This window comes from Roseibium sp. MMSF_3247 (genome assembly GCF_030733765.1).
GTDB lineage: Bacteria > Pseudomonadota > Alphaproteobacteria > Rhizobiales > Stappiaceae > Roseibium.
Map to the genome: position 1 here is coordinate 55625 of NZ_JASHII010000008.1, position 56723 is coordinate 112347.

58 protein-coding genes (2 of these 58 running past the window's edge) are annotated in these 56723 nt (G+C 56.1%); 31 read left to right on the top strand and 27 right to left on the bottom strand.

What is annotated here, in order from left to right; translation table 11 throughout:
* The 3 genes from map to RBB44_RS22050 all read left to right on the top strand — a co-directional run.
* A protein-coding gene (gene map / locus RBB44_RS22040) for a type I methionyl aminopeptidase (RefSeq protein ID WP_133946771.1) crosses the window boundary here: on the top strand, positions 1-601 show its 3' portion. 230 nt of this gene lie to the left of the window's left edge; only the last 601 of its 831 coding nucleotides appear in the window; its start codon lies beyond the left edge, outside the window; the stop codon is at positions 599-601.
* A gap of 8 nt (positions 602-609) precedes the next feature.
* Positions 610-1323 (top strand): DNA repair protein RadC, encoded by a 714-nt coding sequence (gene radC, locus RBB44_RS22045; RefSeq protein ID WP_209173919.1) that lies wholly within the window; start codon positions 610-612, stop codon positions 1321-1323.
* Positions 1324-1479: 156 nt separating this feature from the next.
* The gene (locus RBB44_RS22050) at positions 1480-3759 is read left to right on the top strand and encodes an EAL domain-containing protein (RefSeq protein WP_306149995.1); all 2280 of its coding nucleotides are present in this window, start codon (positions 1480-1482) and stop codon (positions 3757-3759) included.
* A 12-nt stretch (positions 3760-3771) separates the two neighbouring features.
* On the opposite strand, the gene meaB is transcribed toward RBB44_RS22050, so the two are convergent.
* Together meaB and ppdK are read right to left on the bottom strand one after the other, a co-directional pair.
* Positions 3772-4722, bottom strand: coding sequence for a methylmalonyl Co-A mutase-associated GTPase MeaB (gene meaB, locus RBB44_RS22055; protein ID WP_306149996.1), 951 nt, complete (start codon positions 4720-4722; stop codon positions 3772-3774).
* A gap of 42 nt (positions 4723-4764) precedes the next feature.
* Entirely contained in the window at positions 4765-7437 is a 2673-nt protein-coding gene (gene ppdK / locus RBB44_RS22060; RefSeq protein ID WP_306149997.1) for a pyruvate, phosphate dikinase, read from the bottom strand.
* Positions 7438-7717: 280 nt separating this feature from the next.
* Here ppdK and RBB44_RS22065 point away from each other — a divergent pair, with 280 nt between their 5' ends.
* Together RBB44_RS22065 and RBB44_RS22070 are read left to right on the top strand one after the other, a co-directional pair.
* Positions 7718-9511, top strand: a complete 1794-nt coding sequence (locus RBB44_RS22065; RefSeq protein WP_306149998.1) for a tetratricopeptide repeat protein — start codon at positions 7718-7720, stop codon at positions 9509-9511.
* Between the two features lie 11 nt (positions 9512-9522).
* On the top strand, positions 9523-10404 hold the full coding sequence (locus RBB44_RS22070) for a 4-(cytidine 5'-diphospho)-2-C-methyl-D-erythritol kinase (RefSeq protein ID WP_306149999.1): 882 nt from the start codon (positions 9523-9525) through the stop codon (positions 10402-10404).
* Positions 10405-10479: 75 nt separating this feature from the next.
* On the opposite strand, the gene RBB44_RS22075 is transcribed toward RBB44_RS22070, so the two are convergent.
* The gene (locus tag RBB44_RS22075; RefSeq protein WP_371932325.1) at positions 10480-11496 is read right to left on the bottom strand and encodes a polyprenyl synthetase family protein; all 1017 of its coding nucleotides are present in this window, start codon (positions 11494-11496) and stop codon (positions 10480-10482) included.
* Between the two features lie 177 nt (positions 11497-11673).
* Between RBB44_RS22075 and RBB44_RS22080 the strand changes: the two genes are divergently transcribed.
* Positions 11674-11904, top strand: a complete 231-nt coding sequence (locus RBB44_RS22080) for a DUF2007 domain-containing protein (protein ID WP_306150000.1) — start codon at positions 11674-11676, stop codon at positions 11902-11904.
* Positions 11901-12728: a tRNA1(Val) (adenine(37)-N6)-methyltransferase gene (locus tag RBB44_RS22085; RefSeq protein ID WP_306150001.1), complete on the top strand. Its 828-nt coding sequence runs from the start codon at positions 11901-11903 to the stop codon at positions 12726-12728. Before RBB44_RS22080 ends, RBB44_RS22085 begins: the two co-directional genes overlap by 4 nt.
* Positions 12729-12739: 11 nt before the next feature.
* Here the strand turns inward: RBB44_RS22085 and RBB44_RS22090 are convergent, their stop codons facing one another.
* From RBB44_RS22090 to RBB44_RS22100, 3 genes are all read right to left on the bottom strand, one after another.
* A complete protein-coding gene (locus RBB44_RS22090) occupies positions 12740-13012 on the bottom strand; it encodes an usg protein (protein ID WP_306150002.1) in 273 nt (90 codons plus the stop codon).
* Between the two features lie 148 nt (positions 13013-13160).
* Positions 13161-13463, bottom strand: coding sequence for a c-type cytochrome (locus tag RBB44_RS22095; protein WP_306150003.1), 303 nt, complete (start codon positions 13461-13463; stop codon positions 13161-13163).
* 112 nt (positions 13464-13575) lie between these two features.
* Entirely contained in the window at positions 13576-13992 is a 417-nt protein-coding gene (locus RBB44_RS22100; RefSeq protein ID WP_306150004.1) for a rhodanese-like domain-containing protein, read from the bottom strand.
* Between the two features lie 90 nt (positions 13993-14082).
* Between RBB44_RS22100 and ftrA the strand changes: the two genes are divergently transcribed.
* The 3 genes from ftrA to RBB44_RS22115 are packed head-to-tail and all read left to right on the top strand — an operon-like array spanning position 14083 to position 17320.
* Positions 14083-15093 carry a transcriptional regulator FtrA gene (gene ftrA, locus RBB44_RS22105; RefSeq protein ID WP_306150005.1) on the top strand — a complete coding sequence of 337 codons (1011 nt, stop codon included), beginning with the start codon at positions 14083-14085 and terminating at the stop codon, positions 15091-15093.
* Positions 15094-15151: 58 nt separating this feature from the next.
* Positions 15152-16090 carry a MoxR family ATPase gene (locus RBB44_RS22110; protein ID WP_306150006.1) on the top strand — a complete coding sequence of 313 codons (939 nt, stop codon included), beginning with the start codon at positions 15152-15154 and terminating at the stop codon, positions 16088-16090.
* 18 nt (positions 16091-16108) lie between these two features.
* Positions 16109-17320: a VWA domain-containing protein gene (locus RBB44_RS22115; RefSeq protein ID WP_306150007.1), complete on the top strand. Its 1212-nt coding sequence runs from the start codon at positions 16109-16111 to the stop codon at positions 17318-17320.
* A gap of 161 nt (positions 17321-17481) precedes the next feature.
* Here the strand turns inward: RBB44_RS22115 and RBB44_RS22120 are convergent, their stop codons facing one another.
* The 3 genes from RBB44_RS22120 to RBB44_RS22130 form a co-directional block, all read right to left on the bottom strand.
* Positions 17482-18201: an LrgB family protein gene (locus tag RBB44_RS22120; RefSeq protein ID WP_306150008.1), complete on the bottom strand. Its 720-nt coding sequence runs from the start codon at positions 18199-18201 to the stop codon at positions 17482-17484.
* The gene (locus RBB44_RS22125; RefSeq protein ID WP_306150009.1) at positions 18201-18563 is read right to left on the bottom strand and encodes a CidA/LrgA family protein; all 363 of its coding nucleotides are present in this window, start codon (positions 18561-18563) and stop codon (positions 18201-18203) included. Before RBB44_RS22125 ends, RBB44_RS22120 begins: the two co-directional genes overlap by 1 nt.
* 105 nt (positions 18564-18668) lie before the next feature.
* Positions 18669-19181 carry a L,D-transpeptidase gene (locus RBB44_RS22130; RefSeq protein WP_306150010.1) on the bottom strand — a complete coding sequence of 171 codons (513 nt, stop codon included), beginning with the start codon at positions 19179-19181 and terminating at the stop codon, positions 18669-18671.
* A gap of 170 nt (positions 19182-19351) precedes the next feature.
* On the opposite strand from RBB44_RS22130, the gene RBB44_RS22135 reads away from it, so the two are divergent.
* A complete protein-coding gene (locus RBB44_RS22135) occupies positions 19352-19984 on the top strand; it encodes a YceI family protein (RefSeq protein ID WP_306150011.1) in 633 nt (210 codons plus the stop codon).
* Here the strand turns inward: RBB44_RS22135 and RBB44_RS22140 are convergent.
* Positions 19981-21084 carry a branched-chain amino acid ABC transporter substrate-binding protein gene (locus RBB44_RS22140; protein ID WP_306150012.1) on the bottom strand — a complete coding sequence of 368 codons (1104 nt, stop codon included), beginning with the start codon at positions 21082-21084 and terminating at the stop codon, positions 19981-19983. The genes RBB44_RS22135 and RBB44_RS22140 overlap by 4 nt on opposite strands.
* Positions 21085-21253: 169 nt before the next feature.
* Between RBB44_RS22140 and RBB44_RS22145 the strand changes: the two genes are divergently transcribed.
* From RBB44_RS22145 to RBB44_RS22160, 4 genes are all read left to right on the top strand, one after another.
* Entirely contained in the window at positions 21254-21781 is a 528-nt protein-coding gene (locus RBB44_RS22145; protein ID WP_133946751.1) for a flavin reductase, read from the top strand.
* A 59-nt stretch (positions 21782-21840) separates the two neighbouring features.
* Positions 21841-22845, top strand: a complete 1005-nt coding sequence (locus RBB44_RS22150) for a P1 family peptidase (protein ID WP_306150013.1) — start codon at positions 21841-21843, stop codon at positions 22843-22845.
* Positions 22846-22926: 81 nt separating this feature from the next.
* Positions 22927-23472: a DUF3833 family protein gene (locus RBB44_RS22155; protein WP_306150014.1), complete on the top strand. Its 546-nt coding sequence runs from the start codon at positions 22927-22929 to the stop codon at positions 23470-23472.
* Positions 23473-23553: 81 nt separating this feature from the next.
* Positions 23554-25026, top strand: a complete 1473-nt coding sequence (locus tag RBB44_RS22160; RefSeq protein ID WP_306150015.1) for a transglycosylase SLT domain-containing protein — start codon at positions 23554-23556, stop codon at positions 25024-25026.
* Between the two features lie 281 nt (positions 25027-25307).
* Here RBB44_RS22160 and RBB44_RS22165 read toward each other — a convergent pair whose 3' ends face one another.
* Positions 25308-25889, bottom strand: coding sequence for an NAD(P)H-dependent oxidoreductase (locus tag RBB44_RS22165; protein ID WP_306150016.1), 582 nt, complete (start codon positions 25887-25889; stop codon positions 25308-25310).
* A gap of 126 nt (positions 25890-26015) precedes the next feature.
* Between RBB44_RS22165 and RBB44_RS22170 the strand changes: the two genes are divergently transcribed.
* Positions 26016-26651, top strand: coding sequence for a TetR/AcrR family transcriptional regulator (locus RBB44_RS22170; protein ID WP_306150017.1), 636 nt, complete (start codon positions 26016-26018; stop codon positions 26649-26651).
* Positions 26652-26657: 6 nt separating this feature from the next.
* Here RBB44_RS22170 and RBB44_RS22175 read toward each other — a convergent pair whose 3' ends face one another.
* On the bottom strand, positions 26658-27146 hold the full coding sequence (locus tag RBB44_RS22175) for a YcgN family cysteine cluster protein (protein WP_306150018.1): 489 nt from the start codon (positions 27144-27146) through the stop codon (positions 26658-26660).
* A 308-nt stretch (positions 27147-27454) separates the two neighbouring features.
* Here RBB44_RS22175 and RBB44_RS22180 point away from each other — a divergent pair, with 308 nt between their 5' ends.
* The 3 genes from RBB44_RS22180 to RBB44_RS22190 are packed head-to-tail and all read left to right on the top strand — an operon-like array spanning position 27455 to position 30794.
* Positions 27455-29554, top strand: a complete 2100-nt coding sequence (locus tag RBB44_RS22180) for a transglycosylase domain-containing protein (protein WP_306150147.1) — start codon at positions 27455-27457, stop codon at positions 29552-29554.
* Between the two features lie 11 nt (positions 29555-29565).
* Positions 29566-30237 (top strand): DUF1214 domain-containing protein, encoded by a 672-nt coding sequence (locus tag RBB44_RS22185; protein WP_306150019.1) that lies wholly within the window; start codon positions 29566-29568, stop codon positions 30235-30237.
* Positions 30234-30794 carry a DUF1254 domain-containing protein gene (locus tag RBB44_RS22190; RefSeq protein WP_209178481.1) on the top strand — a complete coding sequence of 187 codons (561 nt, stop codon included), beginning with the start codon at positions 30234-30236 and terminating at the stop codon, positions 30792-30794. Before RBB44_RS22185 ends, RBB44_RS22190 begins: the two co-directional genes overlap by 4 nt.
* Positions 30795-30866: 72 nt before the next feature.
* Here the strand turns inward: RBB44_RS22190 and RBB44_RS22195 are convergent, their stop codons facing one another.
* Both RBB44_RS22195 and RBB44_RS22200 read right to left on the bottom strand, forming a co-directional pair.
* Positions 30867-31736 (bottom strand): hypothetical protein, encoded by an 870-nt coding sequence (locus tag RBB44_RS22195; RefSeq protein ID WP_306150020.1) that lies wholly within the window; start codon positions 31734-31736, stop codon positions 30867-30869.
* A gap of 62 nt (positions 31737-31798) precedes the next feature.
* A complete protein-coding gene (locus RBB44_RS22200; protein ID WP_306150021.1) occupies positions 31799-32008 on the bottom strand; it encodes a hypothetical protein in 210 nt (69 codons plus the stop codon).
* Positions 32009-32286: 278 nt separating this feature from the next.
* Between RBB44_RS22200 and RBB44_RS22205 the strand changes: the two genes are divergently transcribed.
* Positions 32287-33378: a DUF2336 domain-containing protein gene (locus RBB44_RS22205; RefSeq protein ID WP_306150022.1), complete on the top strand. Its 1092-nt coding sequence runs from the start codon at positions 32287-32289 to the stop codon at positions 33376-33378.
* A 16-nt stretch (positions 33379-33394) separates the two neighbouring features.
* Here the strand turns inward: RBB44_RS22205 and RBB44_RS22210 are convergent, their stop codons facing one another.
* Genes RBB44_RS22210 through RBB44_RS22220 form a run of 3 tightly spaced genes read right to left on the bottom strand, consistent with a single transcriptional unit; the run spans position 33395 to position 35710 of the window.
* Positions 33395-33784: a DUF1491 family protein gene (locus tag RBB44_RS22210; protein WP_306150023.1), complete on the bottom strand. Its 390-nt coding sequence runs from the start codon at positions 33782-33784 to the stop codon at positions 33395-33397.
* A 47-nt stretch (positions 33785-33831) separates the two neighbouring features.
* On the bottom strand, positions 33832-34533 hold the full coding sequence (locus RBB44_RS22215) for a peptidoglycan-binding protein (RefSeq protein ID WP_306150024.1): 702 nt from the start codon (positions 34531-34533) through the stop codon (positions 33832-33834).
* Positions 34534-34588: 55 nt separating this feature from the next.
* On the bottom strand, positions 34589-35710 hold the full coding sequence (locus RBB44_RS22220) for a hypothetical protein (protein WP_306150025.1): 1122 nt from the start codon (positions 35708-35710) through the stop codon (positions 34589-34591).
* Positions 35711-36037: 327 nt separating this feature from the next.
* On the opposite strand from RBB44_RS22220, the gene RBB44_RS22225 reads away from it, so the two are divergent.
* Together RBB44_RS22225 and RBB44_RS22230 are read left to right on the top strand one after the other, a co-directional pair.
* Positions 36038-36481 carry a DUF5330 domain-containing protein gene (locus tag RBB44_RS22225; protein ID WP_306150026.1) on the top strand — a complete coding sequence of 148 codons (444 nt, stop codon included), beginning with the start codon at positions 36038-36040 and terminating at the stop codon, positions 36479-36481.
* A gap of 279 nt (positions 36482-36760) precedes the next feature.
* Positions 36761-37192, top strand: a complete 432-nt coding sequence (locus tag RBB44_RS22230; RefSeq protein WP_306150027.1) for a SufE family protein — start codon at positions 36761-36763, stop codon at positions 37190-37192.
* 22 nt (positions 37193-37214) lie between these two features.
* Here the strand turns inward: RBB44_RS22230 and RBB44_RS22235 are convergent, their stop codons facing one another.
* The 10 genes from RBB44_RS22235 to RBB44_RS22280 form a co-directional block, all read right to left on the bottom strand.
* Positions 37215-37838, bottom strand: a complete 624-nt coding sequence (locus RBB44_RS22235) for a DUF6456 domain-containing protein (RefSeq protein ID WP_306150028.1) — start codon at positions 37836-37838, stop codon at positions 37215-37217.
* Positions 37839-38041: 203 nt separating this feature from the next.
* Positions 38042-38356 (bottom strand): helix-turn-helix domain-containing protein, encoded by a 315-nt coding sequence (locus RBB44_RS22240; protein ID WP_306150029.1) that lies wholly within the window; start codon positions 38354-38356, stop codon positions 38042-38044.
* A gap of 363 nt (positions 38357-38719) precedes the next feature.
* A complete protein-coding gene (locus tag RBB44_RS22245) occupies positions 38720-39136 on the bottom strand; it encodes a MucR family transcriptional regulator (protein WP_008190661.1) in 417 nt (138 codons plus the stop codon).
* Positions 39137-39457: 321 nt separating this feature from the next.
* Entirely contained in the window at positions 39458-39802 is a 345-nt protein-coding gene (gene mnhG / locus RBB44_RS22250) for a monovalent cation/H(+) antiporter subunit G (protein WP_008192167.1), read from the bottom strand.
* Positions 39799-40155, bottom strand: coding sequence for a cation:proton antiporter (locus tag RBB44_RS22255; protein WP_008196590.1), 357 nt, complete (start codon positions 40153-40155; stop codon positions 39799-39801). The genes mnhG and RBB44_RS22255 overlap by 4 nt, the downstream gene beginning before the upstream one ends.
* Positions 40152-40628 carry a Na+/H+ antiporter subunit E gene (locus RBB44_RS22260; protein WP_040450782.1) on the bottom strand — a complete coding sequence of 159 codons (477 nt, stop codon included), beginning with the start codon at positions 40626-40628 and terminating at the stop codon, positions 40152-40154. The genes RBB44_RS22255 and RBB44_RS22260 overlap by 4 nt, the downstream gene beginning before the upstream one ends.
* The gene (locus tag RBB44_RS22265; protein ID WP_306150030.1) at positions 40628-42244 is read right to left on the bottom strand and encodes a Na+/H+ antiporter subunit D; all 1617 of its coding nucleotides are present in this window, start codon (positions 42242-42244) and stop codon (positions 40628-40630) included. The genes RBB44_RS22260 and RBB44_RS22265 overlap by 1 nt, the downstream gene beginning before the upstream one ends.
* 6 nt (positions 42245-42250) lie before the next feature.
* The gene (locus RBB44_RS22270) at positions 42251-42628 is read right to left on the bottom strand and encodes a Na+/H+ antiporter subunit C (protein ID WP_306150031.1); all 378 of its coding nucleotides are present in this window, start codon (positions 42626-42628) and stop codon (positions 42251-42253) included.
* Positions 42628-43047 carry a Na+/H+ antiporter subunit B gene (locus tag RBB44_RS22275; protein ID WP_306150032.1) on the bottom strand — a complete coding sequence of 140 codons (420 nt, stop codon included), beginning with the start codon at positions 43045-43047 and terminating at the stop codon, positions 42628-42630. Before RBB44_RS22275 ends, RBB44_RS22270 begins: the two co-directional genes overlap by 1 nt.
* Positions 43047-45431, bottom strand: a complete 2385-nt coding sequence (locus tag RBB44_RS22280) for a putative monovalent cation/H+ antiporter subunit A (RefSeq protein ID WP_306150033.1) — start codon at positions 45429-45431, stop codon at positions 43047-43049. The genes RBB44_RS22275 and RBB44_RS22280 overlap by 1 nt, the downstream gene beginning before the upstream one ends.
* A gap of 487 nt (positions 45432-45918) precedes the next feature.
* Here RBB44_RS22280 and RBB44_RS22285 point away from each other — a divergent pair, with 487 nt between their 5' ends.
* The 9 genes from RBB44_RS22285 to RBB44_RS22325 all read left to right on the top strand — a co-directional run.
* Positions 45919-46893 (top strand): diguanylate cyclase domain-containing protein, encoded by a 975-nt coding sequence (locus RBB44_RS22285; RefSeq protein WP_306150034.1) that lies wholly within the window; start codon positions 45919-45921, stop codon positions 46891-46893.
* A 67-nt stretch (positions 46894-46960) separates the two neighbouring features.
* Positions 46961-47371: a peptide-methionine (R)-S-oxide reductase MsrB gene (gene msrB / locus RBB44_RS22290; protein ID WP_133946732.1), complete on the top strand. Its 411-nt coding sequence runs from the start codon at positions 46961-46963 to the stop codon at positions 47369-47371.
* Between the two features lie 196 nt (positions 47372-47567).
* A complete protein-coding gene (locus tag RBB44_RS22295; RefSeq protein ID WP_306150035.1) occupies positions 47568-48269 on the top strand; it encodes an ABC transporter substrate-binding protein in 702 nt (233 codons plus the stop codon).
* A 123-nt stretch (positions 48270-48392) separates the two neighbouring features.
* Positions 48393-49256, top strand: a complete 864-nt coding sequence (locus RBB44_RS22300) for a hypothetical protein (protein WP_306150036.1) — start codon at positions 48393-48395, stop codon at positions 49254-49256.
* Between the two features lie 126 nt (positions 49257-49382).
* Complete coding sequence (locus RBB44_RS22305; protein ID WP_306150037.1) at positions 49383-50615, top strand: MFS transporter; 1233 nt, start codon at positions 49383-49385, stop codon at positions 50613-50615.
* A gap of 294 nt (positions 50616-50909) precedes the next feature.
* Entirely contained in the window at positions 50910-51848 is a 939-nt protein-coding gene (locus tag RBB44_RS22310; protein ID WP_306150148.1) for an ABC transporter substrate binding protein, read from the top strand.
* A gap of 68 nt (positions 51849-51916) precedes the next feature.
* Entirely contained in the window at positions 51917-54001 is a 2085-nt protein-coding gene (locus RBB44_RS22315; RefSeq protein ID WP_306150038.1) for a S9 family peptidase, read from the top strand.
* A 116-nt stretch (positions 54002-54117) separates the two neighbouring features.
* Positions 54118-55710, top strand: coding sequence for an ABC transporter substrate-binding protein (locus RBB44_RS22320; RefSeq protein WP_306150039.1), 1593 nt, complete (start codon positions 54118-54120; stop codon positions 55708-55710).
* A 330-nt stretch (positions 55711-56040) separates the two neighbouring features.
* Positions 56041-56723, top strand: the 5' portion of a protein-coding gene (locus RBB44_RS22325) for a hypothetical protein (RefSeq protein ID WP_306150040.1). 382 nt of this gene lie beyond the right edge of the window; the window shows 683 of its 1065 coding nt (coding positions 1-683); the start codon lies at positions 56041-56043; the stop codon falls past the right edge of the window.

Consider the following 56723-nt stretch of genomic DNA (forward strand, 5'->3'; position numbering starts at 1 on the left):
CGGCTATACAAAGTCCTCTTGCACGTCGATCAACCATGTTGTGTGCCATGGCATACCGAACAACAAGGCTTTGCGTGAAGGCGATATCGTCAACATCGACGTGACCTACATCCTGGACGGTTGGCACGGTGATTCCAGCAGGATGTATCCGGTCGGGCCTCTGAAGCGGGCTGCAGAACGTTTGATCGACGTAACCTATGAATCCTTGATGCGCGGTATAGAGGCGGCCAAACCGGGCAACACGACCGGTGATATCGGCGCGGCTATCCAGACGTATGTCGAGGCGCAACGGTGTTCTGTTGTCCGGGATTTTTGCGGTCATGGCCTTGGGCGGTTGTTCCACGATACGCCAAACATCCTGCACTACGGACGACCCGGCGAAGGCGTGGAACTGAAACCCGGCATGATTTTCACAATCGAACCTATGGTCAATCTCGGACGGCCAAACGTGAAGGTCTTGAGCGATGGCTGGACGGCTGTGACACGCGACCGCTCATTATCTGCCCAGTTTGAACATTCCATCGGGATCACCGCGGATGGATGTCAAAGCTTCACAACGTCACCCAAAGGTATCCACAAACCAGGGTTGCCCAACGCCTAAGGAGGCTCATGAGCGAACCGGACGCCGGTTTCTCCGAAAAACAATCGGCAGATACCGGCACGAAAGGACACCGCCAAAGGCTGCGGGAACGGTTTCGTAAAAGCGGTGAGAACAGTCTCGCCGACTATGAGCTTCTGGAGTTTCTTTTATTCTCTGCCCTGCCCCGTCAGGACACCAAACCAATTGCCAAAGCCCTGTTGAAACGCTTTGGCTCGTTTTCTGCCGTTTTGTCTGCGCCGCGTCCGAGACTAAAGGAAATCAAGGGCTTGTCGGACAACAGCATCGACACTCTGCACGCCATTCACGCCGCCATCGCCAGATTTCATACCGCAGAACTGAGGGAACGGGAGCTGCTCGATTCCTGGTCCAAGGTGATGGACTATCTGCAAGCCCGAATGGCTATGTCCGAAGTTGAACAATTCCGTGTTCTCTTTCTCGACAAAAAGAACGGGCTGATTGCCGATGAATTGCAGCAAACCGGCACCGTTGACCATACGCCCGTTTATCCGCGAGAGGTGGTACGCAGAGCTTTGGAACACGGGGCAACGGCGATCATTCTGGTCCACAACCATCCCTCAGGAGACCCCACGCCCTCGCGGGCGGATATCCAAATGACGCGGCAATTGGTCGACATCGCCAAACCCCTTGGCATAGAAATCCACGATCACATCATCGTTGGTCTCAGATCACAGGTGAGTTTCAAGGGATTACAACTCATATAGGGCTTGATCCATCAGGTTGAAAACAAGGCCAAGTGTTTGTGTATAAGTTATTTTTTTGATGTACGTGCATTTTAACTAAATACATTTTTTACCATCAATGTCGGTCAATCCTTAACTGTCTTCGCCAATAATGCACCTGTCAAACAGGGCTAGTACATGCAGACCAAGTTGAAGAACTCAGGTGGGCGGATCGCCAATGTCATCATCATACCGTTGGTGACACTGGTCTTTCTGTCCGTTGTCGGGATCTTCTTCCTGATGCACTGGTCCGCACGCATCTCCGATGAGAGTGCCGAGCAATCACAGCTGCAATTGATTTCTGGAGCACTGCAACTGGTTTCCGATGACCTGGCACGCCAGCAATCCGGTGTTGCGACCTGGGATGCCGCTTTTCACATCACGAACGCGCCCAATCTGGATCAGGATTGGGTGTTCGACAACATGACTCATTGGCTCTACGCCAACCACGGATTTACAAAATCCGCGGTGGTTGGAAAGGACTATGCCGTCAAGGCGCTGTTTGCGCATGACCATAACAACAGTTGGCTGACACCGGATCTTCTTGCGCGTTTGAAGCCTGCCATCGCGAAGGTCCGCGCCCGTTATATCATCTCGTTCCGGAGGCTTCCCTCCGGGCTTTACAGCTATGAACCGAGCCAACGGGATCAACGTTATTCGATCTTCGAAACCGGCGTTGTTTCGGTGAAAGGAGAACCGCATCTCTTTTCGGTTGCAGCAATCGCCCGGCAAATTCAGTCGGTTATTCCCAAGAGAGTTCCGCCAACGGTCATGATAAGCCTCGCGCCACTGCGTGGTGAAAAGATGTCTGAGATCATGCATATGACCAGACTTGACGGTTTCATCCTGGCACAAAAACAGACTGATCGTGAGGGCATTGGCCAACTGAGACTGCGCGGACCGACGGGCGCGCCCATCGGGGTCATTGCCTGGCAAGTGGACCGGCCAGGAACACAGATGTTGACACGGATCAATCCCTTCCTCGGAATGGCCGCCTTCATGATTACGGCGGTGGTAATCGCTGTTACAGCTTTCACCCGCCACATGACCAAGCGCCTTGCCGTCAGTGAAGCGCAGGCCGTGCATACGTCGCGCCACGACGCCTTGTCAGGTTTGCCCAACCGCGCCCATTTTCACCGGTTGCTGACGGATATGCTCCAGGACACCAACAATCGGGGGCGGGAAACCGCTGTCATCTATATCGACCTCGATCACTTCAAGGATATCAACGATACGCTCGGTCACTCGGCTGGAGACATGGTCATCGTCGCCGTTGCCAAGCGTCTGACACACGTCTTGGGCGATAACGGCATTGTCGCACGGATCAGCGGCGATGAGTTCGCGATGGTGATCCCGAATTCCAAAAGTGACGAGTGGCTGGAATACATCCTCGATCAAATTCAGGATGAAATCTCCCAACCGATCAAGATCGGCGCCCGCGAATTACATGCGAGCCTCTCTATTGGCGCAGCCGTTGCCCCCCGCGATGGCGTCGACCCGGACGAGTTGCTGCGTAAGGCGGATATCGCCCTGTACGATGCAAAGGAAAATGGACGGAACCGCCGCTCCTTCTTCGAAGCTAACATGGAAGACCATGTTCAATCGAAGGACAAGCTCTCCCGCGAGTTGCGGATGGCGCTGAAAAACGACGAACTCAGTCTCGCCTACCAGCCCCAATCTGACACCGCGGCCCAGCGTATCGTGTCCGTAGAAGCGCTTGCCCGCTGGACAAAGGAGGATGGCACGGTCGTTTCTCCGGCGCAGTTCATTCCCGTTGCCGAAGAGACCGGTTTGATCAACGAACTCGGTCTGTGGGTTCTGAACAAGGCCTGCGCCAAGGCTCATGACTGGCCGGATGTGGTCATGTCGGTCAACGTGTCGCCCAACCAATTCAAACACCCACGTTTTGTCGAAAAGGTCATGGCGATCCTGGCGACAAACAACCTGGCGCCACAGCGCCTGGAGATCGAAGTCACGGAAAGCGTATTTGCCGGCCGCAACGATACGGTATTGAAGTCTCTGCGGCGCTTGAAGAACCTCGGCATCAAGGTCGCGCTGGATGACTTCGGCTCTGGCTACTCCAGCCTGAGTTACTTACGCCGGTTCCCATTTGATACCTTGAAAGTGGATCGTGATTTCCTGTCTGACATGGACGGTAATCCGGAGGCAGAGGCTATCATCGTATCCATCATTCAGCTTGGCAAAGCCCTTGGCATGACGATCGTCGCTGAAGGCATTGAGACCATCGAGCAGATCCGGTTCCTCCAGGCCCACGGCTGTCATCGCATGCAGGGCTATTTCATCTCTCAACCGCTCAATGAGACGGATCTTGCGCAGTTCCTTGAGGACTTCAAGAAGGAACATGGCGGCGATTTCGGACGCGAATTTGCGTTCACGATGCGCGCAGCAGAAGTCTGACCATCTGTTGCTTCAGGTTGCCGTCGGCAGGCACGCGTGCATTTTTTCCGAAAACTCGGTGAAACAGGTAAACGGAGCTTGGCGTGCCCGCCCCTCGGCAAGGTCTTGGCAGATCCTCAGACCCGATTGTCCATATTCAGACAGGACGCGGTCACGGAACCAAGCACTGTGTTGTGCGGCCCGGTGGCTATCCAGCCTGCCATCGCTTTGCAGGAAATCGAGATGGGCTTTGACCTGATCGATCAGAGCCTCCATCCCCTCTCCTGTTTGTGAAGAGACAAGACCCACAGGCACAGTCCAGTTATTAGAACCCGTGGGCGACAGCGTCAGCGCACCTTTGACGTCTGCAGCTGCACGCCGTGCTGCAGCCCCCATATCAGCCTTGGTCACAGCGACCACATCCGGCAGTTCCATGATGCCGGCCTTCATGAATTGAAGGCTATCACCTGATCCTGGCTGGATGCACAGGAGCACAGTGTCGGCGGCCTGCTTTAGATCCCCTTCAGACTGGCCGATACCGACAGTTTCCACGATCACATGATCGAACGCGGCCCTCAGAACCGCGATGGCAGCAACCGAATGATCCGACAGCCCGCCGAGTCTGTCGCGCGCAGCCATCGAGCGCACAAAAATCCGATCGTCATTGGGGTCGGTTTTCAGTCGGGTCCGGTCTCCTAGCAGCGCACCGCCGGTGATTGCAGATGATGGGTCGACCGCAAGAACAGCAACACTGCCGCCAGCATCCCGAAACGCACGAATGAGCGCATCGGTAAGCGTAGACTTGCCAACGCCCGGTGGGCCGGTCAGCCCAAGGACATGACCTTTACCTTGAGCGGCAATCCGATCCAGAAATGCTGCCGTCTCCGGTTTGTCGGCGTCCGTTTCGATCCGGGTGAGAACACGGGATAAAACCCGTTTCCCACCGGATCTTAACGCATCAACGTCCGGAAAAGGCTCAGGCATGACGCCAGCCTGTATCACCAATGCGCTGCAAAGGCCTGCTCATCAGTTCGCGGACGCCTTGCGCAGTGCAGCTTGTGCCGCGGCCAAACGCGCAATTGGCACCCGGTAAGGCGAACAGGACACATAGTCCAGATCGACGCTCTCACAGAAAGTGATTGAAGAGGGGTCACCCCCATGTTCACCGCAGATGCCGAGCTTTATGTCCGGACGGGTGGATCGGCCCCGCTCAACGCCGATCTTGATTAGTTCCCCAACCCCTTCCGGGTCCAGGGACACGAACGGATCCTGCTCAAGGATGCCTTTCGTCTGATACGTTCCAAGGAAGGACGCCGCATCATCACGGGAAATCCCGAACGTTGTCTGCGTCAGATCGTTTGTGCCGAAGGAGAAGAACTCAGCGCTTTCAGCAATCTCGGCCGCCTTGAGCGCAGCGCGCGGCAACTCGACCATTGTGCCCACCTGATAGGTCAGCTCTGCCCCGGTTTCTTCCATGACGGCCTTGGCCATTGCCTCAATGCTGGACCGGACGAGATCCAGCTCGCCCTTTAGCCCGACGAGCGGAACCATGATCTCTGGAACCACCGGAGCCCCCGTGGCCTTCGCCGCAGCGACGGCGGCTTCGAAGATTGCCCTTGCCTGCATTTCAGCGATTTCTGGATAGGATACCAGCAACCGGCAGCCACGATGGCCGAGCATCGGGTTGAATTCTTCGAGCGACAGTGCGCGATCACGCAAAAGCTCTGGGTCCGCGCCCATCGCCGTCGCAACTTCCTTCAGTTCCTCATCCGTCTTTGGAAGGAACTCGTGAAGCGGCGGATCAAGGAGACGGATCGTAACCGGCAGGCCGTGCATAATCTCAAAGAGATCCGTGAAATCCTGACGTTGCATTGGAAGCAGCTTAGCGAGTGCCGCGCGGCGACCTTCCTGAGTTTCAGCAAGGATCATTTCACGAACTGCAAGGATGCGATCACCCTCGAAGAACATATGTTCAGTCCGGCAAAGACCGATGCCTTCGGCGCCGAACTCACGTGCGACTTTGGCGTCCTGCGGCGTTTCCGCATTGGTCCGGACAGTCATTCGGCGGCCGCGATCCGCCCAGCCCATTAACGTCCCGAAATCACCGGAGAGTGTCGGCTGCAGCATCGCCACTTCACCGGCCAGGATTTGTCCAGTGGCCCCGTCGATCGTGATGATATCGCCTTCTTTGAGTTGCCGTCCGCCGACGTTGATTGTCTGATTGCGATAGTCAATCCGCAGCCCACCAGCTCCGGCTACACAGGGTTTGCCCATACCACGCGCAACAACAGCGGCGTGGCTGGTCATGCCGCCGCGGCTCGTCAGAATGCCTTCAGCGGCATGCATGCCGTGGATGTCTTCCGGGCTGGTCTCAACCCGAACAAGGATGACCTTCCGGCCATCGCCTTTGGCTTGTTCTGCAGCATCCGAGGTGAACACAATTGCACCCGAAGCCGCACCGGGAGAGGCCGGCAGCCCGGTCGACAGGATATCACGCTCAGCCTTCGGATCGATGGTCGGGTGCAACAGCTGATCAAGTGCGCCAGGCTCGACACGGAACACAGCTTCTTCTTCTTCCAGCATGCCTTCTGCGACCATATCGACCGCAATCTTCAGCGCCGCCTTGGCGGTCCGCTTGCCCGCGCGGGTCTGCAGCATCCAGAGCTTGCCTTGCTCAATTGTGAATTCCAGATCCTGCATGTCTTTATAGTGGCGTTCCAGCTTATCGCAGTAGGTCTGGAACTCCGCGAAAGCCTCCGGCATCAAAGCTTCGAGCGACGGATTGGAAGATCCGGCTTCAATGCGGGCCTTTTCTGTAATGTCCTGCGGTGTCCGGATACCGGCAACCACATCTTCGCCCTGCGCATTAACGAGGAACTCGCCATAGAGACTGTTCTCACCGGTGGACGGGTTACGGGTGAAGGCAACACCAGTGGCGGAATTCTCGCCCATGTTCCCGAACACCATGGCCTGGACGTTTACAGCTGTGCCCCAGGAGGCCGGCAAATCGTGCAAACGCCGGTAGGTGACCGCCCGCGGTGTCATCCAGGAGCTGAAAACGGCACCAATTGCGCCCCAGAGCTGCTCTTGCGGGTCCTGCGGAAACGGTTTGCCCAGCTCTGCTTCAACCAGCGCCTTGAACTTTTCGATGATGCCCTGCCAGGCGTCTGCGGTGATTTCTGTATCCAGAGTGAGGTCGTTGCGTTCCTTGTATTCCTCGAGGATGTCTTCGAACTCGTGATTGTCGACGCCGAGAACCACATCGGAATACATCTGAATGAAGCGACGGTAGCTGTCGTAAGCAAACCGAGCGTCTCCGGATTCGCGGGCAATCGCTTCCACGGTGCCGTCGCTGAGGCCCAGGTTGAGGACCGTGTCCATCATTCCAGGCATGGACGCACGGGCACCGGAGCGAACAGACACCAGAAGCGGCCGGTCAGGATCGCCGAACTTCCGGCCAGTTACTTCACCAACCTTGTCCATTGCCGCGGCCACCTCAGCTTCGAGCGCTGGCGGATAGGACTTCTCGTTGTCGTAATAATAGGTGCAGACTTCGGTGGTGATCGTGAATCCGGGGGGCACCGGCAGACCGAGGCTGCTCATCTCGGCAAGGTTCGCCCCCTTGCCACCGAGCAGGTTGCGCATGTCTGCTGCGCCTTCTGCAGAACCATTGCCGAACCCATAGACCCACTTGGTCATATTCCAATTCCTCCGCATGGTGCCGGGAGTACTTTCGCCCCCGCCTGATATTGCACCGCACATACCTGCTACGGTGTTGAAAGAGCATCAAGTCCTTTTTACCGGAAACCCGCCCTTTTAAGTCGTTAGTCTATGTTTTTCCAACGCAGGGCAAATGCGAAAGGATTTAAACCCTCAGAAAGTTATCCCCCTCACCTTGCCGCTCAGCCTTAATAGCGCCATTGTCGGTTTTCATACAGATGCGTCCCCCCAACGGGAGCAATCAATTCTGCGAGGACCAATGACACAGTTGACCGGCGCCATTTCGAAGTCGATCCGAAAGCCGCTCAAATTGAAACTTCTGGCTCTTGCGAGCGCTGCTGCTCTGCTTCCGGCGACTGTTCTAGCAGACACAAATGCACAAGACGGAATTCCAAGAACGCTTGGAACTCCTGCCGAACTTCCCTTTACGCTGTCTGGCAGCTATCTTTCCGGTCGCCTCGCAGGCTTTCAAAAAGATTTTGCCCAAGCTGCTGCTTTTTATGAAGAAACCCTTGCCGCAGACCCATCCAATCCGATGTTGCTGGAGCGGACTTTTCTACTGAAGCTCGCAAATGGCGATGTGGACGATGCGATCCGCTATGCCGCTGATCTCGACCGAGGCGTGCAGCGGAATTTCCTGGCCCAGCTTGTCTTGGGCGCAAAGGACGTACGCGACGGTAACTATGGCGCCGCAATCGAGCTGCTGAAGGAGGGCCGGAATGGTCCGCTGGCTCAGTTATCCGTCGGGATCGCACGCGCTTGGGCTTATTACGGCGCCGGCCAAATCGACAAAGCGGCCAAGACCATCGACAACCTCCGCGGGCCCGAGTGGTTCGATGTCTTCAAGGAAACCCACAAGGCGCATCTTCTATTTACAGCCGGACGGAACGAAGCAGCCCTTGAGGCCATCGAAAAAGCCTATGAGATGGATCAAGGGGCCATACGCGTCGTTGACGCCCACGCCCGCCTCCTCGCGGCCAATGGCCGCCAGCAGGATGCGCTGAAGGCGCTGGATCAGTTCGACCGGCAATACCGCGGCCATCCACAATTGGACCGGACCCGTGAGATGATTGTGTCAGGCGCTGTCATCCCGCCGACTGTCAGCGACCCAGCTGTCGGCATGGCGGAGATCCTATACGGCCTCGGCGCCGTGATCGGTCGTGACGGCGGAGAGGAACTGTCGACCTCCTACCTTCAGCTGGCACTGTACCTTGATCCGGCTGCAGAATATGCAGCGGTCGCGCTCGGCAACGTCTTTGAGCGGATGGATCAGCCTGATCGTGCCATCGAAGCTTTGATGATGGTGCCTGACTACAGTGCCTTGAAGCGTGAAGCCGAAATTCAGGTTGGGCTGAATTTCAATGCTCTTGATCAGGTGGACGAGGCCCGCGCTCATTTGGCCGCGCTCATCGAAAACGACCCGGGTGATTTGGAAGCCGGAATTGCACTCGGCAATGTCCTGCGGTCCCACGAACTCTATGAGGAAGCCGAGAAGGTTTACTCAGCGTCCATCGACACAATCGAAACGCTTGAGCAGCCGCACTGGCTGATCCTCTACTTCCGCGGCATCAGCCGGGAGCGCTTGGGTAAGTGGGACGAGGCAGAAGCCGATTTCCGCAAAGCGCTTGAGTTGGAAGAAGATCAGCCTCTGGTCCTGAACTACCTCGGATATTCTCTTGTGGATCAGGGCCTGAAGCTTGATGAAGCACTGGAGATGATCAAGACGGCAGTAGAGCTGCGGCCAACCGATGGTTACATCGTCGACAGTCTGGGCTGGGTCTATTACCGGTTGGGCCGCTATGAGGAAGCTGTTACGGAGCTGGAACGGGCCATTGAGCTGCGGCCGGCCGATCCCGTGATCAACGACCATTTGGGCGATGCCTATTGGAAAGTTGGACGGCGCAACGAGGCGCGCTTCCAGTGGAACCATGCCCGAGATCTTGACCCCGAAGAGGGTGAACTTCCCAAAATCCTCGACAAGATCGAGAACGGTTTGCCGGACCCAACAAATACGGACGCCGCGAACGCTGCCAGTGACAACAACGGCGGCTGACCGGACGGATCATGCCAGACCACCAGCAAACGGCTGTCCAGGCAGAACTCGCCCGGGCCAAAGTGAACCTTGCCCTTCACATCACCGGTCAACGCAATGACGGCTATCATTTGCTGGAGTCGCTCGTTGCTTTTCCGCAGATAGGTGACCGGGTTGCTCTCGAGCCGTCCGAGAAACTGGAGCTGGACATCGACGGCCCATTTGCTCGGGAACTGGATCCAGCTGGAGACAATAACCTCGTCCTGCGCGCAGTCCGGGGATTTGCCGAAAGGGCAAAGATCAACGTCCCGTCCGTCAAAATCACCTTAACCAAGCGTCTGCCGATCGCCTCCGGCATCGGCGGCGGGTCCAGCGATGCTGCCACCACGCTCCGCCTTCTGGAGGACGTGACCGGTGTTTATTTGAGCGATGAAGATCTTCATGAACTCGCCGCATCGCTCGGCGCAGATGTTCCAGTTTGCCTCAGCCCCGAACCGCAAGTGATGCGGGGCATCGGCGACGACCTGGCGGCTGCCCCACTGCTGCCTGCTTGCGGCATCATTCTTGTCAATCCGAAGGTCTCCCTCGAAACGCCGGATGTCTTCAGAGCCCTGGACAAGAAGAACAATCCGCAGCTGGCAACAATGCCGGATGCGTTTGACGATATTGCCGCGCTGATTGCCTATTTGACGAACAGCCGCAATGATTTGCAAACACCTGCCATGTCGGTCTGTGGTGCGATCGGTGAAGTCTTGAATTTCCTGCAAGGGGACAGCCGGATCCTTTTTTCACGAATGTCCGGATCCGGGGCGACTTGTTTCGGCCTGTGTGCTCCAACCGAAATGCGTGCGATTGAAACCGATCTGCGCACCGCGCATCCCGATTGGTGGATCGCCTCTGGACCGTTGAGCTGAGAAAAGTGCCGCTTAAAATCAAAACGGCGCCCCAAAAGGACGCCGGATTGAGTCAGCAACTAGCCTCTAGAGCAATCAACTAACACGCGCGATACAGAACGCGACGGCATCTGCAAGCGCGTCCGTGTGAGCTCCCGCTGGCAATTGATCCAACGCTTTGAGGGCATTGTCGCCATAGGTCCGGGCCCGCTGAACGGTTTCCGCAATCGCATCGTATTTCTTCAAGAGCTCGATGGCCTCGGCAAGATCAGCGTCGGTGACGTTGTCGCCTTCCATACAGCGCTTCCAGAACGCCCGATCCTGATCCGTGCCGCGCGCAACAGCAAGCACCACCGGCAGAGTGATCTTGCCCTCCCGGAAATCGTCTCCAACGTCTTTGCCGAGATCCGCGGATGAACCACCATAATCGAGCGCATCGTCCACCATCTGGAATGCGTATCCGAGCTCCAGACCGTAGGTTCGTGCTGCCTTGCGCATAACGTCGTTTTGGCCGGCAATTTCCGGGCCGACTTCAGCTGCAGCAGCAAACAGTGCTGCGGTTTTCGCCTCGATGACCCGCAGATACTCGGCTTCTGTCGTCTCTATGTTTTTCGACGCACCGAGCTGAAGCACTTCACCCTCAGCAATGATGGCCGATGCTTCGGAGAGAATGCGCAGTGCTTCCAGAGAGCCAGTGTCGACCATCATCTTGAACGCCTGGCCTAGGAGATAATCCCCCACCAGAACACTCGCCTGGTTGCCCCAAAGCTTGCGGGCCGCAAGTTTGCCCCGGCGCATATCGCTCTCGTCGACAACATCGTCATGGAGCAGCGTCGCTGTGTGCATGAACTCAACACTTGCCGCCAGGATCACATGTCCGTTGCCCTGATATCCGAACATGTCTGCGCAGGCGAGCGTCAGCATCGGGCGCAAGCGCTTGCCACCAGATGAGATCAAATGCTTTGCGATTTCCGGGATCAGGTCCACGTTGGACCCGGCCTTGGAAAGGATCAGTTCATTCACGTCTGCCATGCCGGGCGCCACGAGATCCACGAGAGGCTGGATGCTTGCGCGAGGCGTTTCATTGTCAGACAAGGTTGCGACCACGGCCACTGACGGCACTCCTGTTACGATTTGTGCGGACAATATGGCGCGAATGTCTCCGGGGCAAGCCGCCAATCCGTTGACAAACTGTTGAAATGCCACAATCAGCATATTTTGCTGTAAAGCAATTCCTTAGAGAGCGTCCGGCAGCAGCGCGGGGCAAAACCGGCAAGGGTCAGATTTATAATGGAAGAACTTGTAAGAACAAACGATCCTGTCCTGATCTCGTTTCTGGAATCGCTGCTTGGCGAGGCTGAGATCAAGCATTTTGTCGCAGACGGCAACATGAGCATTCTGGAAGGCTCACTCGCCATGATTCCACGCAGGATCCTCGTCGACAGCGATCAGATTGAAAAAGCGCGCATGCTCGTGCGCGAAGCGGGTTTGGAACACGAGCTGCGCCTTGAAAGCGAATGACAGCGGATATGACGGACCAGCTCCAACCATCCGAGACCGACGGCAAACTTGATATCACTCGAGACGCCTTTTTGGGCGGCAAGGTCTATGTGCACCAGCCCAAACATGGCCGCCACCGCGCGGGACTTGATGCGGTTTACCTCGCTGCGGCTTTGCCCGATGGATTGAGCGGTCACATTGTGGACCTCGGCGCAGGTGTCGGAACCGCAGGGTTTTGTGCAGCTGCCCGCTTGCCGAAGATTACGGTGACAGCGGTAGAGCTCGATCAGACTGTTCTCGAACTCGCGCGGGAAGGACTAAACGATCCTGCAAATGCCTCATTTGCAGATCGCGTCCATCTCTTGGAAGCTGATATCACGGCCAAGGGAAGTGTGCGCCATGCAGCGGGACTTAAGTCCGGCATGGCTGATCATGTTATCATGAACCCGCCTTACTATGAGGCGAACCGGTTCCGTGCCTCGCCCAAGACGGCCCGCGCGGGAGCACACATGCTCGATGAACGGGGCCTGGAGCCCTGGGTGAAAACGGCAACGGACATCGTGAAAGTTGGCGGCACACTGACCATCATCTTTCGCGCAGATGGCTTAAGTGAAATTCTGAACGTCCTCTCTGGCCGGTTTGGCGCGATTGACGTGATCCCCTTGCGGCCACGTCCTGACGCAGCCGCAACACGTGTTCTGGTCCGGGCAGTGCGGGCGAGCAAAGCTCCGCTCACACTGCTGCCGGGCTTCGTTCTTCACGACGGACCGGATAACGAATTCACACCGGAGGCAAAATCCATCTTACGGGATGGTCAGGGGCTCGGCATTCTGCTCCGCCGCTGACAGCTGACGCTCTAGTGCATCACGAATTCACCGTCGGCATAGCGAAATTCCGCTGGTTCGATCAGGTTCTGATGTGCAACACGGACCGCATGGATCCGTCCCTCGATCTCGCGTTCCCAGAACGTCAAAAAACGGGTCAACTCAGGAAATTTCGGCGCCAAATCCTCTGTCTGCCACAAGAAGGACTGCAACAACCTTGGGTGATCCGGCATCCGATAGAGTATTTCCGCGGTCAGCAAACCGTATCCGAGCAACCGTTTTTCAAAGTCTGAACCAACTCTCATGCCACGTATTCCTTTCTCCTAAAGAAAAGTGTCGCAGCAAATAGGTTAACCAATTCTAAGAACGCGTGACAATTAGATGAATTCTTGATCTTTGGCAGCAGACTCAGTCAAGTGCTAACAAATCATAATAATTTGAATCTCAAAACTGTCATTTTGCTTGGATGGAGGTCAGATAGCCCAAAAAGGCATCAATGTCACCCGGCTCGAAGGCAATTTCCGGCATGTTTTCGTGCGCAGTCACGATGCCTTCAGCAAGGCTTTCTTCAAGACTTTCCAGTGGATAAAGGCTGGAGAGGTCCCTGAATGCCGGCGCACCTTCCTGGGCGCTTGCGTCGTCGGCTGCCACAGCATGGCATGCGGCACAATGGATCTCCGCTATTTCGCGGCCGCTCGCCAGACTGGCCGGATCCGTTGGATAGGTGCCACTGGCTGCAAGAGCCGGTCCGCTCAAGATACAAGCAAACAAGCCTGTCCAAAAAAGCGCATTGGTTCGCAAAACGAATCTCCCTTCCCTCACCTGCGATTCTTATACGCGGGCGGCCAGGCTTGCGCCATACGCAGCTTTACTCTGCTGCGGCCGTCACTCCCGGTCCAGCAAAGGCAAAGCCTTCATCTTGCCAACCGGTTAGACCGCCAATCATGATTTTCACAGGCCGGCCAAGTTCAGCGAGCTTCACCGCCGCCCGGTCTGCTCCGTTGCAGTGCGGCCCAGCGCAATACGTCACAAAAACGGTGTCCTCCGGCCAGTCGGCCATGCGTTCTGGCGTGATGTCCCAATGCGGCAAATGCAGCGCCCCAGGAATATGCTTTTTCGCAAAGGTTTCTGACGATCCGACAACGTGAAGAAGCACAAAATCTACGCGGCCAGTAGCAAATGAGTCAGCAACATCCGCGCAGTCCGTTTCAAAGGTAAGTCCCGCCGAAAAGTGACGGACAGCGTCCGAGGAAGATGCTGGCGGGATATCGGTGACAAAACTCATGGTGGGTCTCCTGTCTGTGTTGATTGACCGGATCATAGGCGACGGTTTCTGGGCTGGCGTTTGGCAAGAAAGACAATTATCGTAAAAATCATGCCAAATACGGATCTTGCCTCTCAGTCTCCGGCCAATGCGCCCAACAAGCGCGTGGTTGCCCTTGCATATGATGGCTTGTGTCTGTTCGAATTCGGCATTTGCTGCGAGGTCTTCGACCTCAAGCGGCCGGAAATGGGAGAGCATTGGTACAGTTTTGAAGTGGCGAGACTTGATCCCGGACAGCCTCTGAGGGCGTCCAACGGTGTTCGGGTGGAAGTGGACGGCGGTCTGGACCTCTTCGAATCAGCAGGAACGATCCTCATACCCGGCTGGTCCGGCATCAATGATCCCGTCCCTGAGGTTCTGAGAGACGCCCTTCGCATGGCGCATGCCAACGGCGCGCGGTTGCTGTCGATTTGTTCGGGCGTCTTTGTGCTCGCGGCAACCGGACTTCTTGAAGACAAGCGTGTTACGACACATTGGCGCTATGCCGAGGCCTTGTCAGCGCGGTATCCGGAACTCGTGACCGTCCCCAATGTCCTTTACACCGATAACGGCCAGATCCTGACATCGGCCGGAAGTGCTGCGGGCATTGACCTTTGCCTTCATCTTATCCGCCGTGACTTTGGCCCATCAGCTGCAAACACCGTGGCGCGGCGGCTCGTCGTTCCGCCCCACCGGGAAGGCGGACAGGCCCAATTCGTCGATACCAGTGTTCAGGTACCAAATGAAGCAAACCGCTTCGGCACGTTGTTCGACTACCTGCGCGCACATCTATCAGGAAATCATACGATCAAGAGCCTCGCCGCACGATCCGGCATGAGCGAGCGGACCTTTCTGCGCCGGTTTGAAAGTGCAACCGGAACGACCCCTGCCCGCTGGGTTACGGGTTTGCGGCTTCAAAAGGCCAAGGACTTGCTCGAAGAAAGCGGTCTCTCAATCGACCAGATCGCAGATCAGACCGGGTTTGGGACGGCTGCTACAATGCGCCATCACTTTCGGGAAATGCTTGGCACTTCACCAACCCGCCACAGGCGCCTGTTCCAAAGTACCAGCAAACAGACCTAGGCTCTGCCCTCTGTTCGTTTATATATAGTGCAAAATAAATCATTCCTGGGAGCCGTTCATGCCGCAATCTGCCATTCCAGCGACAATCGACGAAACGCTCCAGCTGTTGGACGAAGCCGGCTATGTCGCCGACCGGTCCCTTGCCACCGTTCTGCATCTTGCGTTGAAAATGAAACGTCCCTTGTTTCTCGAAGGGGAAGCCGGTGTCGGCAAGACCGAGATTGCAAAGGTGTTGTCGTCAACGCTCGGACGCGATCTCATTCGCCTGCAATGTTACGAAGGGCTCGACATTGCGTCTGCGGTGTATGAATGGAACTACCCGGCACAGATGGTTGAGATCCGGGTCGCGGAAGCCTCCGGCGATACCGAGCACTCCGAGCTTTCAAAGTCGATTTTTGACGAAAAATTCCTGATCAAGCGCCCCGTCCTTCAGGCGCTTGAACCGTCTCTGAACGGCGCACCGGTGTTCCTCATTGACGAACTGGACAGGGCGGACGAAGCCTTTGAAGCCTTCCTCTTGGAAGTACTCGCCGACAATCAGGTCTCAATTCCGGAGCTCGGCACCGTCAAGGCCGAGGAACCGCCGATCGTCATCATCACGACCAACCGAACCCGGGAAATCCACGACGCCCTAAAGCGCCGTTGTCTCTATCATTGGGTCGACTATCCCGACGCCGAGCGCGAGCTGGAAATCGTCCGCCGCAAGGTGCCCGGTGCCTCCGAACGGCTGGCGGGCGAGGTCGTCGCTTTTGTCCAAAAACTGCGCACGGAAGAAGACCTCTTCAAGCAACCAGGCGTCGCAGAAACCCTGGATTGGGCCACCGCCCTCTCGGAACTCAATGAAATCGCGCTTGATCCGGACATGGCCTCCGATACGCTCGGCGTTCTTCTGAAATACCAGGATGATATTGAGCGGGTCCGCGGCTCAAAGGTCCGGCAGATGATCGATGACATTCGCAAGGACGAGCCACGTCCTCAGACCATGCCGGCCCTTTAGAGCAGACCAAACGCGCCCATGACCGCTGTCCGCTCCCGCATCACAGACAACATCGTCTATTTTGCCCGCACGCTGCGCAAGGCCGGGGTGCCGGTTGGTCCGGCCTCCGTTGTCGATGCGGTTCAGGCGGTCGAAGTGTCCGGTATCAGCAACCGCGATGATCTCTACTGGACCCTGCATGCGGTCTTTGTGCGCAAACGGGAACATCGCATCCTGTTTGACGAAGCGTTCCGGGTCTACTGGCAAAGCCGGGGCTTGATCGAAAAGATGCTGGCGATCCTGTCACCTGTTGCTCCGCCGAGAGGTGCACCCGAAAAGCCCAAGGCGGGGCAGACACGGGTTGCCCAGGCGTTTCAGGCCAACAAGGAACGGGTTGCGGAAGAAACCCGGCCGGAAATCGAGGTCGATGCCAAATTCACGGTGTCAGGCAAGGAGCTCCTCCAGAGCAAAGACTTTGCCCAGATGACTGCCGAGGAGATCAATGACGCCAAGAAGGCGCTCGCCTCCATGGCACTCAGCATGGACAAGATCCGGCTCCGCAGGCTGGTCCCCGCACACTCGGGAAAGGTGGATCCGCGCCGCACCTTGCGGGCGTCCATGCGGGCCGGCGGGGATATCATTGACCTAAAGTTCCGCCAACCAGCCGAAAAGCGCCCACCTCTGGTCGCGATCTGCGATATTTCCGGTTCCATGAGCCAGTATTCGCGCCTGCTGCTGCATTTCCTCCATGCGGTCACCGCCGAACGCCGGGACGTGCACACATTCCTGTTCGGAACACGGCTGAGCAATGTAACGCGTCAATTGCGGATGAAAGATCCCGACGAAGCGCTCGAAGCATGCTCTGAAGGAGTGCAGGACTGGTCCGGCGGCACGCGCATTGCCTCGGCCCTCTATGACTTCAATCGGCATTGGTCGCGCCGAGTCCTGTCCGGCAAACCGACGGTATTGTTGATCACAGATGGTCTTGAGCGCGATTCCGACGAAGACCTGGCCCGCGAGATGGACCGCCTGCACCGGTCCTGCCGCCGCCTGATCTGGCTTAATCCGCTCCTGCGGTTCGAAGGCTTTGAAGCCAAGGCCAAGGGCATCCGGGCCATGCTTCCGCATGTCGACGATTTCCGAGCGGTGCACAGCCTTGAGGCCGTCGCAGACCTTGTCAGCGCACTGACGGGCAAACAGTCAGACAGCAAATCCTCAAATCCCAGGTCATGGCTGAAGCGCCAGAACTAAAAAAACCGCCGGTTCCGGTTGGGGCACACGAAACCAGCGGCATTTCGAGGAGGATCGTGCCGATCCGCGTATCACTATAATTTCATAGTTTCGAAAATATATGCGACACGCTGTCCCAAGGTGATAGCGTTTCACATCCATATTGAACCGCTCTAGACCGATCAGAAAAACAACTTCCAAACCAATGGAAGCAGGATCGCTGTGGCGAGGGCGTTGAGCCCCATGGCGAGACCGGAAAATGCACCCGCCAATTCGCTGACTTGCAGCGCACGGGCTGTCCCAATGCCGTGTGACGCAGTACCGATGGCCAATCCGCGAGCGGCCATGTCCTTTACGCCCATCAGGTTTAACAAGAGCGGCCCAAGAGCAGCTCCTGTAATTCCGGTCAGGATCACCAGAACAGCCGTCAACGACGGCAACCCGCCCAGCTGTTCACTGATCCCCATCGCAACCGGTGCAGTCACCGACTTTGGCGCAAGGGACACCAGAGTTTCCTTGCTTGCCCCAAACAGAGCGGCAATGCCGACGGCACTGATTGCCGCTGTGAGAGACCCGGCCAACAAACTGGCGAGTATCGCAACCGATGAGCGGCGGACCCGTTCAAGCTGCCGATAGAGCGGCAAGGCCAACGCCACCGTTGCCGGCCCCAACATGAAATGAACGAACTGAGCCCCTTCGAAATAGACCGAATACTGGGTGTCGGTGACGAGCAGCAGGCTGACCAACAACACAACGGCGATCAGCACCGGATTAAGAAGCGGATTAAATCCCGCACGTCGATAGATCCAAAACCCGAACTGATAGGCAACAAGCGTTAATGTCAGCGCCAAGAGCGGACTGGCAGAGAGATAAACCCAGATTTCCCGAAGTTCGCCCTCCATTATTCAGCCTCGCTGTCAGCAGCATCGGCAGACCGGGACAAGAGGCGCATCACCACCGCTGTGACGGCAATTGTTGCAAGCGTGCTGCCGATCAGTGCCAAGGTTATAGCAAGCCCTTCCTCACCGATCAGCGCAATATGCAGCATGACGCCAACGCCAGCAGGAACGAACAACAGGGAGAGATTGGTCAAAAACGCATCACCAACCGTTGCAAGATCTTCCGGGATCCCCCCCTTGATCAACAAGCCTGCCAGCAACAGAACCATACCGATTACTGGGCCCGGGATCGGTAGTCCGCTCGCTACCGTGATCAACTCACCGGCGAGCTGACACGCCAGAATGACAGTCAGATAAAAAAGCATATGCGCCCCCAATGCCTTGCACTAAGGCACTACAGTGGCTTGGCGCCGGGGGCCTGACAAGGGCACTTTCCCAAGGGATAACTTGCCCCGAGAACGAAGCGCCGATTACGGCAACGCGATAACTGGTGTGCGGACCTGTACACGGCGGAACAGATCCTGGATATCGTGATTGGCCATCCGGATGCAGCCATAGGAGACCGCTCGCCCGATCGAGCCAGGACGGTTGGTGCCATGAATTGCGTAGTTGCCGTTCGACAGCGTCATGGCAGCAATGCCCATTGGATTGTTCGGAGCCCCCCCGCGGATCACGGCAGGAAGATGCGGGAAGTCCTTGCGCACTTCCGGCGACGGTGACCAGTCCGGCTTGATGTATTTCGCCGTGATCTGCGCCCGTCCCGTCCAGGATTTCTGACGTTTTCCGACAGCCACCTTGTAACGGATCGCCTGACGTCCGTTGAGTACCAAATAAAGCCGGCGCTCAGAGTTTTTGATCACGATTGTACCCGGCCGAAATTGATGGCCGGAAAAACCAACCACCTCTGCAGCTTGCGCTTTTTCAGCCGTCAAACCGACTGCCACGAGCAAAACAGAGGCAAACAGCAAAGAAATGATACGCATCACACACCCAATCCTTAACGCTTGTTAAGAGTTTATGCATGAGCGCGGATGCGGCAAGTGGCACTTCAGAATACTTCAAACCATGGTGAACGGCGTTGTTCGTAAAGGAAACACGACAATCTGCTGTCCCATATCCAACGTAATGGTTTTTGTCACGGGGAGAGGCTTGAATGCGAGGAACCATCGCGCGGCACATGTGGTGCTCACAGTCCTGCTGGAAACGCTGTCTTGCGCCGGTCTACCTCAGTTTTCTGGCTGGGCTTGCCCTTCTTGTGATGATCACCGGTGACAGCCGGGCGGATATCTTGTCGGGCCGTTACATCCTACCGCCTCAAGCCGTGGATACGCAGTTCTCCGTCAGAGTGTTGGGCGGCCAACCAGTCAAAGGCCGGTTTGGTACAGTCAACGGCGAGATGGTTTTAAACGCGCAACGGCCGGAAACCAGCCGTGTTCGCGTCACCGTCGACCTCCGAAGTGTTGAGACCAACAATGACCGGGTCACTGGTTTCCTCAAAAGCTCTGCAATGTTTAATGTGTCGGAGTTTCCAACAGCAGAGTTCGAGAGCTATTCGGTGCGTTTGACCGGCGAGACAACTGCACAGGTTGAAGGGTTTCTCACTCTGCGAGGAACCCGACAACGTACCTCTCTGCAGGTCGAACTCCAACCAGCTGGGAGAGGTCAGAACATCGCAATTGAGGCCAATGGCGGTTTTTTCCGGAGCCTTTACGGCATGGACGCCGGGTTGCCGATCTATGCCGACAAAGTGCGCTTGCAGATCAAGGGCACGGGGAAAAGAAGCTAGCGCTCAAACGGTTTGCCAGACTTCCATTCATAGATGACAAACTGAAGAATGCTGCTGTCGCCTTTTTCATCAAAGCTGATGTCACCCAGGATTGTCGGGAAAGCCTGTTCGTCCATTGCTTTTGTCACCGCTACAAAGTCCGGTGCGCCGGCCGCTTCCACCGCTTCGGCCCAAGCTTCGACCGCGGCATAAGCGGCAAGCGCATAGCGCTCAGCAATTTCTTCGCGGCTTTCCAATGCCTCGATGACCTCGGCGACCGTTTGCAGGCTGCGAGGATCTAGCGGGTAGGAGAACGTTGTGCCCTCACCTGCCTCGCCCGTGACATCCCAGAAGGCTTGCGTCATCAGGGTATCGCCTCCGACCAGAACAGCATCGACCCCAAGCCGCTGCATCTCCAATTTGATCAAGCCTGCTTCCGGATGATAGCCGCCGATGAAAACAACGTCAGCGCCTTCCAAAGCCAAACGAGAGACGAGAATGCGATAATCATTCAGCCCCGCGTCGAACCCCTCATAGAGCGTTTCGGTGACGCCGTTTTGGTTGAGAACAATCCGAACAGCATCGGTCAGCCCCTTGCCATAGGCAGTCTTGTCGTGAAGCAGAGCAATGTCTTGCCCAGCAAAAGCATCTGCCAGGTATTGGCCAAGAACACGTGCCTGTTCATCATCTCGTGGCGCCAATCGGTAGATGCCGGGTCCAGGCCGTTCGTCAGTGAACTTCGGCAGCGTTGTGGCCGGAGAGATCTGCACAATCCCGGCGTCCGAATAGATCTCACTTGCCGGTATGGACGCGCTGAAACAAACGTGCCCCACCACCATCGACACTTCGCGGCCGATCAACTGGTTGGCGACCGCTTTGGCCTGGGTTTCGTCACAGCCATCATCGACGATGTCCAGCACCAAGGGTTCGCCCAGGACACCGCCTGACATATTAATATCGACGACCGCTTGTTCGGCCCCTGCCCTGATTTGCTGACCCAAGTCCTCAAACTGACCCTTCATGGGGCCGGCCACCGCAATATGGATCTCGGCAGCAGCGCTTAATGGCCAGCTTAAGAGGGTTGCTGCCATCATGCCCGCAAAGCCACGGATAATCTTCATTCTGTTCTCCAGATCCATCCCTCGAGTGGCGCCGTAGGAACCATGGTCCTATGAAATCAATCGAAAGTTCCGAAAATTGCAAGGCTCGATTGGGTTTGATAGGCACACGCAACGACATATAACAAGATCACGACCGGATGCCACGTCCGGACCATGGAGCATTGACCGCATGGCGCCTTCAACCGGGATAGATCCCGCCGCCCAAAGCCTGACACTCGACAGCCAGACGTTTCGCGAAGCGATGAGCCGCATCGCCGCCGCTGTTCATATCGTCACCACCGATGGTGACGCCGGCCGGGCAGGCGGAACAGTGTCAGCCGCCTGCTCGGTCAGCGATGACCCCGCCAGCATCCTGATTTGCCTCAATCGGCAATCCCGCCTTCACGCAGCCGTTCTGAAAAACCGCTGCTTCTGCCTCAACACGCTCTCAGACGATCATCAGGAAATGTCTGATGTATTTGCCGGCCGCGAAAGCGCGGATATGAGCGGACGATTTGCGCATGGCTCCTGGACAAACCTGGCGACAGGCTGCCCTGCCCTCGACACGGCACGGCTGAGCATCGATTGCGAAATTTTTTCTGTTTCCGAAGTCGGCACCCACTCGATTATCGTTGGCACCGTCACGGATTTGCGGATGACGGACCCTGGAAAGTCTTTGATCTATGTGCGCAGGGGTTACAAAAGCCTCGACACCTGAGCCCGGTCGGCGCAAACTCAAAGTCCTGCCTTTATTGAGTTTTGGCTGAAAGATATTTGATGACCGGTCCCAGAAACCTGATCACCGATGTGCCCGGCCTGAAGGTCGGCAATGCGTCCGACCCGGATCTGAAGTCCGGCGCAACGGTACTCGTGCCGGATGAGCCAGCGGTCGCTTCCGTGGCGATCCAGGGCGGCGCACCGGGAACCCGGGAAATTGCACTTCTGGAGCCCGAGCAAACCGTCGAAAAAATCGATGCGATTGTCCTCGCAGGGGGATCGGCTTTTGGTCTTGATGCTGGTGCGGGTGTGCAGGGGCGTCTTGCAGAACTGGGCTATGGCTATCAAGTGGGCCCTGTCCGCGTGCCGATCGTGCCGACCGCGATCCTCTTTGACCTCCTGAACGGCGGCAACAAGAGCTGGGGCCAAATGGCGCCCTACCGGGATCTCGGCCGCGCGGCGCTCGATTCCATCGGCCATGATTTTGTCCTTGGATCCAATGGCGCCGGTATGGGCGCCACAACCGCAAACCTCAAAGGCGGCCTGGGATCAGCCTCTGTGGTCCTGGAAAATGGTGTCACGATTGGAGCGATCGTCGCCGTGAATGCGCTTGGCCGCGCAACCATGGGCGAAACACCGCATTTCTGGGCGGCACCCTTCGAGGTCGGTGACGAATTCGGCGGACGCGGTATAACGCCAACACTGCCAACCGACTGCACCACGGTTCGCACGAAGTTGGACGCGCTTGAAGCCGGGGCCAACACCACCATCGCAGCCGTCGCCACCGATGCGATTTTGACGAAAGGCGAAGCCAAACGCCTTGCCGTGATGGCACACGACGGCCTGGCCCGCGCGCTTTGGCCGGCTCATACACCGCTCGACGGCGACCTCGTGTTCGCTTTGTCGACGGGGCAGCGCAAGCTGGAAAACGGCCTGGAGGATATGGTGCAAATGGGCGCTGCCGCCGCATCGTGCCTCGCAAGGGCAATTGCACGTGGGATCTATCATGCAACACCTGCAGATGGCGACACGCTGCCGACATGGCAGGAGCGCTTCGGAGGTTAAGACCACCGCCCGGTTTTGAAAATCTGAGATGGCCGTTCACACGTAGGCAAAGCATGTGAAACACTTCATAGGCTTTGCAGTATGTCCCTGTATTTTTCCAAACTGACAACCAAGACGACTTTCCTGATTTCGCTCACGTTTCTAGTGTTTGCCGGTTTTGCAGCGCCACCAGCTCAGGCCGCAAAACCGCTGGTCCTTGAGGAGTTTTTCCGCGGCAAGACCGTTGGCAAAGGCGTGTTTGAGAGCAAGTTGGCGGGCGTATACCGGCCGTTCACGGTGTATCTAACCGGCACCTGGAACCCGAAGACCCGAATGTTCCGCCTGCGCGAAGACTTCGTTTATGACGACGGCGAGCGGGACACCAAGACCTGGTTCTTCGAAAAGGTTGGCAACGGACGGTATGTCGGCCAAAGATCTGATGTGATCGCGCCAACCCTTGTTGAAACTGGTGCAGATGGAGCCTTGCGATTTTCCTACATCGCCGATGTTCCGCTGGAAAACGGCTCTATCCTGCTGCGCTTTACAGATACCCTTACCCAGACCGATCGGCGGACGGTTCGCAACACTGCCGATGTCACGAAAGGTGGTTTCAAGGTCGGAACAGTCGATCTGACGTTCAAACGATGATACCGGATTATCGCCCACATCTGTCTTGAAAGCTCCACGCAAGTTTGATTGAGTTCCCTAACGGTACATCTGGGGAGCGCCATGATAAACGGGTTCAGCTTTCAACGTTTAGGGTCGGTGATTGCATTAGCGATGCTGGCACTTTTTCTCGTGCCAGCATCGCCCAACGCGATGGAGACCCGGCTTTCAGATGAGCTCGAGCAGATCCTGCGCGAGCCCTTTACCGGTGACTTTGATGAAATAGCAGAACGCGGCTATCTCCGCGTTCTCGTCCCGTTTTCGAAGACCTTCTATTTCATCGATAACGGCGTTCAACGCGGCACAGCCGTCGATATGACAACAGAACTTGGCAAGTTTCTGGAGAAGAAACACGGCAAGAAGGTTCGGGAAGGTCAAATTGTGATGATGCCGACACCGCGCGCAACCCTCTTCACCGATCTGGCCGAAGGGCGCGGCGATATAGCGCTCGGCAATCTCACAATCACACCTGAGCGCCAAAAACTCGTCGAGTTTTCCTCGCCGTTGTTTACGGGTGTGCGGGAAGTGCCGCTGACGGCAGCTGGTATCGACGACCTGACCTCACCTGAGGCCCTGTCCGGAAAAGAAATCTACGTCCGATCCTCATCGAGTTATCACGACAGCCTTCTTGCCTTGAACAAGAAGCTGGACGCCGATGGAAAAGCCCCGGTCAAGATTGTTCCAGCAGATGACAAGCTAGAGGACGAAGACCTGATCGATCTGGTGAAAGCTGGTGGCGTTCCAATGATCATCATTGACGAACATAAGGCAGACTTCTGGATGCAGATCGTCGACGGACTGAAAATCCATCCGGACGCAGCCGTGCGCACAGATGCGCAAGTTGCGTTTGCCGTCCGCCCGAAAGCTCCTGATTTGCTCAAAGAGATGAACGCCTTTGCCAAGACTGTCGAAAAGGGAACGCTCCTTGGAAACATCATCCTGAAACGGTACCTCAAGGAAACGGATTATCTCAAAGATCTCAATGATGAGAAACGCCGGGAGCAATTCGACAAACTGGCCGCAGTGTTTGAAAAATATGGCCAGCAGTTCGATATCGATTGGCTTCTGATCGCTGCGCAGGCCTATCAGGAAAGCCAGTTCAAACAGACCGCTCGAAGCAACGCCGGCGCTGTCGGTGTCATGCAGATCAAGCCGACGACCGCAGCAGGATCCCCCATCAACATCAAAGGGGTTGAGAAGGACGCTGATACGAATGTGCATGCCGGTGTGAAGTACCTGCGGTATCTGGCCGACCAATACTTCGCAGACCTGGAGCATGATCCGGCAAACCAGACTTTCTTCGCCCTCGCCGCCTACAATGCAGGTCCGAGCCGCTTCAAAAAGCTGCGGGCGGAGGCAGAAAAACAAGGCTATGACCCGAATTTATGGTTCGGAAATGTCGAGTGGATCGTCGGTAGACGCATCAGCCAAGAACCGGTTCGGTATGTCGGCAACATCTACAAGTATTATGTGGTGTTTGCCCAAGAGCAGAAGCGGTATCAGAACTCTCCTGAGGCCCAGAAAAAGGGCGACTAGACTCGTTTTGTGACTAACGTTTAGAAGAAAATCCCCCTGTGCCGCACCGGCCCTGAGCCGGTGCCTGTCAGCCAAAACGCGTGCATTTCTAAATGGAAAAGCGGCCTCCAGATCCCAGATCTTTGCTTAGCTGCGTCCGGGAAAGCCGGTGCGACGGTATCTCGACAGTCTTCTAAGTCTGAGTTTTAGAGGCTAAAGAAAGACCGGTGCGCACGCAGCGCCGCCGGTCTTGTCGTTTAGCAGACGTTTGAGCAGCCACCGCAACGGCTGCGGACAATGCTTCAGATTGCTGCCCCGAGCTGCGCAGCTCTACGGATCATCTTGGCCCGTGCTTCGTCCGTTGATCCCTGGATTTGGGCGAACCAGGAGTAGTTCTTCATTTTAAGCCCGCAGAAATCTAGGATTTGCATCTTGGTCTGCTTCTTGATGCCCTGACCGTAAACAAGCCTGAAAAACCAGCCCGGTGTATCAGAGGTGACCAATACCTCAGAGGTCCGGCCAGCCATCAGTTTTTCCGGCAAAGCCTTGCCCGAAACGTATCGAAACGTTTTGCCTGGCAAGAAAACCCGGTCAATCAGCCCTTTCAATTTGGCTGGCATTCCTCCCCACCAAAGCGGATGTGCCAGAACGAAATGGTCACACCATTCCAGGCTGGCCCAGAAATCTTCAAGATCGGCCTCCAGTGGTTTGACTGTCTTGAAGGACGCTGACCCCAGATCCGGATCAAAAGACATATCTGCGAGATGCACAATGCGCACGTCATGCCCGGACTTCTTGGCAGCATTGGCATAGGTGTCGGCAAGCGCACCGCAAAAACTGTCCTTCGCCGGATGGCCATCCAGCACGAGTATTTTCTTCGCCATAATTGAAACTCCAAAACCGGTCGGTAAAACGCACTGGCTCATAAAAATTGACCACGGTCATTAATTGCCGCAAGTATGGTACGAGGTCAAGCAATAAATTGACCGCGGTCATTTTTAGAAGATGTCATGGCGATAGAAACCAAACCCCGGAAGCCCCAAGCACGCACCGCCCTCACCCGCGCCCGGATCCTGGAGGCGGCAGCGCACCTGTCCAAAAAGAAAACCTTGGAAGAGATGACCGCAGAGGCGATCGCTCGAGAGGCAGGCGTCGCCAAAGGCACCATATTCGCTCATTTCGGCGATATGGATGGCCTTCTCTCCTATCTGCTGTTGGGCGAGTTACAGAAACTCCGGGAAGCCGCCGACAAGAACGAAAAGCTTTCGACTCAAGACCTTGTAGATCCGGTTGGGGGACTGGTGAGCCGAATGATGGCGCTTATCGCCGTCATCACCGAGAGCCAGACCATGCTGCGCGTGTTTCTGGAAAACATCGGCGCAACCAAGGGGCATTGCGCTCCCGAATTTATCGAACAGCTCGATGCACTTGATGAGAAGTTGCTGCAATTTCTAGGGTTTTGGCAATCGTCCGACGAAATCAGTCCAAAACTTAGAACAGATCGTTCACCTCAAGAAATGCTCGACGGTTTGGTCGCCTTCGTCATTCACGGAGCAATCATTTTCCGGTCGCATCAGCTGACGGATCTAAAAGAATTGCAATCCCGCCTCGAACGGCATGTAGAAGCTTTTCTGGTGAGGCCTTAAAGAGGCTTATTCAGCCTCCGGCATTTCTCCGGGCCATGTCACAACGTGGTTTTCATACTCTTCCAGTTCCATTCCATCTTCGGACACGGTGCGGTTTTGGACGGATACCCCCGCTTGGTGCACGGTTTCTGGATCGCCGGACACGAGCGGATGCCACCAGTAAAGATCTGCGCCTTCGCGCACGAGGCGGTATCCGCAAGTCGGCGGAAGCCAAGTCAGCGTGTTCACTTCAGACGGTGTGAGTTGAATGCAATCCGGAACGGTCGCAGCGCGGTTTTCGTAATCTTTGCAGCGGCAAGACGTACCATCCAGAAGGGTGCAGGCAACATCGGTCCAGACAATATCGCCTGTATCCCAGTCTTCCAGTTTGTTGAGGCAACACCGGGCGCAACCATCGCAGAGGGATTCCCATTCAGCGTTGGTCATCTCTTCGAGCGACTTTGTTTTCCAGAATGGAAGCTCACCGTCCTTATTCACCGAATTGCCAGGCCCCATTGGGTTGCTCTCTCCTGCGCGCTCTTGATTTAATCCGTGCGCCTATCATGCATACGGTCGGCCAGCAACAATGATAGGTTTGAAGCGCCCCGACGATGCCAAATCAAATAAGATTTATCCCATTCCCGAAGCATTTCCGCCGTTGTCTTCAGTTTTCACTGTAGTAAAAACGGGTTACGTTGAAGAAGCTGTTGATGCGCGGAGATTCTGCAAGCTTGGCATCCGATCCAGACACAAAAGAAGGCAATGACCAGCCGCGGCCCGGTATCGGACAACGGATCCGGCGCTTTCTGCTTTCGATCGACTCCATGGTCGATACAGGCCTCTGGCGGTCCTGGTCGATCATCCGCCGAAGCTGGGAAGCCTATGATGGGTTTTTGCGCAGATTTCGCGCAAAAGGGATCTGGCGCGGGCTCTCCGAGGTCACATCCGACGGCCTGACTTACGGAACAATCGGTTTTGTTGTCGTTCTGGCCTTCGCGCAGCCGGCCATCGAAGCAACCCGCTATGCGGACTGGAAGACGACCGACGACTTTGCCGTCACTTTCCTCGACCGCTTTGGCCAGGAAATCGGCCGGCGCGGTATCGTTTTGAACGACAGCGTCCCTTTGGAAGAAATCCCAGACTCTCTCGTGAAGGCGACACTTGCAACGGAAGACCGCCGCTTCTTCATGCATTTCGGCATCGATTTTGTCGGAACGTTCCGGGCGATGGTGGAAAACGCGCGTGCTGGCGGGGTTGTTCAGGGCGGCTCAACGCTGACACAGCAGCTTGCCAAAAACCTGTTTCTGTCCAACGAGCGCAGTCTCAGCCGCAAGATCAAGGAAGCCTATCTCGCGCTTTGGCTAGAGGCGAACCTGTCCAAGCAGGAAATCCTGAAGCTCTATCTCGACCGCGCCTACATGGGCGGCGGTGTTTTTGGAGTAACCGCAGCGGCTGAGTTCTATTTCAACAAGAACGTTCGCGAGCTGACACTGGCCGAAAGTGCCATGCTTGCAGGGCTCTACAAGGCCCCGACCAAATACGCGCCGCACATCAATTTGCCGGCTGCGCGTGCCCGGGCAAACGAGGTCCTGACCAACATGGTGCAGGCCGACCTTCTAACGGAAGGCCAGGTGATCGGCGCAAGACGCAATCCGGCCCTTGCTGTCGACCGCTCTCAAGAGCAGTTGCCAGAATACTTCCTCGACTGGGCGCTGGATGAGGTCAAGAAACTGGCCCGGCGGAAACCGGCCATGGCCCGCGATAGGATCGTCACGGTCCGAACCACGTTGGACCCCGCACTCCAGCGCCAGGCTGACCAGGCGGTCGAGTCAGTCCTCAGGGAAAATGCCAAGCTCCGGGACGCCAACTCAGCTGCATTGGTGGCAATGGTTCCGGATGGCGCGGTCGTTGCGATAGTTGGCGGCCGGTCTTATGGCGAGAGCCAATTCAACAGGGCTGTCAACGCCCTGCGCCAGCCCGGTTCCTCGTTCAAGCCGTTCGTTTACATGACCGCGTTCATGAACGGCTTTTCGTCGAGCTCCATTGTTCCTGACCGGCCATTCTGTTTGGGCAACTGGTGCCCGCGCAACTATACCCGCAGCTACCGGGGTGCTGTCACCTTGAAGCTGGCACTGACGAAATCCATCAACACCATTCCGATCCGGCTCGCGCAGAATTTTGGCCGCGAAAAGATCATCGAAACCGCCTACGCAATGGGCCTGACGCACGAATTGGAAAACTCTGTTTCCCTTCCCATCGGCTCCTCAGAAGTTACGGTCATCGACATGGCCTCGTCCTATTCGGTCTTTGCAAATGGCGGATACAAAGCCAAGGGCTACGCGATCCTGGAAGTCACCAACAGCGACGGCGAAATCCTCTATCAGCGGGAGGTTGATGAGCCAGAACCCCAGAGAATCTTCCCGGAAGAAAAAGTCCACGAGATGAACGACATCCTGGTCAACGTGGTCGAGGCTGGAACTGGCCGCCGGGCCCGGATTGACGGCGTCGTCGCAGCCGGAAAAACCGGCACCACAAATGCTTATCGCGATGCCTGGTTCGTTGGTTACACGGGCAACTTCACCGGTGCTGTCTGGTTTGGGAACGACGATTTCACATCCACCCGGCGCGTCACCGGTGGCAGCCTCCCTGCCATGGCATGGCAACGGTTCATGGCATATGCCCACAACGGGATTGAGCTTGTGGCCATGCCCGGCGTTGAAGCCGACACGCTGCCTCGGCTTGCCCAACCGGCCCGTCCGCTGGTCGCCGCAGCCGACGCGGCGGCCGTCCAGCCCAGGGTCCTCAGCCGACGGACACAGCGGCTTCTACTTGATATCGGATCGGATCTGCGGGAACTCACCCAGTCCCGGGACCAGGCGGCAGTGCCCGACGATGGCGACACCGAATATGCGGCTGCGCAATGAAGCAGCAGACCATGCGACACGCTTCAGGCCATGTTGAAAGCGGCTGGCACAAGGAAGTCCTTCCGCGCGCCATTCGGCCAGAGCGGCCGCACCCGCTCAGAACCCTGGTCTTTCTCACCTCAATTATCATTCTCAGCGCACTGATCGGGGTCAGTTCGGCTTATATTCTGATCGAACGCGAAGAACCGCTTGATTCAATTTCGGTCGGTGCGTGGAAAGCGTATCCCACAGCGGGCACCCCGGAGGCCGACCCCTATTCCGTCGCTATCTACACCCGGGGTGGCTACATCCCGCTCGCTTCCGGTGAAGGCTTGTCACTGACAGCCCGCACAGACAGCAGCGGACAAGCGCTCGACCCGGCCTGCAGCTACCGCATTGCCGGACGCACCCCGACCGCACGGCTTTGGACCCTGACGGCTGTTGACGGACATGGCCGGCTTCAGCAAACGATGCCGGGACGCAATCATCTCGACAGCCAGAACCTTTTGCGGCGCGGCGATGGCTCATTTGAAATCACAGCAAGCGCGCAGATCAAATCGGGCAACTGGCTCCCCCTGCCCACCACCCCCGCGCCGGGCAGCGGACTTCGTTTCGTCCTGCGGCTTTATGATGCTCCGGTCACCACAGGAGCAGCGCTCGACGGTGTGAGCGTTCCGGACATCGACAGGATCAGCTGCCCATGACCCTGTCGCCCCGCTTCACCCTGACTGCCGGTGCGCTGGCTGTGCTTTGCCTCGCAGCGGTCATTCATATCCTTGTTGTGCTCACCATCCCGCAGAATGTGCAGCACAGCGCTTATGATGACGCCCTGACTTACGGTCCTGACAGGCAGTTCAACCTGTTGCCGGATGTCAGACCCGGGGAAGAAGCCCTACCCGGTCTTGATCCGGCCATGAAACATGCGATTTGCCGGTTCCAGCTATCGGCCGGCCCGGTCTTTTTCGATGCTGGAATTCCAGCATCTTTCTGGTCTATCGGAGTGTTCAATCAGGCTGGCGAGACGGTCTACAGCCTCAATAACCGCACCGCCGGCGCTGACAGGCTCTCCATGCTTCTGATCACATCAGAACAGCTGTCCATCCTGCGCCAGAACCCGCCAGCCAACTTAGAAGACCTGATTGTCATTGAAACAGAAACGATCAGCGGAATTGCCCTTCTGCGCGCCTACGTTTCCCATCCCACACAAGCCGAAACGATCGAAAACGCCATGAGCATCGCAAGCTGCGACGTTCTCGGTTGACCAGTTTGGGCCGGTCAAAGGCTAAAGTCACAGTCGACGGGGAACGCTACCGGCAATACAGGCCAAGCCGCGTTATTTTTGCGGTGGCGGGCGCTCATTGCCCCAACCCTTGTAAATCCGTGAGCGGCGAACCGGCTCTTCAGTGCCATACCGGTTTTCAGTCTGGCATTCGGACTCGGCCAGAAGCACCTGTCCTTCCAGCTCCCGGATCGCGGTGTTGACCTTCCATTGCCGGTCACGGCTTGGCGTTTCGATCTCAAGGGCATCCAAAGCGTTTTTATAGGCCTTGATGCGGTAGCGCAGAGCCTGTCCCACCCATTTGATCATGACCCGGTTTTCCCAAACCCGGGCTTTTGCACCTTCATACATTTCTTCCGTCGTGAGCGGTTTGTTCTGAAGAACACGCAAGCGCTCATCGTCGGCCTTGCGCACTCTCAGAGCAACCTCACAAAACGGCATCACCAGATCCGCATCTCCGCTGGCATCAGATGCAATCTTGTCAAATCTTGCGTCTGAGGACCGGAATTTGTCTGACCGGAGGTAATGGTAATAAAGATCAGGTGGGATACGACCTTCCGTCTCGGGAATGACACGGGTTCGGGCGAGTTCGGCCATGGTGCCGCCGATCCAGTCTTTCGTCCATGGCGGACGGATCAGTGTCCAGCCACGGTCCCGCAGCAGCTTCTCATCGTTTGTGTAATTGAATTTGGAGACAGGGTCTTCGCGCATGCGCGCCGCGCCTTCGCCGATCGCCGGCATGACACTGTCGTGAATGACCGACGGCCTTGCGCGGTCGAAATCACCTGTAGGCCGAACACACCCGGCCAGAAGCAACGCCAGTATGGAAACAGTTACGCCTGACCGAGCCAGAACGGAAACAGAGGCGCGGCAACACCCTTGTGTATGCACATGCCTTTTTCCAACCGAGTTCCTCGTGCCCATGGGGCGTTTCTCCAAACCGCATGCGTAATGCTTGTTGCCTGCAGCTGGAGGGGTTCGAACCGTCAGTCCTTGTCGGACCCAGCAGGTCCAGCAGCTTTTCCGATGGTCGCGATTCGTGCGGCAAGATCAAGGTCGTGGTGCTCGTAACGGACACCTGGGAAGAGGATAACTTGCCCAAACTCTTCCGGGTTCGTCGATCGTTGCGGTGTTGAACGGGGGTCAACGCGCGCTGTCGGGCGAGGTGCGGAAGCGAAATCTAACAATGTGCCCATCGTCTCCTCCTTCGGTTCTGGTTCCCGCTGGAGCGATGGGCAGCGGAAACGGTCAACGGGCGACGCAATACTACCTGCAACTCAATTAAGACGGCGTTCAGGTTAACAAGATGCTAACGGTTTTGGTTCAATTTGAAGGAACGGTCGTGGACTTATCCGCCGTTAATTAGTGTTTTTAGTCAGGTGGGCTGCCCACCAGAAAACGGTTCGAACAAGCTGTGCAGACCTTCAATTCAACGATTAGAAAGCCCTCCGCTCCGCCATCGGACAGCGGGATCTTGCTCTCCGCGGTCGAGCTTTTCACAGGCAGAACCGGACATAACGCTGAAGAAAAACGTGTTTTTCTGGAGCTGGCGAAAAACCTGTTACCGGCGACATCCGTTCGTGACCGGCGCCAGATCGCCAACATGCTGGTGACTTATCCGGAAGCACCGGATGCGCTTATCGACCTTCTGGCAAAAGACAAAGACGATCTCTCCGCTTTCCCCATTTTGCGGCACAGCACCAAGGTTTCTGTGGACGTACTTGTGGAGATCGCCAAAGAAGGGTCCGAAGCTGCCCGCAAGGCACTTGCCGGACGATCCCATCTACCGCGCCCGATTCTGGCCGCACTGTGTGAGACGGCCGATGCGCAAACCATTCGGCTGCTGATCGACCGGAAAGACCTGACGCTGGACCAACACCTGAATGAACGCTTGAGCAAGCGAGCCGACCTGATTGCCGAACTTGGTGAAGAGTTATCCAAGCGTCAGGCGTTGAACACGGAAAATCTGATCAGTCAGTTTCTTGTCTTGCCAGCCTCCTTGCGTGCAAAGGCGATCGCCGCAGCTGAAACGATGAGCGTGATCAGATCCGCACAGGCGCCTGCGCATGCAAGCATTCCTGCAATAGACACCGCCCGCCTCCGCCTTCATGGCGCACTTTTGAAAGCTGCACTGCTGCAAAAGCGAAACCGCTTTACCGATAGCCTTGGCCAAGGTCTGGGTTTGCCAAGCTCGGTCAGTGACATGTTTTTACAGGAGGGCCAGGGCGAGGCACTTGTCATTGCTCTCAAATCCCTGGGCCTCGACCGGCCAAGGACTACAACGATCCTTGTCCGGTTGCTGGGTGAGCACATGGCCGTTGAAGAAATCCGGAAGCTTTTGTTCCTGCATCGTAACCTCAGCACAGGTGCCGCAAATGTGCTGACCAGTTCTTGGACTCTTTTTGGCACCTCTGCGAACTCGGCAGATATCGACGGCACCGGTGAAAAAACTCCGCGGCACGTTGGACAATTCGAGGACGCAAGCCGGCCGTCCAGAGATGCCCGATCTCACCGTATCAGCAGCGGAACGACAAGCGCGCAGCGTGTGCGCCGGGGGATCGGCTAAGTTGGGCTAAGCGGATCTAGAGCCGGAAGAAGTCATCGGCAGGGTTCCGCGATTGCTCAGGTTCCGCGGTAGGCAATTCCACGTTTCCTGCCTCGGCCTCGATATCAACGACCCAGAAGTCCGGATCCATCCGGGCTTCGCTTTCCAACCCTTTATCAACAGCCTCTCGCGCGGCCGCCTCTAACGTCTTTTCAAACAACCGGCCGCCGTCGCCTTGTCCGGAATCATCATCGAAAAACGACTGTGGTGCTGGCGAATACAAGTCGAATGTGCCGTCGAGCCGATCGACAACAATCAAGATCGCTCCGGCTTCCGCATTGCCCTTTCGGGTGACGGCTGCAAATCCATTTTCAGAAAAAATCCGGCGCACCAGCGCACTGACGAAAAGCTCAGACGTGACGCGCATCCAACCCTTCCTGACTGACCACATACGCTACTGAAAAGGCAAAGTGCCTATCCATCAAAGCGTTGACCGCTGACCATTTCGAGACGTTCGAGCGTTTGGGGATTGGCCTCCCCCGTGATCGGCAATCCACGATCGAGTTCAAACCGCTTCAAGGCCGCCGCTGTATTGGTGCCCATCAGTCCATCTACCGTCAACGGACCGTAGCCAAGTTCCGACAACGCATGCTGAATCTTCTTCAAACGTGGATCAGAATCGACCCCGGTTGCCGCCTCTTCCTGGGTGTTCTGCCGCTGTGTGCCGGACGTTACCGGTTTAGCTCTGGGGACTGGTGGCGCGTTGAGTGCCGCCGGATCGGTCCCATGAAGCCAGATCAAAGCGAGAAGGCTCTCGCTTGCTTCACCGGTCTCAACCCGCCCAGCTTTGCGTTCAAATGCGCGGATTGCACGTTCCGTTGCGGGCCCATTGATCCCGTCCAATGGGCCTTCATAAAGACCCGCCTTCCGCAGGGAATTCTGCAGATCGAGGACGAGCGTCGAGATTTCCTGAACTGTGACACCACCCTCCGCCTCTGCCAGAGGCTCAGGCGCGGTATCCGGCCAGTCGCGGGTTGTGTAGTAAGGCGCTGGATGGCGGCCGGGTTGCAGCCCGAGGGCATTTGCCACGATCAAACAGGCGGTCAAACCCATGACAACAGTCCCGCCGGCAGCGACAGGATTGTCCCGGGCGACATTGCCAGCCCGGCTCATCATGGTTTCCGGTGGCTCCGGCTTTTTGTTTTGTTGTTTTCGTTTTGCCATGCCCTGCCTATGCCGACTTCGCTCGTGCTGCCTGCGCTGGGATGTTCTCAATGGATACTTCTGGCATGGACTCCGGCAATTGCTCAACGTTATCCGCGATCTCTACCGGTGCACCGCCGCCGGTTTCTGATGTCACAGGATCAATCGCCACAAGGACCGGCTGCGTTTCAGTTTGGTCACGTGCACCTGCCCGAAACGCCTGCGCCGGGATCAGTCTGACCGTCATCGCTGTAAAGTTCGGCGCGCCGTTTTCTTCCATGTGTTCGTGAACCGTGCGCACCCGAAGAACCAGTTCGGAGGCAAGGCCATCATGCCGGGCTTCAGAAAGCCGGGTCAGGTAAACGGGCCGGTCAGTGACATGAAGCCGTGCAAAGATCCAATCGGGGCCGCTGGATGCAAATGCAGGCCCGAAAAGCCGGCGTGCAGGACCGCCAAGGAGACGCATGTCTCCATTCGACTGCACTTCGCAAACAACGCCCGACACCGCCTGCCCCATCATTTGGAAATCTTCGGTCGCACTTTTGATCAGCACCCTGGTTCGGCTCCGGTCTGAAATCAAACGACAGGCGAGCAGTCCTGCGTAAAAGATCGCGCCAAGCGTCGCGACGGGATCAAGTGCTGCAGGCAAACTGAACCCAATGGAGCCTTGGACCGGCAAGAAAAACAGACCGGCATAAACCGCTGCGCAAAACCCGGTGGTGATCAACGCGGTACGTCTTTGCCCGGCAAAAGCAGCTTCAACGCAGGGAATGAGCAACCAGATGACAGCAAAGGACTGGGCTCCGCCGGTCAATGCGCAAATCACACCCGCGAAAGCCGCAAACAGAGCCGAAGAGATGGTTATGGCGCGTTCCAGATTACCGGACCGGGACAGGTACAAGGCCAATGGCCATTGGCCCAACATCCAGGCCAGCATCAGTACCGCTGCAGAGTGCGGTGCGCCCGCCAGGGCAAGATGTAGCGGCAACACGAAAAGTGCCACCGCACCAGAAAAAAAGCAGCCAACCAGGAATGATCTGTGCAGTGGCCCGGCCAAAGGATCCGAGACAGCTTCAGGGTGAATCATCCCGTCAATGCGGCTCGCCCAAGTCGTCCAGGCGTTTTGCAGATATTTCAGATGGTTACTCACAATACACTACCGATACGCGCGCGAGAATCGGGCCTCGCCAACCTGTTGGTGTTATTTTCGCCGGCACCGCTTAAGGAACGTTAAAGGATAAATCTCTTTTCTCTCAAAAATGCACTTTTCTCTTTGTTTTCAGTCCGTTGCTCGAAGTTCATTCAAATTTGAATCAAATTCTCAGAAAGTTCGACTTAAATGCATGTTTTATTTTATGAAAATTGGATCCGTCAGCTCAACCGGGTGTTCTGAAGTCAGTGTTACAACGACCCCATAACGAGTGCGCCACCAACAAAAACGGCGCACCTGACATGCAAAGAACTATGGGTAGCAGCAATGTTCTTTCTCTTGAGAACCGCCTTCTGGCTGACTTTGGTTTTGGTCCTTATCCCGATCGGGTCTGAGACCGAAAGCACTCCAGTAGAACCAATTAATCCGGTCTCGGCATTTATCGCCGCGCAGGCAACCATGTCTGATATTGGCGGATTTTGTGATCGCAATCCGCAGGCATGCGAAACCGGCGGAAATGCTCTGACAGCGATCGGCAGCCGCGCTCGTGACGGCGCCCGAATCGTCTATGAGTATCTGGACACACAAATCGCTGACGCTGATCCGTCCGAAACTGTGATCACCGGGTTCACAAACGTCCAGCCGACTTCTGATCAAACCAGCACCGCTGGTGCACAGACTGCCGATGGTGTGACCGAAACCACTCAGATCCAGGAATCTGATATTGGGCCAACGCCCAGGCCCAAACCCCGCTCAGGTCATAAGACCTGAGTTAAAACCGTTCCCAGATCCTGAGACCTTCAGGACCAAATGAACGGTTGATTGCGCCCCGCGAAGGCAATGCAAATTCGTTGCATTGCATCAGACGGCTTCACTTCAGCGGTTTTTCCGCTACGCCGCAGACGAACAGCTGCCCATTTCGTCTGCGGCGTTTCTTTGTTTTCACGCGCTCTACAAACATCCGATCCCAATAAAACCCCGACGCCAGGATAGGCAGATTGGGTTCTGCGAGCTATATGGAGCTCAAAGCGACCACAAAAGACGGATGCCATGACAACGACACTCGATGACATTCTGGAAACATTCGAGTTTCTGGATGATTGGGAAGACCGCTACAAATACCTCATCGATCTGGGCAAGGATCTTCCGCCGCTGACCGATGCCGAGCGCAGCGAAGAACATAAGGTCCGCGGCTGTGTTTCGCAGGTCTGGCTGATTACAGGGATCGAAAAGAACGCTGAAGGCGCCCCTGTGCTGACGTTCCGCGGTGACAGCGATGCCCTCATCGTACAAGGACTTGTAGCAATCGTAACAGCAGTCTTTTCCGGCAAGACCGCTGAGGACATTTTGAAAACCGACGTTGAAGGCGTTTTCAATCAACTCGACCTGCAGGAGCATCTCACTCCACAACGTTCAAATGGCCTCAGGTCCATGGTTGGCCGGATCCGGACCGACGCAGAGGCTGCCTTGGCCGCAGCCTAAGTTCGTGGTGTCATCCGCGCTCTCACGGTGCGGATGACCAGCTTCGAATGTCAGACGGCCGTGACGGGGCTTGCGTACGTTCTCCATATCGGTCTGCCAAAGCGGACAGCGCAATTTGCAGGATGATTTTCGCGCACCTTGCAGGCCATCCGCGCTCTGCCTCGATTTTTTCAAGGCCCTTCAGATGACAACACACGTCCACTAGAACACCCGCCAGAACCGGCTCCAGGCTCTCAAGAACAGTTTCCACACGCTGGCGTGCGGACAGCACATCGTTATTCAAATCTTTTAGGCCACTCCCTCTAGAGCTGGTAGTGAGCCGCTCGGTGCGCCAGCCCTGCCCGACCGTTGGCATCATCGACGCGAAGGTAAAGTCGGCGCGCAACCGCTCCCCCGCCCGGACCTCTTCCGGCTTCAAAAGCGGCTGGCCATTCTTCTTCTTTCGTGCCGCCAAACGGGCGAGCGGACTTTCCGAAAGATTGACCTTTGTAGTTGTTGGTCGCTTTCCAATTTCATTGGCCACATCACCATCACAGGGCACAGATCGTATTTCGCGATGTTGATCGGCTATGTCCGCAGATCCACTCAAGGCGCGACGGAGCGCTGCACGCCCCTCCGGACTGATCCGGCAGACGCTCTGTTCCACTCTTTTCAGAACGCCAGCCGAAAGTGCCTCCTCTATCAGTCGATCACTCCAACATGTTGATTTCGTTTTGGAGTCACGGACCAATTTCCATTGTGACTGCCCGCTGGAACAGTCCCGGATAACCTCCGATCCTTTGGACGACAAACAGCGCAAAAGACGAACTCGCGCGCGCCGATCGGTACTGTTGGCTGAAAGGAATGTCATTACGACCCCCAGACGCTGGCGCCGAAGAGCGGATCGCGGCGCAATGTGATCAGTGCCTCAATCTCACTGACCAACTCATCAAAAAAGGGATCATCCCTCATGATCTCTATTTTCTTGCAGGCGTGGGAAGCTGTGGAACGATCTCTGAAATAGCGGCGCCCAACCATCGCAAGTGACAAACCGAATTCAACATGCGCGAGATACATCATCAGTTGCCGCGCACCAGAAACATGCTTGGGACCGCGGTTATGGGTAAAAATATCCATGGGCTTGATGCAGAACGCGCGGGATACATACCCCTCTGCAAGATGCAAATGGGCCTCCAGCCTGTTCTGCTCTAGCAAGCAAAGTGGTCTTGCTCGCAAAGGTCTGTAGTGGTCGTGTATTGTCCCTCCCCTGTCATTGAACATATTCGCACCTCCTGTCGTGAACATTAGGAAATATTCGCCCGCACTACCGAGATAGGCTTATATTCCTACAGTCTAGACTCACAATTCAGAGGCGTGGATAAGTTCATATACAACCTTAATGCAAGATAGAAAGCTGCGACCGAGAGGCCGATTGAACCCGCTGTCGGGCATGCTGGGTCTCAAGACATCTGGTCTCGGCGGCCGGTCAGACACAAAAAAGGCCGCTCAAAAGCGGCCTTTCGATTATCCGGTTAGTAGACGGATCAATTACTTCGCGCGCTTGCGCTGTTGGCCGAGGCCCATCTTCTTCGCAAGTTCAGACCGCGCGGCAGCGTAGTTCGGAGCGACCATCGGATAGTCCGGCGCCAGATCCCACTTCTCGCGATACTCTTCCGGCGTCATGTTGTAATGGGTGCGCAGATGACGCTTGAGCGACTTGAACTTCTTGCCGTCTTCAAGACAGATGATGAAATCTGGCATGACGGACTTCTTCACAGGCACTGCGGGCTTAAGCGGCTCCGGCTCCGGCTCGTTTGAGGCTGCTGCTGTTTTCTGAAGCGCGCCATACACTTCGTTGATCAGGCCCGGAAGTTCTGTGGAAGCAACGGTATTGTTGCTGACATATGCTGAAACAATATCTGCAGTAAGGTCAATCAAATTGGCTTCAACCAGATTATCAGTCATCTCACACCTGTTCTCTACTGAAATTCAAAACTGCGGCTATGATTACCTGCAAGTCCAAACTCCGTAAGCAAACATAAGAATAGGGATACTTACAATGGCGAGAATCGACAAAGACTCTACTTTGCAGGCGTTGTTGACAGCCTTATATAGACCAAGGCTTGCACAGACAAGCCCCGCTCTCAAATAAAAGTCTAATGGATGCAATAAAAAACTAGGTCTCGGAAATAATGATCATTCTACGGATCATTGATCCACACCTAATCAAAAGTATTACCGCAAGGTCATGACTGCTGCGCTTCGGCAGTCACAACCGGTTTCAAATCAGTCTTTTTGCGGAAAAACCTCGGCCATGGCGTCTTCTTTCGTATCCGCGCAAGGACGGTATCCTGCTTCATAAGCAGCCTTAGCAAGCAGATGCGCCGAAATCGGGGCAGTCAAAAGAAAGAATATGACACCGGCCAAAGCGCGTGTTGCAACAGCCAAGTCCGCTGCATAGACCGCAAGAGCGATGAGCATGAGACCTGAGCCAAGCGTTCCAGCTTTTGAAGCCGCATGCGTGCGCATGTAAACGTCTTTCAACCGAACTATGCCAATGGATGCAACCAGAGCAAACAAGGCGCCGATGACGAGCATGGTCCCGGCGAGGATCGTAACAACCGCGCTCATTGGCCTGCCTCCCGCCGCCTAATACTATCTTTGACCTCATCCATGATCGTGGCATCCCCTGCCGCACCCCGGTTCAAGATGAAGCGGGCGAAGGCAACGGTTGCCAGAAACCCGACCAGGCCAAGTGTGATTGCGATATCGATATAAAGGTAATAGCCGGTCAGAAGGCCGACCGCAGCAATGAACCCAATGCCAACCGCGACCAGCATATCAAGGGCAACCACGCGATCCGGCAAGCTTGGCCCCTTCACGATCCGGTAGACAATGATCAGGAATGAGATGCTAAGGATCCCGAGCGATGCCTTAACGGCCCAGGCGAGATACGCATCTGCAAAAGCGTCGAGAGAGCTCATCTGAACACCTCCAGGATCTTGCGTTCAAAGCCGTTCTTGATGTCGTCAATCGTGGCTTGCGGATCCGGTACATCGATACAATGAACATAAAGCGTCTTGCGGTCTGCAGAGACATCCACCGACAGAGTACCTGGCGTCAGGGTGATCAGATTCGCCAGCATGGTGATTTCAAAATCACGGTCCACCGTCAATGGATAGGCAATGAAACCGGGCTGCAGCTCGATCTTCGGACGCACAACGATGGTCGCCACCCGCCAGGCGGACAATACCAACTCGTAAACGAAGGTTGCCGCCAGATTAAATGCCTTGCCAACACGGCTGAAGTAGGCCGTGGTCCCGACCTGTTCGCGGATAAGGTAGAGAGCAGCTGTTCCGAGCACGAAGCCAAGGGCCAGATTGATCTCACTGAAACTCCCCGTCACAGCCGCCCAAGCCAGCGCCATAAGGATATTGATCAAGAATAGGCTTGTCATCACAGCCCCCCGAAGACAGAGCGCAGGTAGCCGCGCGGTTCGACCAGACCAACAGCTCCGCGTGTTGAGAGTTCAAGCATCCACTCTGGCTGCAAACCGAAATAGACAATCATTGCCGTTAAGATGCCAAGCGGAAGCCAAACGGCTGGCCCCGCCAGTCCCGCAGCCCCTCCGCCAACAGCTGCAGCTGCAGCCGCCGCCCCCGGCCCCACACTCTCGCCGTCAGGCGTCCCTTCCGGTCCGCCTCGCCAGAACGCGTAAATCCACACACGGCCCATCGCGATGGTCGTCAAGAAGCCACTGAGCAGAATGGCGGCACCAAGCAAGGCCCTGCCATCGGCGAACGCAGCATCGACCAACAAGACCTTCGGCCAGAAACCAGAGAAGGGCGGCAGTCCCGAAACAGCGAAGGCAAGCACCAGGAAAACGGCCGCAAAGGCAACGTTCCTTTGATAGAGCCCACCCAGCTGACGTAGATCGTAGGTGCCCGACATCATGTTCACGATCCCGCTGGCCATATACAACGCTGTCATCACGATGATCGAATGAACCGCATAGAAGATCGCTCCCGACAGCGCGAGGGTGGTCCCCACTGCAATGCCCGCCAGCATGGAGCCAATCCCGGCAATCACAAGATAACCGAGCAAACGTCGCAGCTCACTTTGCGCCAAGGCGCCGAAAGCGCCGGTCATGAGCGTGAGGATCGCCACCAGGGCAAAGAGGTCTGCGAGTGCTTCGCGGGATCCCGGCATGATCAGCACGAAAATCCGCAACAGCGCATAGACACCAACCTTGGTCAGAAGTCCGGCAAACACTGCAGACACCACAATGTTTGGCGTGTGATAGGACGCGGGGAGCCAGAAGTTGACCGGGAAAGCTGCCGCCTTCATTGCAAACGCCAGGAAATAAAGCACTGCGATGGTAAGAAGCGTTCCGGACGCCGGGCTGTCGAGCTCAGATATCTTGATCGCAATGTCCGCCATGTTCAGCGTGCCGAACACGCCGTAAATCATGCCGGTTCCGATCAGGAAAAAGTTCGTGCCGATGAGATTCAAAACGCCGTATTTGACGGCGCCGTCCAACTGGGGCTTTTCATTGCCGAGAACCAACATGCCGTAGGACGAGATCAGCAATACTTCGAACCAAACATAGAGGTTGAAGATGTCCCCGGTCAAAAACGCGCCGCACACCCCGGCCATGAGCAAGACAAGAAACGGATAAAACCCGTATCTGCGCCCCGTAGCCCCAACTGTCACAATTCCATAAAGACCGGCGCAAAAGGCAACAATCGAAGCAATCAGCGACAGCGTGGCACCAAGCGCATCAACGGTGAAGGCAATCCCGAACGGCGGCAACCAGCCACCCATCACCATGGTGATGACACCTTGATCTAAAACACGGATCAAAAGCCCGAAGTTGACCAAGACGAGAAGCGCCAGGAAAAGCATCGCCAGTTTCGGTTGGGCGTCTGTGTTCTTGCGCATCATCAGGCAGACGGCACCGCCTATCAGCGAAACCAGAACCGGTGCCACGATCAACCAGTCCGCGGCCGCCACAGGCTCCAGGTTCATGGCTGCGGAATAGTCGACTTTTTCATAAGAATAAGTGCTGGCCATGTCAGATCAGTACCCTTGCGGCGGAAGCGGATCGTTCTCAGGCTCGGCAACGCGCATTTCGTTGACGTCGTCCGTGCCAACTTCCTGGTAGGCCCGGAAGGCCAGCACAAGAAGGAACGCAAAGAAGGAAAAGGAGATCACAATAGCCGTCAGCACCAGCGCCTGCGGCAACGGATTGGCGATCACCTCTGTTGGCACCATCAGCCCTTCCGGAATGACGGGCGGCACCTCACGGGTCAGACGGCCATTGACGAAAATCGACATGTTGACCGCGTTTCCGAGGATCGCGATGCCGAGCAACATTCTCACCAGCTGCTCGGAAAGCATGAGGTAGACAGAGACAGCGAAGAACAGCCCGACAAGGATAGAAAGACCGGTTTCCATCAGTCGCTCTCCCTTTCTTCCAGCGCCAACGCAATCGAACTGATCGCGCCCACCACCACCAGGTAGACCCCGATGTCGAAGATCAACGGTGTCGACAGCTTGATCTGGACATTGAACAGATCGATCGGCCACCACTGGCTGGTCATGAAAGGCTGATTGGTGAACAACGAGATCACGCCTGCTGCAGCTCCAATGAACAAGCCAAAGCCGGCGATGCTCATGGGATGCACCTTGATCGCGCGGCGCACAGCTGCAACGCCGCAGGCAATACCAAAGATCGCGAGTGCGGAGGCTGCAATCAGCCCGCCGATGAAACCGCCACCCGGTTCATTGTGTCCGCGCAAAAGGACGAAGATGGAATACAGCACCATCAGAGCGGACAGATACGGCGCAATGGTTCGGAAAATGACGGTACGCATTACACGGCCTCCTTCTTTGCGCCTGTATCGGACGGATCAATGAGCTCGTCCTCAGGAAGTGTCTTTTTCGTGTGCACGCGGATCAGCGCAAGGACACAAAGCCCGGCCAGGGCAACCACCGCGATTTCACCGAGCGTATCAATACCGCGGAAATCAACGAGGATGACGTTCACGATGTTCCGGCCGTAGGCAATTGAATTGCTGTACTCGGTGAAGAAGTCCGACAGTCTGCGGTCGAAGGGCTGCTGTGTAATCGCCATCAAGGTCAAGCCAAGACCAAGGCCGACCGATACGGAAATAGCGCCGGTAACAAGCGTCGAGACACCATTGCGATGATCCCGCGGGGACAGATTCAGGCGGGTCATTACAAGCGCCAGAATAACAACCGACAGCGTTTCAACCATCAACTGGGTGAAAGCCAGATCCGGCGCACCAAAGAGGAGGAAGATCAAGGCAACCGCAAAACCCTGGATGCCGAGAGAGACGATGGCGGTCAGACGCGTCTTCGCGACCAGCACCGAAATCAGACCGAGCACCGCGATCAGGAAAATGCTCCACTCATAGAACGTGTAGGTGGGCATTTTGGGCATGGCTGGCCAGCCGCCGCCAACATACCCCGGCACCAATACCGCGGCACCGGCGGCCAGAAATGTCAGCGCCATATAGGTTTGCATCTTACCGCCCTGCACCACTCTGGTAATGGCAGAAGACAACGACACAATACCGGCGATTGCCTGGTCAAAGCCTTTGTCCGGTCCCCAACCGATGGCAGTCAGCGTTCCAGCTATGAGAGCTCTGAGCTTGTCGAGCTGGGTAAACAGGAAAATCCCCATGCCGATCGTGATCAAAGACAAGATCAACGGGGCGTTGATCTTGGTCGGCCAAAGATGCAGATCGATCTCGGTGAAAGACCCAATCAAGGATGACAGAGTTGGGCCGATAAACAGAACGCCTGTTGTGTGCGGGATGACCGCAAGGATGAACCCCAACACAGACAACACCACCGGACCGGCAAACAACAACACCGGCCCCTCGTGAGCGTGTTTCGGAGTGTCGACCGCTGGGCCGAAGAACGGCTTGATCGCAACGGCCGCTGCGATCACCAGCATCAATGAGTTGCCGACAACGGCCACGACAGTGATTAGGAGGCCAAAGTCCGGCCATCCCCATGTACCGTAGTAAAGAACTTCCTTGGCGATAAAACCAATGAAGGGCGGAAGTCCTGACATCGACAGCCCTGCCAGACAGGCAGCCCCGAACGTGATCGGCATCGCAGAGCGCAAGCCACCAAGATATCGGATGTCCCGGGTGCCGGCTTCGTGATCGATGGTTCCGGCAACCATGAATAGTGCGCCCTTGAACAGCGAGTGCGCCAATAGATAAAGAACCGCGCCCTCAAGCGCTTTTTCATGGCTTGTGCCGGTCAACATAACGAGAAGACCGAGAGACGCCACCGTTGTGTAGGCCAGCATCAATTTCAGATCGGTCTGACGCACGGCCAGAATGGTACCCACCAACAAAGTGACACCGCCAAAGAGCGGCAAAACCGTCGTCCAGAGCGCGGTGTCTCCGAGAAGCGGGTGCATGCGCATAAGGAGGTAAACACCTGCCTTGACCATCGTTGCGGAGTGAAGGAACGCGGAGACGGGCGTCGGCGCTTCCATCGCATTGGGAAGCCAGAAATGAAACGGAAACTGGGCTGATTTCGTAAACGCTCCGCCGAGTACCAGCAGGAAAATCGGCACATAAAGGCCTGTGTCCTTGATGATATTGGGCGAAGCCAGAAGCACCGACATCTCGATTTCACCGGTCGCAGAAATGATGACAATGAAACCGGCCAGCAAAATCAAGCCGCCACCGCCCGTCACCACCAAGGCCTGGATTGCTGCTCGTCTGGACGCCGCCCGAAGGTGGTCAAAGCCAATCAATAGGAAGGACGTGATTGACGTCAACTCCCAGAAAATAAACATGGAAATCAGGTTGTTGCCGAGCACGAGCCCCAGCATTGCGCCCATGAAAAGAAACAGGAACGAAAAGAAACGGCCTTGCTGCGGATGGCCTTTTAGATAGCCACCGGCATACAGAATAATGAAGGTTCCGATCCCCGAGATCAGAAGCGCAAAAAGCGTAGACAATCCATCGACATAAATGGAGAAGTTCACACCATAGCTCGGCGCCCAAGCGACCGCCGCAACGAAGGACTGGCCCTCCGAAACAGGTGCGACAAAACCTGCGAAATGCAAAAAGATGAGCGCGGGAACCACCGCCAGCGGCCACGCCGCGTTGTGTTTGAACCACTTCGTCAAGAACGGCGCGGCCACTGCAGCCGCGAACGGCGCAAGCACAGCCAGAAGCGTGGTTTCGTCAGTAACTGCGGGCGTCATACTGATCTTTCGTTACGGTTGCCGATGGAGCATCGCGGATATGCTGAACGAATCGATGTCTTTGGGGGGCATAATAGCGGGATAGGAACTGTCAGGTGCGTAATTGGGACCCGTTTTTTGGACTTCAAGGCACAACGCGTGACCATTCAATACCTTACTCAACGCCAGGGTGCTGCCTCCCTTGACGCTGCGAGCTTCGTGCAAAAGTATTTAAAAATTGATTCCATTTGTCTTTTTGCGACATTCAGCCTTTGTACGCCCGCCGGCCAACCAAATCAGCAGTAAGCATCCCACTGCAAAGCAACACCTAAGATGAAGCCAGTCTCATGACGTAAACGACGATTTCTATGCGACTGCGTTCTGGATCAAGCTGTAGATCCGCGAACAATCCCCTATTACCGCAAGCCTCTTGATTTCACGTTCCTAATACCGTTCACTTTAAGGAACGTCGCGGTGGTTTCAGCGGCAAAATTAAGCGAGGCAACGCATGGCTTTGGACCAAAATGGGGGGACAGCGTCCGGAGCTGCAGCTTCGCAGCCGAGCAATTTGAATTTCGAAACACTTTTGTCTCTCAGCGGCGACGCAATCCTTCAGCTGAGCCTCACCGGAAACTTGGAGTATGCCTCACCGTCCGCTGCCCGATTGTTTGGCTGGGACTCCGAAAAGTTGCCGGAACATTTAAGTGACCTCGTCTACCTTGGCCCTCCCAATCCGGAGGCGGAGACGCTTCACAAGATTCTGTCTGGATCAGCAACACCAGACGTCAGCTTGCCCCATGCCGACCTGCAGCTTCGCTCGGCACATGGTTCACTTGTTTGGGCCGAAGTGACAACGCACCTCATAGAACAAGGCGGAGAACCGGCCGCTTTTGCGGTCTTCTTTCGGAGCATTGCGCGGCAAAAGGAACTCGAAGGGCTGCTGGAAGCGGCCACGCAGACGGACCCCTTGACCGGTCTCTTCAATCGCCGCGCTTTCGAAGACACGTTAAACCGGGAGTGGGCAATCGCGCTGCGCGAAAACACTCACACAACCCTTATCAAGGTTTCGGTCGACAAGTTTGACGCGATTTCCGACCAGTACGGGCAGAGCGCTGCAGACGACTGCGTGTCGAAAGTGGCAGACGTTCTGAAAGACACCGCGCGGCGGCCCGCCGACGTTGCCGCCCGGATTGCGATGTCGGAGTTCGCATTGCTTTTGCCTCGAACACACGAAATGGGCGCAGAAACCATCAGCGCCTACATACAAGTCGCGATTCAAGACTTGGGGATCCCCAACCCTGGGAACACAGCTCATAACGGTGTCGTTACCGCTTCGGTCGGTACAGCCTGCGCAGTTGCCGAACACAAAGGCGTCGCGGAAAGCTCAGAGTTTCTGTTAGCTGCTTCAGAATCTTGTGTTTTTCAGGCCCGTCAGGAAGGCGGAAACCGTGTCAAATTCTCAATGAGCGTCCTTGGCGGATGAGCTTGCGCCTCTTGCCGGTTCCAGTGATTTTCTTATTTCTTAGTCGGTACAAAGCTAGGAAAAGACAATGAGCGACGACACCGACACAAAAATCAAAAAATCAACGGCTGAATGGATGGCGCAGCTCACGCCCGAGCAGTTTTATGTCACCCGTCAATCGGGCACGGAACGCCCCTATACGGGCCCCTACTGGAACAGCTTCAACGCCGGCCGCTACGATTGCGTCTGCTGCGGTGCCGAGCTTTTCCATTCGGACACCAAGTTTGATGCGGGCTGCGGCTGGCCGAGCTTCTTCGAAGCAGCAAATCCAGGTGCGATACGCGAGATTGAGGACCGGTCCCACGGCATGATCCGTACGGAGATCAGATGCAACAAATGCGATGCGCATCTTGGGCATGTTTTTCCAGACGGCCCGCCGCCAACAGGACTGCGCTATTGCCTGAACGGCCACGCGATGTCCTTTGAGCCAAAAGAGTAATGCCGCAGAGCTTCGTTGCGGCAAATGGCGGCTTCCGGCAAGACATTATGAAAGCCCAAACCATTGAACTCATTCATGACATTTCTTTGCGGGACTTTAGGCCTCCTTTAACATAACACTGGTATTTCCCCTGATAACTCGCCGCACTTTCGGGGGAAACACCTTGCCTATTCTTCGGATACTGGGACATGTCCTGTTGGGAGCAAGCTTATACGCTGCCTTCACCGCAGGGGCCCGAAGCCAAGACAAGATCATCGCCTACACTGGGTTTCTTCCCCCCTTGTCGATTAATTCCGAGGAACGGGGCATTGCCGTTGAGATCATGGAACTGGTCGCGAAAGAGGCGGATATCGAACTCGATATCCGGTTTGCACCTTGGAAACGGGCGCAGGTACTCGTCGAAAACACGCCGGGGTCTCTCATTTTTTCCCTGGCCTACACGCGAAAACGCAGCGCAAAACTGAAGTACATTGCCCCTCTGATTTATACGGAAAGCGCCTTCATCACCCTCGATGAGCAAATCGACAGCTTTGAACAGGCGCTGGCAGACAACAAGGTCATTGGAGTACATCTGGGCAGCCAGAGAGCCCGTATCTTACGGCGAAATGGCCTGACAAACCTGACCGAGATTGCCACCGCAGAACAGATGGCCCGGATGCTCCAGGCCGGACGGGTCGATGCCTGGTACACCATTTCTATGCGCGCAAGTTACATCACTCGAAAACAGGGCTTCGATCACACACGCCTTCAGATCGGAGCCCCACTTTCGCACGGCGTGCAATGGCTGGCCGCCAACAAGTCTGTGTCCCCCGCCCTGAAAGCCCGCTTGTCAAAGGCTGTTTCCAAGGTTTGGCGGGATCCTAGATATTGGCAGATCGTCGACAGCTACCTCCAATAAACCGCGCGTAACGCAGGATTTACCCCACAAACATCTCCACGTGAGTACCGTCAGGAGAATGGAAGCGAACAGTTTGGCTCCGCTGGCCAACGGCTTCTTTTCTTGGCTCGCAAAGGATATGTGATGACGGTGACGGCTTGCTTGAAACTCCTGATGCTGCCAGCAGTGCTGATTGGCGCCTTGGCAATGGAGGATAGCGTTGCAGCACAGGACCGGTTGCCGGACGGTGACGTCGCAAGACTTCACCACAATGGAACGACCTATGCCGCCTGGTACGGCACCCCCACGGATCGCTATGGTCATGCGATTTTGGGCGATGGGATTGAGGGCGGATCGCTGCATCTCAAAGTCGGCGGGAGAGCTTTCGCCGTCACTCTGTCACAAGACCAGGTGTTTGAAGATCGCACACCGCGAATTGTTGATCTGAACGGCGACGGTAAGCCGGAAATCGTGACTATCCGCGCCTTTCTGTCAGCTGGTGCGAGTGTGGCTGTTTTTGGGCTTCAAGGCGATCAATTGGTTGAACTTGCAAGTTCCCGGCCCATCGGCCGGACGAACCGCTGGCTCAACATTGCCGGGATCGCGGATTATCTCGGGACCGGACAAAAGCAAATTGCGTTCGTTGAAACGCCGCACATTGGTGGAACATTGCAAATCGCACGCTGGCAAGGGAATAAACTGGAGCTGGCGCACGCGCTCCGTGGATTTTCAAATCACAAGATTGGCGCGCGAGAGCAAAACCTGAGCGCAACGGTCAAAGCCGATGCTCAAGTCCTTCCCTTCATCATCCTGCCATCCAACAATCGCAGGGTCCTGCACATGGTTGGATACAAGGATGGAGAAATAGGTAGTTTGGGCCAGAAAGCGCTTAAAGCCCCAGTCGCGAGGCATATCCCGGGCGCACAAAGAGAAGCAGATTGTGCAGCGTTTGAACTTGAAAACGGCGAGCGGACACAAATGTGCGCGAACGATATCAACGCTGGGTGACACCTGGAAGCCAAAACAGTTCCGGCGATCCATTCACGCTGCTTGTCGATCGCTTCAAGGATATTCATTGGCCGCAAAGGACCTGACCTGATAGTCATTCCGGCAAGTCTTCCTTGAGAATTGCCGATGTCTGCCACTGCCAAAAACGATGCTTTTGCGCCCGATGGGTCATACGCCTGGTTTCGCCTGGCTGTCTCGATCCTGCTGAGCACGCTTGGTGGCGCGGGAATGTGGGCGGTGGTGATTATCATGCCGGCTGTCCAAGTGGACTTTGGCATTGACCGGGCCGGATCTGCCCTACCCTACACGCTGACGATGATCGGCTTTGGTCTTGGCAACTACCTTCTCGGACGGGTTGTCGACAGGTACGGCATTGTCCTGCCGGTCATAGCTTCGGCCGTTAGTCTCGGCGCAGGTTTCGCGCTCGCGGCAGCCGCACCAAACATCTGGGTGTTTTCGCTCGCCCAAGGACTGCTGATCGGCCTTGGAACATCGGCAACTTTCGGCCCGCTTGTTGCCGACGTATCTCACTGGTTTGTCAAACGGCGTGGTTTGGCCGTTGCCTGTGCCGCCTGCGGTAACTATTTGGCCGGCGTGCTATGGCCCTCCCTGATCAAATGGAATCTCGGCACGGGAGACTGGCGCGATACTTACTTTCTCATCGCAGTCATTTGTCTAGTCACGATGATTCCGCTCGCATTGGCACTGCGCAGAAGGCCACCAGAAACGGCGTTTAGCACAGCTCCTGCTCCCTCCGGTTTCCACCAGGCTTCTGCAGGATTGTCACCGCAAGCGCTTCAGATGCTGCTGTTTGTGGCAGCGTTGGGATGTTGTGTCGCCATGGCCATGCCGCAAGTCCACATCGTCGCCTACTGCGTCGACCTTGGATACGGCGTAGCGCCGGGTGCAGAGATGATTGCAATCATGACAGCCGCAGGCGTTGCCAGCCGGCTGGTGTCGGGTGTATTGGCCGACAATATTGGCGGCGTTCGGACCCTGCTGATCGGCTCAGTCTTGCAATGTGCTGCCCTGTTCTTGTTCATACCTTTCAACGGGCTTGCATCTCTTTATCTCGTGTCCCTGATCTTTGGGCTGAGCCAGGGCGGGATCGTCCCGAGCTATGCCGTAATTGTCCGCGAATACCTTCCTGCCCGTGAGGCCGGACAACGGGTCGGGCTCGTCATTATGGGGACTATTCTCGGCATGGCACTTGGAGGATGGCTGTCCGGGTGGATCTACGACCTAACCGGATCCTACCAGGCAGCGTTTTTGAATGGTATCGCCTGGAACTTCCTCAACATCACCATCATGATTTTCATTCTGATGAAGGGTAAGCGTCGCCTCGCAGCGGCTGTCTGAACTGTTCAACAGTTTCAGATGCCCCCTCAATCGAAAGCGCCGACCTATCAAGGCCGGAGTTCTGCGACCCAAATTTGAATGCCGGGCTCATAAACATAGCCCTTATCGGCAAATATACCTAATATTTCAGAGACATAAGTCGCAAAAAGCTAAGTTTGATGAAATGGATTCATAAGACTTTGTGAAATAGGATTGCGCCGACAACCTGCATACACCCGACCAAAACCTTGAAAGCTATCTGACAAGCGGGAAGACGTGTTTCGTATTATCGAAAAGACCCTGACATTATTACTGATGGCGTCGTTCCTATGCTTGGCGTTCCCTGGTGGCGGGTCTTCCGCCTCTGATCAACAGGACATCCAGATAATCACGTGGCGTGGAATGACCCCCGCTGAACAAGGTTTTTTGTCGCGGCTGAGCGAGCTCGGAATAAAAGCGAAGTTTCATCATTTCGACGCCGGGCGGAGTGAAACCAATCTTGCAGGCTTCTTGAGGGCCAATCGGTCCGATCTTGAAAAGAGAAACCTTATCTACACCTTCGGAACAACTGCAACCAACACCCTTCTCAATTTCGGGGTGGGCAATGTTCCGGTGGTTTTTAACATCGTGTCTGATCCGATCGGCAATAACATCACGCTGTCGATGCATATGCCAACGCGCGGCGCGACCGGTGTCAAACAATCCCTTTCCGCAGAAGTTATCTTGCAGTTGCTGGAGCAGGTCTACCCGTATGAAACCATAGCGGTGTTGTTCGATCCAAGAGAACCCAACTCCACCACAGAAGCCGATAAGGTCACAAATGTCGCGGATGTTTTGGAAAAACAAACACTGCGTGTGCGGTTCATTCCCGATGTGGAAGATGCCGAATTGCATGTGGAACTGATGAGGTCACAGCTGGAAGCCGCAGATGTTGTCTATGTCACCTCGACATCATCATTCGTGCAGAAAGCTTATCTTTTGAAGCAGATATTGCCGCCAAACATCGTGAGTGTAACAGCGTCCCCGGCGCTGGTGGACCATGGTGTTTCTTTGGCTTTTGGCGAAGCGTATTGGCAGCGCGGCGAGGCTGCTGCGGAGTTGGCGGCAGAAATCCTGCTGAACAGCAAATCCCCCTCGGAAGTTTCAATCAACGAAATCAAGGCAAACGAGTCGATCCTCTTCATCGGAAAAACAAGCCCAGTGGCAGACAGGCTCGATCTGAGTGCGTTTCCCGATCGCGTGAAATACAGGTGATGTGGCAGCACAGACGCCACGCTTGATCGCCCTTGCCTTGACCGGACAAACACCTTACCTCCGATTTCATGAAAAACGACACGCTCCCTCCACGCGCTGAAGCGCGCCCCGTCCAAATTGAAACCCACGGCATTACCCGGCAAGACGCCTACAGTTGGCTGCGGGCCGACAATTGGCAGGAGGTCATGAAAGACCCCAGTGTCCTAGATGCCGACATCCGGGCGTATCTTGAGGCGGAAAACGCCTATCACGAGGCGCAAATGGCGCCGACGAAAGCGTTGCAGGAAACGTTGTTTTCCGAAATGCGGGGCCGCATCAAGGAAGATGACAGCGCGGTTCCCTCCCCTGATGGCCCTTATGCCTACAGCCTGAAATACAAGACGGGCGGACAGCAGCCGATCTTCTACCGAACACCGCGCGATGGTGGTGAAGAGACCATTTTGTTGGATGGTGACAAGGAAGCCGACGGCAAAGCCTATTTCAAGATCGGCGGCGCCAGCCATTCCACGGACCATAAGCTGTTGGCCTGGGCCTACGACGACAAGGGGTCTGAGTATTACTCCCTCCAGTTCCGCAATCTAGAGACAGGTGAAGACACCGGTTACGTCATCGAAGACACGAGCGGCGGCGGTGTTTTCTGCGCGGACAGCAAATACGTCTTTTATATCCGCCTTGATGCCAATCACCGGCCGTCCAAACTTTTCCGCCATGAAATTGGTACGGACCCAGCGACAGATGTGCTCATCTACGAAGAAAAAGACCCTGGCTTCTTCATGGGTGTCGGCAAAACGCAGTCCGGCAACACGATTGTCATCGACATTCATGATCACGAGACGTCCGAAATCTGGATGATCCCGGCGGATCAGCCCACAACAGCGCCCGCCCTGATCGCTGCTCGCGAAACCGGCATCGAGTATTCCGTCGATGACCATGGCGACACGCTTTACATCCTGACCAACGCCGACGGCGCGGAAGACTTCAAGATTGTGACGGCTCCGAAAGCCACACCAGGCCGGGAAAACTGGCGCGATCTGGTGCCGCACAAGGCCGGGTGCCTGATCCTGTCCCACTGCGTCTACAAGACATTCATGACCCGTTTAGAGCGGGAAGATGGCTTGCCGCGGATTGTCATTCGTAACCTTGCAGACGGCGACGAACATTATGTCGCCTTTGACGAGGAAGCTTATTCGCTGGGATTGTCTGGCGGGTATGAATTCGACACAGAGATCATCCGCTTTTCCTATTCATCCATGACGACGCCGTCACAAACGTTCGACTACAATGTCGCAACGGGCGCACGCACCTTACGCAAGGAACAGGAAGTGCCCTCCGGCCATAAGGCCGATGACTACGTCACCCGGCGCTTGATGGCACCGGCGGCTGACGGCGAAACGGTACCGGTCTCAATTCTCTACCGGAAAGACACACCGCTGGACGGCTCGGCCCCACTCTTGCTCTATGGCTATGGGTCTTATGGCATTTCCATCCCGGCCAGCTTCAACACGAACAGTCTTTCGCTGGTCGATCGCGGGTTTGTCTATGCCATTGCCCATATCCGCGGCGGCAAGGAAAAAGGCTTCGGCTGGTACAAGGCCGGACGGCGGGAGAACAAGAAGAACACCTTCACAGATTTCATCGCGGCGGCAGATCATCTGGTCAAGGAAGGCTTCACAAGCCACCAGAACATCATTGCGCAGGGCGGGTCGGCCGGCGGCATGCTGATGGGTGCGATCTCGAACATGGCGCCGGAGAAATTCGGCGGCATCGTTGCTGAAGTCCCATTTGTCGATGTGCTGGCAACCATGCTGGATGACACGCTGCCCCTCACCCCGCCGGAATGGCCTGAGTGGGGCAACCCCATCACCGACAAGGGCGCCTATGAGTACATCGCTTCGTATTCGCCTTATGACAATGTCGAAACCAAGGACTACCCGCCGATCTTCGCCCTTGCAGGTCTGACCGACCCGCGTGTGACCTACTGGGAACCGGCCAAGTGGGTTGCCAAACTCCGCGCGACAAAGACCGGTGACAGTCTCGTAATGCTCAAAACCAATATGGACGCCGGACATGGCGGGGCATCGGGACGTTTTGACCGGCTGAAGGAAGTTGCCCTCGTGCAAGCCTTTGCGCTTCAGGTGACCGGCAAGGCGTAAACCCCTTCACAGTCTTGTGAAACTATTACCGGGTCCGGAAACGGATCCGGTTTTTCTTCGGCCGTGAAGTCGCTTAGTGTGATCAGAGTGACTTCATAATGACAAGCAGGGATATCATGACCCGTACATCGTCCAGATGGCTTCGGCGCACCGCCGGTTTCACACTGACCGCCGCCCTTCTCACGTCCGCCTCGGTGACCGAGGCTGCTGAACTGCGCTGGTCGTCACCGACCGATCCGCAGACGATGGACCCGCATGCAGTCAACTCCGCCCCGGTGCTCGGGTTCTTGAACAATGTCTATGAAGGTCTTGTCAGGCGCGGCAAGTCCATGGACATCGAGGGGTCCCTTGCCGAGAGCTGGGAGCCGATCGGAACGGACGGATGGCGCTTTAACTTGCGCAAAGGCGTGAAGTTTCATGACGGAGCTGAGTTTACCGCTGAAGACGTGTTGTTCTCCTACCAACGCGCTTCATCCGAGGCCTCGGACACCGCCTCCTGGTTTGCACCGGTAAAGAGCGTTGAAGTCGTCGATGACTTTACGGTCGATTTCCTGACCCACGCCCCCGACCCGATCTTTCCCGATTCCATCGCAAACTTCATGATCCTCGACAAGGATTGGGCCGAAGCAAATGATGCCGCCCTTCCCGCGAAGGACGCAGAAACCTATGCCACGCTGAACACAAACGGCACGGGGCCGTTCAAGGTCGTCAGCCGGCAACCCGGCGTCGAGACCGTGCTGGAACCGTTTGATGGTTGGTGGGATACCAAGGAGCACAATCTCACCAAGGCCACCTTCTTGCCGATCGCCAATCCGGCGACGGCCGTTTCTGGACTGCTCTCCGGTCAGGTCGATCTGATCAATCCGGTTCCGGTTCAGGACGTCAATCGGGTTGCCAATCAGCAAGGATTGAAACTGCATCAGGGCATTGAGGCCCGGGTCATCATGCTCGGCTTCGGGCACGCCCACGACACCTTGAAGTATTCAAAGGAAACGACCGGGAAAAACCCCTTCCAGGACGTTCGGGTTCGCAAAGCGGTGCAAATGGCGATCAATACCGAAGCCATGATCGACAAGATCATGCGCGGCAGCGCGGAAATGGCAACGCAACTCGTCAGCCCGCAAATGAAAGGATACAGCTCTGCAGCAACAGACCGGTTTGGCTATGACCCAGCCGCTGCCAAGGCCTTGCTGGCAGACGCTGGTTATCCAGATGGCTTCTCTTTCGGACTGATGTGCCCAAACGATCGCTACATCAATGATGAAGCGCTGTGCAAGGCAATGGCGGCGATGCTGACGCAGGCAGGCATGCGCGCAGAGTTGAATGCCATGCCGGTCCGCAGCTACTGGCCAGAACTCCGTTCTGGCAGTTTCGACATGTATCTCCTGGGTTGGTCACCCGGAACATTCGACGCCGAACACCCAATCCGGTTCCTCGTCACCACGAGAAATGATGAGAAGAAGCTCGGAAGCTGGAACTTTGGCGGCTACTCAAACCCCGAGGTGGATGCGCTCTTGCCGCAAATCCAGCGGGAGATTGATCCGGTCAAGCGGCAGCAAATGCTGGATGAGATCGCTCTCACCGTCCGCAACGATGTGGTCTACGTGCCGCTCCACATCCAGCCCCTGCTATGGGGCTCCAAGGACACGGTCGATCTGACCCAGCGGGCCGATAATTTCCTGATGCTGCGCTGGATTACAGTCAACTAGATCAGCGGGCGCTTAATCGCAATCGATTGAGCGCCTAAAGCTGATCGTTTCGAAAGGAGCCGAGCATCCGAGACTTATGAAACATACCGGCGCCGCTCGCGCCGGTATTTTTCCTTCCGGTCAAATAACAACAACTCTTCTCCAATATTTCTTCAGAGTATTTATTCGGATAACGAAATATAGATCAGAGATCTTGAAGAATAATATTAATATTACAGACATTTAATGACGACAGTTTAATTTGAAATATTCTCCGATCACGACCAAATCGTAACCGTCACCACCGGACAACAGTGTCCAAAACGATGGTCCTTGCGGAGGAGCAAAACAATGACTTACCAGCCTACCCATCCCCTGCCGTTTTCAATCAACACCGCGCCAGTCATGCCGATAGACCTCTATATCCCGGCTGGGCCGCCGGGTGATCAGAACGGAACCACCAACACCGCTCCCTTCATGACCGATCTGGATGAATTCGGCTGGACGGTGCCGGACGCATTGGATGTTTCGACCAGTCCGGTCGAGTTCAACGATCTGCCGTTCTTGAACCTGGACCCCTACAATCTGGACGGTAAAGACAATCTGCCGACTGGCAACCTTGCGGAGGGGCCGCAGGGCGGACTCAGCTCCCAGGTTGATGTCCAGGCAGGCTCAGGCGAGCAGCAGGTAAACTTTAGCCTCGAGATGGAAAACTACACGTACACCACAGAGTACGGACAGATTGACATCCTCACGCTGGCCGAAGAACGAACGACAGAAATCAAGACCATCAATTTCAACGGCCAAGAAGTCGCGGTGGAGTATCAGGTCGGCATTGCGCATGAATTTGAAGGCAGCTTCTATGACAATGCCTTCCGGGAGCTCTTTGTCGAGATGGCTTTCGAAACCGGGATGGAGATACAGGCTGAAGCCTTCGACGCCAACGGCAACCCGATCATGACTGCGTTCGGATACGAGCAGGCGCTTGAAATTTATGGCGAGGCCTTCGATTACGGCATTGAAGAATTCGAAAT

Excerpts from the sequence above, each read along its gene's own strand:
- RBB44_RS22070 (WP_306149999.1), top strand. The coding sequence starts at position 9,523 with ATGCCAGACCACCAGCAAACGGCTGTCCAGGCAGAACTCGCCCGGGCC.
- RBB44_RS22270 (WP_306150031.1), bottom strand. The coding sequence starts at position 42,628 with ATGGAAACCGGTCTTTCTATCCTTGTCGGGCTGTTCTTCGCTGTCTCT.
- RBB44_RS22245 (WP_008190661.1), bottom strand. The coding sequence starts at position 39,136 with ATGACTGATAATCTGGTTGAAGCCAATTTGATTGACCTTACTGCAGAT.
- RBB44_RS22215 (WP_306150024.1), bottom strand. The coding sequence starts at position 34,533 with ATGATGAGCCGGGCTGGCAATGTCGCCCGGGACAATCCTGTCGCTGCC.
- RBB44_RS22065 (WP_306149998.1), top strand. The coding sequence starts at position 7,718 with ATGACACAGTTGACCGGCGCCATTTCGAAGTCGATCCGAAAGCCGCTC.
- RBB44_RS22165 (WP_306150016.1), bottom strand. The coding sequence starts at position 25,889 with ATGGCGAAGAAAATACTCGTGCTGGATGGCCATCCGGCGAAGGACAGT.
- ftrA (WP_306150005.1), top strand. The coding sequence starts at position 14,083 with ATGCCAAATACGGATCTTGCCTCTCAGTCTCCGGCCAATGCGCCCAAC.
- RBB44_RS22130 (WP_306150010.1), bottom strand. The coding sequence starts at position 19,181 with ATGCGTATCATTTCTTTGCTGTTTGCCTCTGTTTTGCTCGTGGCAGTC.
- RBB44_RS22310 (WP_306150148.1), top strand. The coding sequence starts at position 50,910 with ATGGCGTCGTTCCTATGCTTGGCGTTCCCTGGTGGCGGGTCTTCCGCC.
- RBB44_RS22260 (WP_040450782.1), bottom strand. The coding sequence starts at position 40,628 with ATGACAAGCCTATTCTTGATCAATATCCTTATGGCGCTGGCTTGGGCG.
- RBB44_RS22280 (WP_306150033.1), bottom strand. The coding sequence starts at position 45,431 with ATGACGCCCGCAGTTACTGACGAAACCACGCTTCTGGCTGTGCTTGCG.
- RBB44_RS22285 (WP_306150034.1), top strand. The coding sequence starts at position 45,919 with ATGGCTTTGGACCAAAATGGGGGGACAGCGTCCGGAGCTGCAGCTTCG.
- RBB44_RS22080 (WP_306150000.1), top strand. The coding sequence starts at position 11,674 with ATGGAAGAACTTGTAAGAACAAACGATCCTGTCCTGATCTCGTTTCTG.
- RBB44_RS22155 (WP_306150014.1), top strand. The coding sequence starts at position 22,927 with ATGTCCCTGTATTTTTCCAAACTGACAACCAAGACGACTTTCCTGATT.
- RBB44_RS22265 (WP_306150030.1), bottom strand. The coding sequence starts at position 42,244 with ATGGCCAGCACTTATTCTTATGAAAAAGTCGACTATTCCGCAGCCATG.
- RBB44_RS22120 (WP_306150008.1), bottom strand. The coding sequence starts at position 18,201 with ATGGAGGGCGAACTTCGGGAAATCTGGGTTTATCTCTCTGCCAGTCCG.
- RBB44_RS22255 (WP_008196590.1), bottom strand. The coding sequence starts at position 40,155 with ATGAGCTCTCTCGACGCTTTTGCAGATGCGTATCTCGCCTGGGCCGTT.
- RBB44_RS22225 (WP_306150026.1), top strand. The coding sequence starts at position 36,038 with ATGTTCTTTCTCTTGAGAACCGCCTTCTGGCTGACTTTGGTTTTGGTC.
- RBB44_RS22125 (WP_306150009.1), bottom strand. The coding sequence starts at position 18,563 with ATGCTTTTTTATCTGACTGTCATTCTGGCGTGTCAGCTCGCCGGTGAG.
- mnhG (WP_008192167.1), bottom strand. The coding sequence starts at position 39,802 with ATGAGCGCGGTTGTTACGATCCTCGCCGGGACCATGCTCGTCATCGGC.
- RBB44_RS22100 (WP_306150004.1), bottom strand. The coding sequence starts at position 13,992 with ATGAGTTTTGTCACCGATATCCCGCCAGCATCTTCCTCGGACGCTGTC.
- RBB44_RS22180 (WP_306150147.1), top strand. The coding sequence starts at position 27,455 with ATGGTCGATACAGGCCTCTGGCGGTCCTGGTCGATCATCCGCCGAAGC.
- RBB44_RS22145 (WP_133946751.1), top strand. The coding sequence starts at position 21,254 with ATGGCGCCTTCAACCGGGATAGATCCCGCCGCCCAAAGCCTGACACTC.
- ppdK (WP_306149997.1), bottom strand. The coding sequence starts at position 7,437 with ATGACCAAGTGGGTCTATGGGTTCGGCAATGGTTCTGCAGAAGGCGCA.
- RBB44_RS22185 (WP_306150019.1), top strand. The coding sequence starts at position 29,566 with ATGCGACACGCTTCAGGCCATGTTGAAAGCGGCTGGCACAAGGAAGTC.
- RBB44_RS22315 (WP_306150038.1), top strand. The coding sequence starts at position 51,917 with ATGAAAAACGACACGCTCCCTCCACGCGCTGAAGCGCGCCCCGTCCAA.
- RBB44_RS22230 (WP_306150027.1), top strand. The coding sequence starts at position 36,761 with ATGACAACGACACTCGATGACATTCTGGAAACATTCGAGTTTCTGGAT.
- RBB44_RS22175 (WP_306150018.1), bottom strand. The coding sequence starts at position 27,146 with ATGGGGCCTGGCAATTCGGTGAATAAGGACGGTGAGCTTCCATTCTGG.
- msrB (WP_133946732.1), top strand. The coding sequence starts at position 46,961 with ATGAGCGACGACACCGACACAAAAATCAAAAAATCAACGGCTGAATGG.
- RBB44_RS22050 (WP_306149995.1), top strand. The coding sequence starts at position 1,480 with ATGCAGACCAAGTTGAAGAACTCAGGTGGGCGGATCGCCAATGTCATC.
- RBB44_RS22320 (WP_306150039.1), top strand. The coding sequence starts at position 54,118 with ATGACCCGTACATCGTCCAGATGGCTTCGGCGCACCGCCGGTTTCACA.
- RBB44_RS22275 (WP_306150032.1), bottom strand. The coding sequence starts at position 43,047 with ATGCGTACCGTCATTTTCCGAACCATTGCGCCGTATCTGTCCGCTCTG.
- RBB44_RS22190 (WP_209178481.1), top strand. The coding sequence starts at position 30,234 with ATGACCCTGTCGCCCCGCTTCACCCTGACTGCCGGTGCGCTGGCTGTG.
- RBB44_RS22090 (WP_306150002.1), bottom strand. The coding sequence starts at position 13,012 with ATGAGAGTTGGTTCAGACTTTGAAAAACGGTTGCTCGGATACGGTTTG.
- RBB44_RS22195 (WP_306150020.1), bottom strand. The coding sequence starts at position 31,736 with ATGGGCACGAGGAACTCGGTTGGAAAAAGGCATGTGCATACACAAGGG.
- meaB (WP_306149996.1), bottom strand. The coding sequence starts at position 4,722 with ATGCCTGAGCCTTTTCCGGACGTTGATGCGTTAAGATCCGGTGGGAAA.
- RBB44_RS22110 (WP_306150006.1), top strand. The coding sequence starts at position 15,152 with ATGCCGCAATCTGCCATTCCAGCGACAATCGACGAAACGCTCCAGCTG.
- RBB44_RS22140 (WP_306150012.1), bottom strand. The coding sequence starts at position 21,084 with ATGAAGATTATCCGTGGCTTTGCGGGCATGATGGCAGCAACCCTCTTA.
- radC (WP_209173919.1), top strand. The coding sequence starts at position 610 with ATGAGCGAACCGGACGCCGGTTTCTCCGAAAAACAATCGGCAGATACC.
- RBB44_RS22305 (WP_306150037.1), top strand. The coding sequence starts at position 49,383 with ATGTCTGCCACTGCCAAAAACGATGCTTTTGCGCCCGATGGGTCATAC.
- RBB44_RS22150 (WP_306150013.1), top strand. The coding sequence starts at position 21,841 with ATGACCGGTCCCAGAAACCTGATCACCGATGTGCCCGGCCTGAAGGTC.
- RBB44_RS22115 (WP_306150007.1), top strand. The coding sequence starts at position 16,109 with ATGACCGCTGTCCGCTCCCGCATCACAGACAACATCGTCTATTTTGCC.
- RBB44_RS22170 (WP_306150017.1), top strand. The coding sequence starts at position 26,016 with ATGGCGATAGAAACCAAACCCCGGAAGCCCCAAGCACGCACCGCCCTC.
- RBB44_RS22200 (WP_306150021.1), bottom strand. The coding sequence starts at position 32,008 with ATGGGCACATTGTTAGATTTCGCTTCCGCACCTCGCCCGACAGCGCGC.
- RBB44_RS22210 (WP_306150023.1), bottom strand. The coding sequence starts at position 33,784 with ATGCGCGTCACGTCTGAGCTTTTCGTCAGTGCGCTGGTGCGCCGGATT.
- RBB44_RS22160 (WP_306150015.1), top strand. The coding sequence starts at position 23,554 with ATGATAAACGGGTTCAGCTTTCAACGTTTAGGGTCGGTGATTGCATTA.
- RBB44_RS22085 (WP_306150001.1), top strand. The coding sequence starts at position 11,901 with ATGACAGCGGATATGACGGACCAGCTCCAACCATCCGAGACCGACGGC.
- RBB44_RS22135 (WP_306150011.1), top strand. The coding sequence starts at position 19,352 with ATGCGAGGAACCATCGCGCGGCACATGTGGTGCTCACAGTCCTGCTGG.
- RBB44_RS22300 (WP_306150036.1), top strand. The coding sequence starts at position 48,393 with ATGACGGTGACGGCTTGCTTGAAACTCCTGATGCTGCCAGCAGTGCTG.